General features: G+C 45.8%; 54 protein-coding genes and 3 pseudogenes (1 of these 57 running past the window's edge). 24 read left to right on the top strand and 33 right to left on the bottom strand.

Going from position 1 to position 57,671, the window contains the following annotated elements; genetic code table 11:
- Both thrS and infC read left to right on the top strand, forming a co-directional pair.
- Positions 1-127: the 3' portion of a threonine--tRNA ligase gene (thrS, locus tag AZ602_RS07320; protein ID WP_103034376.1), read on the top strand. It extends 1,817 nt beyond the left edge of the window; the window shows 127 of its 1,944 coding nt (coding positions 1,818-1,944); its start codon lies beyond the left edge, outside the window; the stop codon is at positions 125-127.
- Positions 128-346: 219 nt separating this feature from the next.
- A complete protein-coding gene (infC, locus tag AZ602_RS07315; RefSeq protein WP_199174105.1) occupies positions 347-844 on the top strand; it encodes a translation initiation factor IF-3 in 498 nt (165 codons plus the stop codon).
- Positions 845-922: 78 nt separating this feature from the next.
- Here infC and rimI read toward each other — a convergent pair whose 3' ends face one another.
- On the bottom strand, positions 923-1,414 hold the full coding sequence (gene rimI, locus AZ602_RS07310; protein ID WP_103034375.1) for a ribosomal protein S18-alanine N-acetyltransferase: 492 nt from the start codon (positions 1,412-1,414) through the stop codon (positions 923-925).
- 93 nt (positions 1,415-1,507) lie between these two features.
- Between rimI and rnr the strand changes: the two genes are divergently transcribed.
- Both rnr and AZ602_RS07300 read left to right on the top strand, forming a co-directional pair.
- The gene (rnr, locus tag AZ602_RS07305; protein WP_103034374.1) at positions 1,508-3,817 is read left to right on the top strand and encodes a ribonuclease R; all 2,310 of its coding nucleotides are present in this window, start codon (positions 1,508-1,510) and stop codon (positions 3,815-3,817) included.
- A 23-nt stretch (positions 3,818-3,840) separates the two neighbouring features.
- Positions 3,841-4,191, top strand: a complete 351-nt coding sequence (locus tag AZ602_RS07300) for a hypothetical protein (RefSeq protein ID WP_103034373.1) — start codon at positions 3,841-3,843, stop codon at positions 4,189-4,191.
- A gap of 35 nt (positions 4,192-4,226) precedes the next feature.
- On the opposite strand, the gene AZ602_RS07295 is transcribed toward AZ602_RS07300, so the two are convergent.
- From AZ602_RS07295 to hisA, 4 genes are all read right to left on the bottom strand, one after another.
- Positions 4,227-4,616 (bottom strand): hypothetical protein, encoded by a 390-nt coding sequence (locus AZ602_RS07295; protein WP_103034372.1) that lies wholly within the window; start codon positions 4,614-4,616, stop codon positions 4,227-4,229.
- Positions 4,617-4,773: 157 nt separating this feature from the next.
- A complete protein-coding gene (locus AZ602_RS07290) occupies positions 4,774-5,244 on the bottom strand; it encodes a hypothetical protein (RefSeq protein ID WP_103034371.1) in 471 nt (156 codons plus the stop codon).
- A gap of 3 nt (positions 5,245-5,247) precedes the next feature.
- Positions 5,248-5,439 (bottom strand): hypothetical protein, encoded by a 192-nt coding sequence (locus AZ602_RS07285; RefSeq protein WP_103034370.1) that lies wholly within the window; start codon positions 5,437-5,439, stop codon positions 5,248-5,250.
- A 287-nt stretch (positions 5,440-5,726) separates the two neighbouring features.
- Entirely contained in the window at positions 5,727-6,452 is a 726-nt protein-coding gene (hisA, locus tag AZ602_RS07280; protein ID WP_103034382.1) for a 1-(5-phosphoribosyl)-5-[(5-phosphoribosylamino)methylideneamino]imidazole-4-carboxamide isomerase, read from the bottom strand.
- Positions 6,453-6,942: 490 nt separating this feature from the next.
- On the opposite strand from hisA, the gene AZ602_RS07275 reads away from it, so the two are divergent.
- Genes AZ602_RS07275 through nqrF form a run of 6 tightly spaced genes read left to right on the top strand, consistent with a single transcriptional unit; the run spans position 6,943 to position 12,849 of the window.
- Positions 6,943-8,295: a Na(+)-translocating NADH-quinone reductase subunit A gene (locus tag AZ602_RS07275; protein WP_103034369.1), complete on the top strand. Its 1,353-nt coding sequence runs from the start codon at positions 6,943-6,945 to the stop codon at positions 8,293-8,295.
- A 2-nt stretch (positions 8,296-8,297) separates the two neighbouring features.
- Positions 8,298-9,527 carry an NADH:ubiquinone reductase (Na(+)-transporting) subunit B gene (locus AZ602_RS07270; RefSeq protein WP_103034368.1) on the top strand — a complete coding sequence of 410 codons (1,230 nt, stop codon included), beginning with the start codon at positions 8,298-8,300 and terminating at the stop codon, positions 9,525-9,527.
- The gene (locus AZ602_RS07265; RefSeq protein ID WP_078318515.1) at positions 9,511-10,320 is read left to right on the top strand and encodes a Na(+)-translocating NADH-quinone reductase subunit C; all 810 of its coding nucleotides are present in this window, start codon (positions 9,511-9,513) and stop codon (positions 10,318-10,320) included. Before AZ602_RS07270 ends, AZ602_RS07265 begins: the two co-directional genes overlap by 17 nt.
- Positions 10,321-10,322: 2 nt before the next feature.
- On the top strand, positions 10,323-10,985 hold the full coding sequence (locus AZ602_RS07260; protein ID WP_103034367.1) for an NADH:ubiquinone reductase (Na(+)-transporting) subunit D: 663 nt from the start codon (positions 10,323-10,325) through the stop codon (positions 10,983-10,985).
- Positions 10,985-11,593, top strand: a complete 609-nt coding sequence (gene nqrE, locus AZ602_RS07255) for an NADH:ubiquinone reductase (Na(+)-transporting) subunit E (RefSeq protein ID WP_103034366.1) — start codon at positions 10,985-10,987, stop codon at positions 11,591-11,593. Before AZ602_RS07260 ends, nqrE begins: the two co-directional genes overlap by 1 nt.
- A gap of 20 nt (positions 11,594-11,613) precedes the next feature.
- Positions 11,614-12,849 (top strand): NADH:ubiquinone reductase (Na(+)-transporting) subunit F, encoded by a 1,236-nt coding sequence (nqrF, locus tag AZ602_RS07250; RefSeq protein ID WP_103034365.1) that lies wholly within the window; start codon positions 11,614-11,616, stop codon positions 12,847-12,849.
- Positions 12,850-13,041: 192 nt separating this feature from the next.
- Here nqrF and AZ602_RS07245 read toward each other — a convergent pair whose 3' ends face one another.
- The 6 genes from AZ602_RS07245 to AZ602_RS07220 form a co-directional block, all read right to left on the bottom strand.
- Positions 13,042-14,562, bottom strand: a complete 1,521-nt coding sequence (locus AZ602_RS07245) for a catalase (protein ID WP_103034364.1) — start codon at positions 14,560-14,562, stop codon at positions 13,042-13,044.
- A 335-nt stretch (positions 14,563-14,897) separates the two neighbouring features.
- The gene (locus AZ602_RS07240; protein WP_103034363.1) at positions 14,898-16,499 is read right to left on the bottom strand and encodes an AbgT family transporter; all 1,602 of its coding nucleotides are present in this window, start codon (positions 16,497-16,499) and stop codon (positions 14,898-14,900) included.
- A gap of 187 nt (positions 16,500-16,686) precedes the next feature.
- Positions 16,687-17,223 (bottom strand): flavin reductase, encoded by a 537-nt coding sequence (locus tag AZ602_RS07235; RefSeq protein ID WP_103034362.1) that lies wholly within the window; start codon positions 17,221-17,223, stop codon positions 16,687-16,689.
- A gap of 84 nt (positions 17,224-17,307) precedes the next feature.
- A complete protein-coding gene (locus AZ602_RS07230; RefSeq protein ID WP_103034361.1) occupies positions 17,308-18,336 on the bottom strand; it encodes a methionine synthase in 1,029 nt (342 codons plus the stop codon).
- A 46-nt stretch (positions 18,337-18,382) separates the two neighbouring features.
- Positions 18,383-19,366 (bottom strand): DUF1852 domain-containing protein, encoded by a 984-nt coding sequence (locus AZ602_RS07225; protein ID WP_103034360.1) that lies wholly within the window; start codon positions 19,364-19,366, stop codon positions 18,383-18,385.
- A 234-nt stretch (positions 19,367-19,600) separates the two neighbouring features.
- Complete coding sequence (locus tag AZ602_RS07220; protein ID WP_078318507.1) at positions 19,601-20,086, bottom strand: peptidylprolyl isomerase; 486 nt, start codon at positions 20,084-20,086, stop codon at positions 19,601-19,603.
- Between the two features lie 222 nt (positions 20,087-20,308).
- Here AZ602_RS07220 and AZ602_RS07215 point away from each other — a divergent pair, with 222 nt between their 5' ends.
- On the top strand, positions 20,309-22,084 hold the full coding sequence (locus tag AZ602_RS07215; protein WP_103034359.1) for a M61 family metallopeptidase: 1,776 nt from the start codon (positions 20,309-20,311) through the stop codon (positions 22,082-22,084).
- Positions 22,085-22,123: 39 nt separating this feature from the next.
- On the opposite strand, the gene AZ602_RS07210 is transcribed toward AZ602_RS07215, so the two are convergent.
- Positions 22,124-22,852, bottom strand: coding sequence for a pseudouridine synthase (locus AZ602_RS07210; protein ID WP_227525197.1), 729 nt, complete (start codon positions 22,850-22,852; stop codon positions 22,124-22,126).
- Positions 22,853-22,995: 143 nt separating this feature from the next.
- Positions 22,996-24,642: an OmpA family protein gene (locus AZ602_RS07205; RefSeq protein ID WP_103034358.1), complete on the bottom strand. Its 1,647-nt coding sequence runs from the start codon at positions 24,640-24,642 to the stop codon at positions 22,996-22,998.
- A gap of 606 nt (positions 24,643-25,248) precedes the next feature.
- Between AZ602_RS07205 and AZ602_RS07200 the strand changes: the two genes are divergently transcribed.
- Positions 25,249-25,854, top strand: a complete 606-nt coding sequence (locus AZ602_RS07200) for a rhomboid family intramembrane serine protease (RefSeq protein ID WP_103034357.1) — start codon at positions 25,249-25,251, stop codon at positions 25,852-25,854.
- 153 nt (positions 25,855-26,007) lie between these two features.
- Here AZ602_RS07200 and AZ602_RS07195 read toward each other — a convergent pair whose 3' ends face one another.
- The gene (locus AZ602_RS07195) at positions 26,008-27,075 is read right to left on the bottom strand and encodes an enoyl-CoA hydratase/isomerase family protein (protein ID WP_103034356.1); all 1,068 of its coding nucleotides are present in this window, start codon (positions 27,073-27,075) and stop codon (positions 26,008-26,010) included.
- Between the two features lie 387 nt (positions 27,076-27,462).
- Here AZ602_RS07195 and AZ602_RS09980 point away from each other — a divergent pair, with 387 nt between their 5' ends.
- Complete coding sequence (locus AZ602_RS09980; RefSeq protein ID WP_146025228.1) at positions 27,463-27,645, top strand: hypothetical protein; 183 nt, start codon at positions 27,463-27,465, stop codon at positions 27,643-27,645.
- A gap of 223 nt (positions 27,646-27,868) precedes the next feature.
- Here AZ602_RS09980 and AZ602_RS07190 read toward each other — a convergent pair whose 3' ends face one another.
- The 4 genes and pseudogenes from AZ602_RS07190 to AZ602_RS07175 all read right to left on the bottom strand — a co-directional run bounded on the left by AZ602_RS07190 (position 27,869) and on the right by AZ602_RS07175 (position 29,672).
- Positions 27,869-28,426: a hypothetical protein gene (locus AZ602_RS07190; RefSeq protein WP_103034355.1), complete on the bottom strand. Its 558-nt coding sequence runs from the start codon at positions 28,424-28,426 to the stop codon at positions 27,869-27,871.
- Between the two features lie 132 nt (positions 28,427-28,558).
- Positions 28,559-28,960, bottom strand: coding sequence for a transposase (locus AZ602_RS07185; protein ID WP_103034354.1), 402 nt, complete (start codon positions 28,958-28,960; stop codon positions 28,559-28,561).
- 113 nt (positions 28,961-29,073) lie between these two features.
- A pseudogene (locus AZ602_RS07180) lies at positions 29,074-29,220 on the bottom strand (VENN motif pre-toxin domain-containing protein); the annotation flags it as partial.
- A gap of 62 nt (positions 29,221-29,282) precedes the next feature.
- Positions 29,283-29,672 carry a hypothetical protein gene (locus tag AZ602_RS07175; protein ID WP_103034352.1) on the bottom strand — a complete coding sequence of 130 codons (390 nt, stop codon included), beginning with the start codon at positions 29,670-29,672 and terminating at the stop codon, positions 29,283-29,285.
- Between the two features lie 367 nt (positions 29,673-30,039).
- On the opposite strand from AZ602_RS07175, the gene yaaA reads away from it, so the two are divergent.
- Together yaaA and AZ602_RS07165 are read left to right on the top strand one after the other, a co-directional pair.
- Positions 30,040-30,822, top strand: a complete 783-nt coding sequence (gene yaaA / locus AZ602_RS07170) for a peroxide stress protein YaaA (RefSeq protein ID WP_103034351.1) — start codon at positions 30,040-30,042, stop codon at positions 30,820-30,822.
- A 259-nt stretch (positions 30,823-31,081) separates the two neighbouring features.
- Positions 31,082-31,957, top strand: a complete 876-nt coding sequence (locus AZ602_RS07165; RefSeq protein ID WP_103034350.1) for a pirin family protein — start codon at positions 31,082-31,084, stop codon at positions 31,955-31,957.
- A 64-nt stretch (positions 31,958-32,021) separates the two neighbouring features.
- Here AZ602_RS07165 and pta read toward each other — a convergent pair.
- Both pta and AZ602_RS07155 read right to left on the bottom strand, forming a co-directional pair.
- Positions 32,022-33,014, bottom strand: a pseudogene (gene pta / locus AZ602_RS07160) (phosphate acetyltransferase); the annotation flags it as partial.
- Between the two features lie 471 nt (positions 33,015-33,485).
- A complete protein-coding gene (locus tag AZ602_RS07155; RefSeq protein WP_103034348.1) occupies positions 33,486-34,670 on the bottom strand; it encodes an acetate/propionate family kinase in 1,185 nt (394 codons plus the stop codon).
- Positions 34,671-35,041: 371 nt separating this feature from the next.
- Between AZ602_RS07155 and AZ602_RS07150 the strand changes: the two genes are divergently transcribed.
- From AZ602_RS07150 to xerA, 4 genes are all read left to right on the top strand, one after another.
- On the top strand, positions 35,042-35,191 hold the full coding sequence (locus tag AZ602_RS07150; RefSeq protein ID WP_228143904.1) for a lipoprotein: 150 nt from the start codon (positions 35,042-35,044) through the stop codon (positions 35,189-35,191).
- Positions 35,192-35,226: 35 nt separating this feature from the next.
- Entirely contained in the window at positions 35,227-36,537 is a 1,311-nt protein-coding gene (gene lysA, locus AZ602_RS07145) for a diaminopimelate decarboxylase (protein WP_103034347.1), read from the top strand.
- Positions 36,538-36,841: 304 nt separating this feature from the next.
- On the top strand, positions 36,842-37,741 hold the full coding sequence (dapF, locus tag AZ602_RS07140; protein ID WP_103034346.1) for a diaminopimelate epimerase: 900 nt from the start codon (positions 36,842-36,844) through the stop codon (positions 37,739-37,741).
- A complete protein-coding gene (gene xerA / locus AZ602_RS07135; protein ID WP_103034345.1) occupies positions 37,738-38,718 on the top strand; it encodes a site-specific tyrosine recombinase/integron integrase in 981 nt (326 codons plus the stop codon). The genes dapF and xerA overlap by 4 nt, the downstream gene beginning before the upstream one ends.
- 675 nt (positions 38,719-39,393) lie before the next feature.
- On the opposite strand, the gene ubiM is transcribed toward xerA, so the two are convergent.
- From ubiM to groES, 10 genes are all read right to left on the bottom strand, one after another.
- Positions 39,394-40,590, bottom strand: coding sequence for a 5-demethoxyubiquinol-8 5-hydroxylase UbiM (gene ubiM, locus AZ602_RS07130; RefSeq protein WP_103034344.1), 1,197 nt, complete (start codon positions 40,588-40,590; stop codon positions 39,394-39,396).
- 87 nt (positions 40,591-40,677) lie between these two features.
- Positions 40,678-41,130, bottom strand: coding sequence for a hypothetical protein (locus AZ602_RS07125; protein WP_103034343.1), 453 nt, complete (start codon positions 41,128-41,130; stop codon positions 40,678-40,680).
- Between the two features lie 73 nt (positions 41,131-41,203).
- Positions 41,204-42,247: an FAD:protein FMN transferase gene (locus AZ602_RS07120; protein WP_103034342.1), complete on the bottom strand. Its 1,044-nt coding sequence runs from the start codon at positions 42,245-42,247 to the stop codon at positions 41,204-41,206.
- Positions 42,248-42,265: 18 nt separating this feature from the next.
- A complete protein-coding gene (locus AZ602_RS07115) occupies positions 42,266-42,781 on the bottom strand; it encodes a dihydrofolate reductase (RefSeq protein WP_103034341.1) in 516 nt (171 codons plus the stop codon).
- A gap of 1 nt (position 42,782) precedes the next feature.
- On the bottom strand, positions 42,783-43,625 hold the full coding sequence (locus tag AZ602_RS07110; RefSeq protein ID WP_078318591.1) for a thymidylate synthase: 843 nt from the start codon (positions 43,623-43,625) through the stop codon (positions 42,783-42,785).
- The gene (lgt, locus tag AZ602_RS07105; RefSeq protein ID WP_103034340.1) at positions 43,625-44,500 is read right to left on the bottom strand and encodes a prolipoprotein diacylglyceryl transferase; all 876 of its coding nucleotides are present in this window, start codon (positions 44,498-44,500) and stop codon (positions 43,625-43,627) included. The genes AZ602_RS07110 and lgt overlap by 1 nt, the downstream gene beginning before the upstream one ends.
- Positions 44,501-44,573: 73 nt before the next feature.
- Positions 44,574-45,071: a hypothetical protein gene (locus AZ602_RS07100; RefSeq protein ID WP_103034339.1), complete on the bottom strand. Its 498-nt coding sequence runs from the start codon at positions 45,069-45,071 to the stop codon at positions 44,574-44,576.
- 122 nt (positions 45,072-45,193) lie between these two features.
- Positions 45,194-45,634, bottom strand: a complete 441-nt coding sequence (locus tag AZ602_RS07095) for a hypothetical protein (protein WP_146025227.1) — start codon at positions 45,632-45,634, stop codon at positions 45,194-45,196.
- 384 nt (positions 45,635-46,018) lie between these two features.
- Positions 46,019-47,653 (bottom strand): chaperonin GroEL, encoded by a 1,635-nt coding sequence (groL, locus tag AZ602_RS07090; protein WP_103034337.1) that lies wholly within the window; start codon positions 47,651-47,653, stop codon positions 46,019-46,021.
- Positions 47,654-47,708: 55 nt separating this feature from the next.
- Positions 47,709-47,999, bottom strand: coding sequence for a co-chaperone GroES (gene groES, locus AZ602_RS07085; RefSeq protein WP_169835693.1), 291 nt, complete (start codon positions 47,997-47,999; stop codon positions 47,709-47,711).
- Between the two features lie 412 nt (positions 48,000-48,411).
- On the opposite strand from groES, the gene AZ602_RS07080 reads away from it, so the two are divergent.
- Positions 48,412-49,149: a DUF3108 domain-containing protein gene (locus AZ602_RS07080; protein ID WP_227525196.1), complete on the top strand. Its 738-nt coding sequence runs from the start codon at positions 48,412-48,414 to the stop codon at positions 49,147-49,149.
- 42 nt (positions 49,150-49,191) lie between these two features.
- Here the strand turns inward: AZ602_RS07080 and AZ602_RS07075 are convergent, their stop codons facing one another.
- Positions 49,192-49,644 carry a hypothetical protein gene (locus tag AZ602_RS07075; protein WP_103034336.1) on the bottom strand — a complete coding sequence of 151 codons (453 nt, stop codon included), beginning with the start codon at positions 49,642-49,644 and terminating at the stop codon, positions 49,192-49,194.
- A complete protein-coding gene (gene wrbA / locus AZ602_RS07070) occupies positions 49,641-50,252 on the bottom strand; it encodes an NAD(P)H:quinone oxidoreductase (RefSeq protein WP_103034335.1) in 612 nt (203 codons plus the stop codon). The genes AZ602_RS07075 and wrbA overlap by 4 nt, the downstream gene beginning before the upstream one ends.
- 296 nt (positions 50,253-50,548) lie before the next feature.
- On the opposite strand from wrbA, the gene AZ602_RS07060 reads away from it, so the two are divergent.
- The 4 genes and pseudogenes from AZ602_RS07060 (at position 50,549) to AZ602_RS07045 (ending at position 56,319) form a co-directional block, all read left to right on the top strand.
- Positions 50,549-52,051, top strand: coding sequence for a YihY family inner membrane protein (locus tag AZ602_RS07060; RefSeq protein ID WP_078318583.1), 1,503 nt, complete (start codon positions 50,549-50,551; stop codon positions 52,049-52,051).
- Positions 52,052-52,267: 216 nt separating this feature from the next.
- A pseudogene (locus tag AZ602_RS07055) lies at positions 52,268-53,146 on the top strand (YifB family Mg chelatase-like AAA ATPase); the annotation flags it as partial.
- 59 nt (positions 53,147-53,205) lie between these two features.
- A complete protein-coding gene (locus tag AZ602_RS07050) occupies positions 53,206-54,987 on the top strand; it encodes a hypothetical protein (RefSeq protein WP_103034333.1) in 1,782 nt (593 codons plus the stop codon).
- Between the two features lie 39 nt (positions 54,988-55,026).
- Entirely contained in the window at positions 55,027-56,319 is a 1,293-nt protein-coding gene (locus AZ602_RS07045; RefSeq protein WP_103034332.1) for a hypothetical protein, read from the top strand.
- Positions 56,320-56,532: 213 nt separating this feature from the next.
- Here the strand turns inward: AZ602_RS07045 and AZ602_RS07040 are convergent, their stop codons facing one another.
- Positions 56,533-57,345, bottom strand: a complete 813-nt coding sequence (locus tag AZ602_RS07040; RefSeq protein ID WP_103034331.1) for a hypothetical protein — start codon at positions 57,343-57,345, stop codon at positions 56,533-56,535.
- Positions 57,346-57,671 lie beyond the last annotated feature (326 nt).

The following is a 57,671-nucleotide window of genomic DNA, read 5'->3' as shown; positions in this document are numbered from 1 at the left end:
TGTGCGTACTCGTGAAGGTGCAAACCTAGGCAGCATGCCAGTGGATGCCTTTATCACGCTACTAAATGACGCCGTCGCCCAAAAAGGCAAATATGTGGCAAAGACTGCTGAAAAATCTGAAAAATAAGCCTTGATGAAATTTGCCCAATACCCCAAATATTGGGCAAATTTTTTTAAAAGTGCATAAAACCATTTGACAAAAATTTAGCAAATGGTTAATAATAGACACTTTAATGCCAAAGTATTGGCAGACAGGTCAATGAGTGATTGCCAAGAGAGCATCAGCGATTGACAAAAGAGCAATTAGATTGGAGTAAGACCCATTAAACCGTCAAACCGTTTAAATATTAACGAAGAAATCCGTGCCAAAGAAGTCCGCCTAGTCAAAGAAGATGGCGAACAACTTGGCGTGGTAGATATCCAAACCGCACTAAAAACCGCCGCTGATGATGGCCTAGACTTGGTAGAAATCGTGCCTGATGCCAAGCCACCTGTGTGCAAAGTGATGGATTATAAGCGCTATTTGTACGAACAAAAACAAAAAGCCAAAGAAGCCAAAAAGAACCAAAAACAAACCCAAGTGCGTGAAATCAAACTACGCCCAGGTACCGAAGAAGCCGACTATCAAGTCAAACTTCGCAAAATCGTTGAGTTTATCGAAGATAAAGACAAGGTGAAAGTCAGCATCCGTTTCCGCGGTCGTGAGATGGCTCACCAAGAAATCGGCAAAGCACAGCTTGAACGCATCATCGCCGATACTGCCGAGATTGCAAGCGTTGAGCAAGCGCCGAAGGTCGAAGGTCGCCAAATGGGTATGCTACTTGGCCCTGCCAAGAAAAAATAAGCAATAAGCACTGCATATTTCGACTGATTTCCCATTCATCAGCACCGTGAATGCCGTGAGCATTTTCGGTGTTGTGCTTTATGATTGCCACTGCATGATCATCGCATCCACTGCACCTGTAGGCAGCTGGTAGTAGCCTTTTCGCACATCAATGGTCACAAATCCCATTTTTTGATACAAGCTAATCGCAGGCTGATTATCCGAGCGGACTTCTAGCAATAGATGATCGCTTTGGACTGCCCGCATCTTATCCATCAGTGATACGATCAGTGCCTGTGCCACACCTTGGCGTGCATGGCTTGGATTGGTGGCGATGCGATGGATTTCGGCAGTCTCAAAGACGATTTGATACAGACAATAACCCTTGATGGTCAGCATATCACCGCCATAAAGACTCTCACAGTCATCCACCGCCAATAATAGCCCAGCACCGTATTGCTCAAGCATCGACGCAATCGCCGCCACTTCCCAGTGATCATCAGCCAAGCACAGACGCTCAAGCATCGCCACCTGTTCTAGCACACCTGTTTTTAACTGCACTTGCAACTGATCATATTCAACAATCAACATATTTCCCCAGTTTTTATCATTTTACTTGCGTTATGATACACTGCTTTATGATACAATATTGACAAACACGAAAGATAGTAATTTAGGTAAGTTATGACCAACAAAACAAAAAAAACCAAATGGAATGACCCAAATGCAGCGGTCGAAGCAACAAAATACCAAAACCCAATTCCGTCACGCCTGCTGATTTTGCAGACAGTGGCAGACATCACCAACCAAGGCAATCCTGCCACCCAAGAATCGCTTGCCATGCATTTTGGTATCTTGGATGATGAAGATAAATTTTTTGCCCTGACCAATCGCCTAAAGGCCATGCTCAGAGATTCTCAGCTTGAGCGTAGCGATGGCATTCATTTTAGTGTCGCCCCCTTGCCGACCATCTTGACTGGCACAGTATCCGCCAACCCAAAAGGCTTTGGCTTTGTGGTGCTGCCTGATATGCCTGACTTGTTTTTGCACGAAAAACAAATGCGACTGGTCTTTGATGGTGATACGGTCGAAGTGGTCGCCAGTGAATACCGTGGCAAGGCAGAAGCGCGCATCACTACAGTGACACACCGTCATCAACTGGAGTTCATTGGCAAGCTTGCTTATGACGGCGAAGGCTTTTTTGTGCAGTTATCTGGTGCGAACGCCCATCAGCCCATCACCGTCAGCGATGACAATGTGATGGCGATGAATGCTGGTATCGGTGATGATGTCAAAGTTGCTATCATCGATTTGCCGACTTATCAAGAGTTTGCCACCGGCAAAATCACCGAACTACTGAGCAACCTGAATGATCGCGAATTAATCATCGAGACCACGCTGTATAATTATGGCATTCCGCATGAATTTAGCAAAGAGACGCTCAAACAGGCGGCAAGCTTCGATGAGCCATCTGACAAGGACTTTGCTGGCCGTGTCGATTTGCGTCATCTGCCACTGGTGACCATCGACGGTGAAGATTCTCGTGACTTTGACGATGCCGTCTATGCCGAAAAGCGAGCTGGCGGTAACTTCCGTGTCGTCGTCGCCATTGCTGATGTCAGCCATTATGTCACACCACGATCGGCACTCGATATCGATGCTTATGAGCGTGGTACTTCGGTATATTTCCCACATCGAGTCATTCCGATGCTACCAGAAGCCCTATCCAACGGCTTGTGTTCATTGAACCCAAAGGTTGACCGTCTGTGCATGGTTGCTGATATCAAGGTTTCTCGTGGCGGTAAGGTGACTGGCTATGAGTTCTACCCTGCGGTGATGCACTCACAGGCACGCTTGACTTATAATCAAGTCAATGCCTATTTTAATGATCCGACCAACGAAACCCTGCCCGATGACTTGGTGCGTAATGGCGATGTACTCAAATCCATTGACACCCTGCATCAGCTATACCAAATCCTAGATGCCCGCCGCGAAGAGCGAGGTGCGATGGCGTTTGAGACCGCTGAGACTTATATCAAATTCGGCAAAGATGGCGACATCGTCGATATCGTCGCTCGCACTCGTGGTGATGCGCATAAGCTCATCGAAGAGATGATGCTTCTTGCCAATACCTGTGCAGCAAATTTTGCGCTCAAGCACGAATTGCCTGTGCTGTATCGCAACCACGATAAGCCCAATGACGAAAAATCCGCTCGCCTGCACGAGTATGTCAAAAGCTTTGGCCTATCATTCCCAAGCGAGTCGCCAACGCATGAAGATTATCAGCGTATCATCAAAGCCACTGCCGATCGCCCTGACGCAGTGAGCATCCACAGTATGCTACTTCGCTCGATGATGCAGGCGAATTATAGCCCTGATAATATTGGGCATTTTGGTTTGGCGTATGATGAATATAGCCACTTCACCAGCCCAATCCGTCGCTATCCAGATTTGATGCTGCATCGTGCCATCAAGGACAAGGTCACTGCCCAAAAACCCACCGATGCACTATACGGCTCACTCGATGAAGCTGGCGAGCAAACCAGTCTCACCGAACGCCGTGCCGAAGAAGCCTCTCGTGATGTCGAAACCTGGCTAAAATGCCACTATATGCAGCGTCATATCGGTGATGAATTTACCGCAACTGTCGCCACGGTGACAAGCTTTGGGCTGTTTGTAACCCTCAATGAGCTGTTTATCGAAGGCTTGATTCACATCTCGGGACTGGGCAATGAGTACTTTGATTATGATGAGCGAGAACAAAAGCTCATCGGCGATAAAGGCTCAAAATTCGGACTGAGTGACAGCCTACTGATCCAAGTGGCAGGTGTGAATATGGATTTATTGCAAATTGACTTTAAGCTGGTCGAACAGCTGAGCCAATTGGGCAGTGATGGGGTTGCCAAAGCCATCGACAAACCCAAATCAACAGGCAAAGCAGGTAAATCTGGCAACTTAGGCAAAACCAAAAGCCGCCGCAAAGCCAAAGCTTAAGCGTATCATCACAAGGATATGAAATGACTAACAAACCCAAAGCACGCTATCCATTCTTGGAGGGTATCACAGACTGGCTCACCGCCTATATGCTTGGCGGTGTGCTGGTCAGCATGCTTGGCATGGGTGGTCTGTGGCTATTGATTGGTTCGGTGATCGTACTGATGGTGATTTTGGCTTTTTTGGTGAATTTCCCCAAAACCAAGTTTAAGATTTATGCCTTTGGCTTGGCGGTTTATTTCGCTTATCTAATCAGTCAAAGCATCACCACAGGCAATCAGACATTGAGCATACCATGGGTGCTGATGATTGTACTTGGGCTCACCCAAGCCATCTTGACTGTGCGTTATTATCAAAATAAACTTAAGAAATAATATGATTTCTTATGATTTCTTAAGTTGTCATATCTCTATTTATCCGACATATCATATTTTTCGATACTGATTGTGCCAAGATTGGCAACGCCAACTGCTGTTGTGAGACATTTGATATCTTCAGGGGTTTTATCATTCATAAATCGATCCACAAGAATATCTTCATAGCGAAAATTAGATCCATTAGTATAAATCACATCACCCATCTTAAAGCTAAACTGCTTGGGTGGTCTGTCTTTATTGGTCATCGTTAAAGTTTTATCCTGCTCATTCCACTGGATAGCATCTTTTGGAAATTCAGGGAATGCAGCAGCCAGTTTGCCATGTTGGTTTAGTAGGTACAGACAGCCATCTTGCCAATAAAACTCTCCAGATATTGACGGTATGCTCTGACCTTGAGTAATCGGATCTACCCAATAATACATAATATGCGTTTTAACTGGCTTGGCTGTCTGTGCGATAGGCTGGCTGACTTGTTGCGGTGCTTAAACGGTCGGCTGCGTGGTTGTGCAGCCGATGATGGATAATACTAGAGCGAGTGGTAAGAGTTGTTTCATCATCATTCCTTGATAAGCTTAAATTTTAAAGTTTTTCAATACTAAGTGTGCCGATATTTGCCATACCATCTGGTGATAAACATTTTCTATCCTGTTCATCTGTATTGGCAATTTTTTCTGCCGTATAAGCAGAATAATAGCCATTGGTATGAATCATATCACCCATCTGAAATTCCACAGTTTCAGATAAATTATTGGCGTTTTTAAGTGCTAAAGTGCGGCGTTGCTCATTCCACACGACGCTATCTTTGGACAACTCTGGGAATTGGGCGGTGAATTTCTTGCCATTTTGCAATAGATAAATACAACCATTTTCCCAATAAAACTCACCTGATACCACACCGAGCATTTGCACAGGATTTTGTGGATGCACCCAATAATATAAAATCTGTGTTTGAGTGGGTTCTGTTGTTGATTGACCTACTTGAATGGTTGGCTGCGTGGTTGCACAGCCGATGGTGAATAGTGCTAGAGTAAGTGTTAAAAATTTTTTCATCAGTTAATTCCCCAGTCCGACATTACTGGCAGTATAAGTATTAGCTGTATTGATCACACCCAAGCCCGTAACCTTCATGTTATCCCGATAAGCTTGGTTGATCCCTCTAGCTGAGAGATACTGATAGACTTCACCTTTGGTGCTGCCCTGACTAATCGAAACAAAGGATACTTCGTGGTAAATGGAATTGTCCATAATGGGTGCGCCTAATGCATATCGTGTACCAAAACGATTAAAATAAATTGATTTTGGTGACAATTTCATCGGTCTAAGACATGAAATGCAGAAACTACGGTAAATAGAAAGCGTTTTTTCATGATCACTCCTTGCTTTAGGTGAGATTCATCCATTGATATTGTTATCATATAAGATGATACCCCATCAAGCAAGCTTTGATGTCAATTTGTTATTTTATACCCATAAAAATACCCCGAACATCACATTCAGGGTATTGCAATCCATCAGCCATCAGCTGACTATATTTAGGCATCAAGCAGTGCCTGCGCCGCCGCCAAATCCAGCGTCCCTTCATAAATCGCACGACCTGTGATGGCACCAAGTAGATGCTCGCTGTATGGCTTAAGCGCCGCGATGTCATCCAGATTGGTCACGCCACCTGATGCAATCACTGGCAGACCGCTATAGCGAGCCAACTCCACCGTCTGCTCGATATTCACGCCCTGCATCATGCCATCTTTGGCGATGTCGGTATAGACGATGCTTGATACGCCAGCGTCAGCAAATCGCTTGGCAAGTTCGGTCGCTTTGACATCGGTGACATTCGCCCAGCCATGCGTCGCTACCATACCATCTTTGGCATCGATACCGACGATGATGTGTCCTGCGAACTCTCGGCAGGCCTCTTCGACGAACTCAGGTGCTTCAACCGCCTTGGTGCCGATGATGATATAAGTCAGCCCTGCATTCAGATAATGCTCAATGGTCGATAGGCTACGCACACCACCGCCCAACTGAATCGGCAAATTCGGATGCGCTTTGGCGATGGCTGTTACCACATCTTTATGCACAGGTACACCATCAAAGGCACCATTTAGATCCACCAAATGCAGACGGCGCGCACCTTGAGCCACCCATTGACTCGCCATCGCAACAGGGTCATCACCAAAGACGGTGTCATCTTCCATGCGACCTTGTTTTAGGCGCACGCATTTGCCATCTTTTAGGTCAATGGCAGGGATAATCAGCATGGACATACTCATTCCTTATTGTTCAACTACTTGTTAACTGTTTCATTAAAATCCTGAACATTGTAACAGTTATTGATCAAATTTTCATCCATCAGTTCGTGGTCAATCAGCGATTTTGTGAGCAATGGCTAATCTGCATTATTATTTACAGACCAGCGATCCAGATTTGGCGGTGAATTTCGCATCCCATCTATTGATTTTTCAAATATTTTCATGATTTTTTGCGATAGAAGTATGCTTTAACTCTGTAAATTTTTGCTGTTTTAGCGTATAATTGTTAGGTTAATGGTGTGAACATTTGTTGATTGGCAAGATTTGAGCTTGTTTGCTTTGATTTTGTAAACTGTGTATCACACCCATCCTTTAGACAAAATCAGCCATCGCCACCCATCGGTTGCAAGGCTATGGATGTTTTTAGGTAACTTGGTGGCCAGCCGCTACCCATTATGTCACGGCTGGTATGTTTTGGTCTTAATTTAAGTATCCGCTTATGATTACCATCAAAAAAGGCTTGGATTTGCCCATCACCGGCGAACCCTCCAAGCAAATTAGCGAGCACACGCCCACTAAGGTGGCGTTAGTCGGCTACGATTATGTGGGCATGCGTCCTACCATGCATGTCAAAGTAGGTGATACAGTTGCCAAAGGACAGGTACTGTACGAAGACAAGAAACGCGCAGGCGTACTTTATACCGCGCCTGCCAGCGGTACCGTTGTGGCAATCAATCGCGGTGAACGCCGTGTCTTTGAAAGCTTGGTGATCGCTGTCAATCCACAAGCCAACGACGAAATCACATTCAATGCCTATCGCCCCGAGGACTTGTCTGCTCTGGATCGAGCGACTGTCGTAGAACAATTGGTGGCCTCAGGTGAATGGACCGCGTTTCGCAGCCGCCCATTTAGCCGCACACCCGAAATCAACAGCACACCTGCTGCAATTTTTGTGACTGCGACTGACACCAACCCTTTGGCTGTTGATCCTGCGACCGTATTGTTTGAAGAAGTGCAAGCTTTCAATGACGGCTTGGCAGTTCTATCAACATTATCACCAAAAACTTATGTTTGTCACGGTGATATCGCCCCAGATGCTTTGGTCAAAGCAGCCGATGGCAACGAAACTTCCTACCACGGCTTTACAGGGGTGCATCCAGCAGGTAATGCCGGTACGCACATTCACTTTTTGCACCCGATCGGGCGTGGCACGACCGTTTGGACGATTAATTACCAAGATGTCATCGCCATCGGTAAACTATTTACCACAGGTCGTATCCACACCGAGCGTTTGATTAGCCTAGCCGGCCCTGCTGTTGCCAACCCTCGCTTGGTACGCACACATCGCGGTGCTGATCTGCTAGAGCTGACTGCAGGTGAGCTAAACGGCGATGATAACCGCATCATCTCAGGCTCAGTGCTATCAGGGCGTAATGCTGCTGGCGCGGTGGCTTTCTTGGGTCGTTTCCACAACCAAGTTTCGGCATTGGCCGAAGGTCGTGAACGCCCTGCGATGCACTTTTTTACTTTGGGTGCAAACCGCTTCTCAAAATTGCCGATTTATATCTCGCAATTTTTCAAAGGCAAAAAATACGACTTCACCACCAGTACCAATGGCTCGCCGCGTGCGATGGTGCCAATCGGTCTGTATGAAACTGTCATGCCACAAGACTACCTACCCACTCAGCTACTTCGCGCGCTGATTGTCGAAGATATCATCAGTGCAGTGGACTTGGGCGCGTTGGAGCTGGACGAAGAAGACTTGGCGCTATGCACCTTTGTATCACCAGGCAAATATGAATTTGGTGATATTTTGCGTGATAACTTGACCCGTATTGAGCAGGAAGGCTAACCATGAAGTTCATTCACAATATCTTTGACCGTATGGAGCCATCCTTTACCAAAGGTGGTAAGTACGAGAAATATTATGCTGTGTTTGAGATGTTTGACACCTTTTTCCGTCAGCCATCATCTCAGACTTATAGCGCATCGCATGTGCGTGATGGTATTGACCTTAAGCGTATCATGATTACCGTTTGGCTATGTACCTTCCCTGCGATGTTCTGGGGTATGTACAATGTCGGCTTTCAAGCCCTGACTGCCATCCAACAGATGGGTATCACCCCTGACGGCTGGCGTACCATCATCACCGACATGGCAGGCTATGATCCAAATAGCATCTGGGCAAGCTTTGTTTATGGTGCGATGCAATTTTTGCCAATCTATGCAGTGACCTTTGTTGTCGGTATCCTATGGGAGATCATCTTTGCTGTCGTGCGTGGTCACGAAGTGAACGAAGGTTTCTTTGTGACTTCGGTACTCTTTGCCCTATCACTACCACCTGATATTCCGCTATGGCAAGTTGCACTAGGCATCAGCTTCGGTGTGGTCGTTGCCAAAGAAGTGTTTGGCGGTACTGGTAAAAACTTCCTAAACCCTGCGCTAGCTGGCCGTGCATTCCTATACTTTGCTTATCCTGCGTATATGTCAGGCGATGCGATTTGGACTGCGGTTGATGGCTTTAGTGGTGCAACTCCGCTTGGCTTGGCTGCGATGGGTGTGACGCCTGATCAATTCGTCGATGCTTATGGCAACACCATCACTTGGATGGATGCCTTCCTTGGTAATATGCAAGGCTCTATCGGTGAAGTATCAACGCTTGCTATCTTGATCGGTATGATTGGTCTTTTGTGGACTCGTATCGCATCATGGCGTGTGATTGCAGGCTGTATCGTAGGTCTGGTGGTGACTGCATTCATCTTCAACCTAATCGGCGGCGAAAACCCAATGATGAGCCTGCCTGCTCATTGGCATCTGGTCATCGGTGGCTTTATGTTCGGTGCGGTATTCATGGCAACTGACCCTGTATCAGCTGCTCATACCAACACTGGCCGCTGGTGCTATGGTCTATTAATCGGCTTTATGACTGTGGTAATCCGTGTGGTGAACCCTGCATTCCCAGAGGGCATCATGCTTGCCATCTTGTTTGCCAACTTGTTCGCGCCACTGTTTGACTACTTCGTCACCCAAGCCAACATCAAACGCCAAACTGCACGGAGATTAAGCCATGTCAGCCAAAAATAGTAACGCAAGCACCATTGTCACAGCATTGGTACTGTGCTTGGTGTGTTCGGTGATGGTTTCTGCTGTTGCTGTTGGTCTAAAATCAAAGCAACAAGAAAATGCTCGCCTTGATTTGAACAAAAACATCTTGGTAGCAGCCGATAAATACAATCCAGAAACTGAATCTTCAAGCGTCATCGCTGAGCGCTTTGATGACTTTGAGGTGCGTCTGGTCAATCTGCAAACTGGCAAATTTGCCACCGAGCAAGAACTGAGCGCAGCTGGCATCACCGATGTCAATAGCTATAATGTCGCTTCAGCAGCACGCACCCCAAATATGTCCACATCGCTGGATAATGACATTGCCAAAATCGGTGGTAAGCCAAATTTTGCCAAAGTCTATATTGAGCGCGATGCCGCAGGTGAGCTAAACCAAATCGTCCTGCCGATTCATGGTGCTGGTCTTTGGGGCCCAATTTTCGGTCTATTGACCTTGGATAAAGATTTGAACACCATCAAAGGCGTCAATTTTTATCAGCACAAAGAAACCCCAGGCCTAGGCTCACGCATCGAAGAGCCACAATGGCAAGCCACTTGGGTGGATAAAGAACTGTACAATGAAGATGGCTCAATGAAGATGGCTGTCACCAAAGCAGGTACAGCACGCGAAGGCCAAGTCGATGGCATCAGTGGCGCGACTTTGACCATCCGTGGTGTGAATAATCTGCTACAGTTTTGGATGGGCGACAATGGCTTTAAGCCATTCCTTGACAACCTAAAAGCCGGCACGGCTGGTAATGGCGAAGGAGCGTAATCATGGCTGATATCAAAAGCATCTTAACGACGCCGATTTTTAATAACAACCCGATCGCCCTACAAATTCTGGGCATCTGTTCGGCATTGGCAGTCACCACCAGCGTGGCAAACGCTCTGGTGATGTGTATTGCCCTTACTCTGGTCACGGCATTTTCGAGCTTTTTTATCTCGATTATCCGTAACAAAATCCCATCATCGATCCGTATTATCGTGCAGATGGTCATCATCGCATCGCTGGTGATCGTGGTCGATCAGATCCTACAAGCATTCGCTTATGAAATCAGCCGCTCACTGTCGGTCTTCGTCGGTCTGATCATCACCAACTGTATCGTCATGGGTCGCGCTGAAGCCTTCGCGATGAGCAACCCACCAATCCCAAGCTTCCTAGATGGTATTGGTAACGGTTTGGGCTATTCTGCGGTATTGATCTTCGTTGCCACCATCCGTGAGATCATCGGTAATGGCACATGGTTTGGCATCACTTTGCTTGAAAAAGTCACCGATGGCGGCTGGTACATTCCAAATGGCCTACTGCTATTGCCACCATCGTCATTCTTTGTCATTGCAGCGTTCATTGCCATCGTGCGCATCTGGAAAAAAGAGCAGCAAGAGCCTGCAGAGTTTGTGATGAAGCCACAATCTAAAGGCATGGGAGGCCACTAATGGGACACTATATTAGCCTATTTATTACCTCGGTATTTATCGAGAACATGGCACTTGCCTTCTTCTTGGGCATGTGTACCTTTATTGCGATTTCAAAGAAAGTCTCAACCGCCATCAGCTTGGGTATTGCTGTTGTTGTCGTTATGGCGATCACAGTACCGCTTAATAACCTTTTGTACCAATATCTGCTAAAAGATGGTGCTTTGGCATGGGCTGGCTATCCTAATGTTGATCTGAGTTTCTTGGGTCTGTTAAGCTATATCGCACTGATCGCTGCTACCGTACAGATCATGGAGATGTTCTTAGATAAATATGTACCGAGCCTTTATAACGCCCTAGGTGTCTTCCTACCGCTGATCACCGTAAACTGTGCCATCATGGGTGGCGTACTGTTCATGGTTGAACGCGATTATAACTTTGGCGAGTCGATCGTCTATGGTATCGGTTCGGGCCTTGGTTGGGCGCTTGCGATCGCAGCACTGGCTGGTATTCGCGAGAAACTCAAGTACTCGGATGTGCCTGGACCGCTGCGTGGCCTTGGCATCACTTTTATCACGGTTGGCTTGATGTCGCTTGGCTTTATGTCATTCGGCGGCATGTCGCTATAAGCAATTAGGAGAAAAGTATCATGGAATTTGGTACCGCATTTGGCGGCGTTGCCATGTTTACCGTCATCATCATGAGCTTAGTTGCTGTTATTTTGGTGGCACGCTCAAGATTGGTAAACAGTGGTAAAGTTACCATCAATATCAACGATAACCCTGACAACAATGTCACCACCGAAGCTGGTGGCAAGCTGCTGCAAACTCTGGCAAATGAAGGCATCTTCCTATCATCTGCTTGTGGTGGCGGTGGTACTTGTGGGCAGTGTCGTTGTAAGGTCATCGACGGTGGCGGCGATATTCTGCCAACCGAAGAAGGTCATTTTACTCAAGGTGAAATCCGTGATGGCATGCGTCTGGCGTGTCAAGTCGCTGTTAAACAAGACATGAAAATCGAGATCGATCCTGAATTCTTTGATGTCAAAAAATGGGAATGCGAAGTTATTTCTAATGACAATGTGGCAACCTTTATTAAAGAACTGACACTGAAGATTCCTGAAGGTGAAGTTGTGCCTTTCCGCGCTGGTGGTTATGTGCAGCTCGAGGCACCGCCGCACACTGTGCATTATAAGGACTTCGATATCGCCCCTGAATACCACGAGGATTGGGACAATTTCAACCTGTGGCGCTATACTTCTAAGGTGGATGAACCTGTCATCCGCGCCTATTCGATGGCGAACTATCCAGAAGAAAAAGGCATCATCAAGTTCAACATCCGTATCGCAAGCCCACCACCGCGCGGCCCTGAAGGCATCCCACCAGGCAAGATGTCATCATATGTCTTTAGCCTAAAACCAGGTGACAAAATCACCGTATCAGGCCCATATGGTGAATTCTTCGCCAAAGAGACCGATGCTGAGATGGTCTTCATCGGTGGTGGTGCAGGTATGGCACCGATGCGCTCGCACATCTTTGATCAGCTAAAACGCCTAAAATCGAAGCGTAAAATCAGCTTCTGGTACGGTGCGCGTTCGAAGCGCGAGATGTTCTATGTCGAGGATTATGATGGTCTGGCAGCTGAATTCGATAACTTTGAATGGCATGTCGCGCTATCTGACCCACAACCAGAGGACAACTGGGAAGGCTACACAGGCTTTATTCACAATGTGCTGTATGAAAACTATCTAAAAGATCATCCAGCACCTGAAGATTGTGAGTTCTACATGTGTGGACCTCCAGTGATGAATGCCGCTGTGATCTCGATGCTCAAGTCTTTGGGCGTCGAAGATGAAAACATCTTACTCGATGATTTCGGTGGCTAAACCCATCACCTTAAAAAATCCGTCAAGCATGCTTGGCGGATTTTTTATGCATCAATGATGGGTTTGAAAGTCATCTTATACAGCAAGCGCTCACAACAAGTAGCATAATGTCATTAGCAGTGATCATCAGGATGTAAAAGTATTAAAAAAGCGCCATGATAACATGACGCTTTTTTAATGGGATTTGCTGGCTTATAAGAAGCTTGGCAAGTGTCTTGCCGGATCGCTCTCGCGAGCTTTTTCAGCATCTTCAACACTCAGTCCCAATGCCGCTGCCACGCCTTTGGCATAGTCAGGATGGCATTTGTTACAGTTGCGGATATGACGATATTTGATGAAGTCTGGTGCATCACCCATCGCGCGTGCTGTATTGCCAAACAGTGCTTGCTTTTGTTCATCATTCATCAGATTAAACAAGGCGCGTGGCTGGCTGAAATAGTCATCATCATCTTCACGGAAGTTCCAGATCTTGGCATCGCCATTGATTTTCAATGGTGGTTCAGCGAATTCTGGTTGATCTTGCCATTGGCCAAAGCTGTTTGGCTCATAATGTGGACGGCCACCATAGTTGTCGCCGACACGGCCTTGGCCATCGCGCTGGTTGCTATACACTGGGCAGCGCGGTGCATTGACTGGGATTTGATTGCGGTTGACGCCCAGACGATAGCGCTGTGCATCGGCATAGTTTACCAAGCGTGCTTGCAGCATGCGGTCTGGCGAAACGCTGATGCCAGGCACCAGATTGCTCGGTGCAAAGGCTGACTGTTCGACATCCAAAAAGAAGTTCTCTGGATTGCGGTTCAGCTCAAACTCACCCACCTCAATCAGCGGATAATCACCTTTTGGCCATACTTTGGTTAGGTCAAATGGATGATAAGGCACAGTCTCAGCTTCTGCCTCTGGCATGATCTGAACATACATTTTCCATTTTGGGAAATCGCCATTTTCAATGCTCTCGTACAGATCGCGCTGGCTGCTTTCACGGTCTTTGCCCACCAAAGCTTCTGCCTCAGCGTCGGTCAGATTCTCGATGCCTTGCTGGGTGCGAAAATGCATTTTGACCCAAAAGCGCTCGTTATTGGCATTGATAAAGCTATAAGTATGAGAGCTAAAGCCGTGCATGTGACGGTATGACTTCGGAATACCGCGATCACTCATCACGATGGTCACCTGATGGAACGCCTCAGGCACCAATGTCCACCAGTCCCAGTTATTAGTCGGACTGCGCATGTTGGTGCGTGGATCGCGCTTGACCGCTTTGTTCAAATCGGGGAATTTTTTTGGATCGCGGATAAAGAACACAGGGGTGTTATTGCCCACCATATCCCAGTTACCCTCTTCGGTGTAGAATTTCAGCGCAAAGCCACGAATATCGCGTTCAGCATCAGCAGCGCCACGCTCGCCTGCCACCGTGGTGAATCGGGCGAACATTTCGGTTTTTTTGCCCACTTCACTGAACATTTTGGCGCGGGTGTACTGGGTGATGTCGTTGGTGACAGTAAAAGTACCAAACGCACCTGAACCTTTGGCATGCATACGGCGCTCTGGGATGACTTCGCGAGCAAAGTCAGCCAGCTTTTCGTTCAGCCACAAATCCTGAGTTAATACAGGGCCGCGTGGGCCTGCGGTCATCGAATCTTGATTGCTGACCACTGGAGCGCCATTGCTCATGGTCAAGCGAGTATGGTCATAAGGGCATTTTTTATCGCTCATCGCGGATTCCTTTTTTTGGTGGTTGATCATTGGCAAGTGTCTGCCAATCGGGTGTATTTGTATTATTGCAGTTTCTAAGATTTAGTAAAATGATAATTTTAAATACTTTTGATTGATGTTATAAAACTTAAATCACATGCCATCGCACAGATGTCCAATTTTTTTTCATCAATACACCCTTTCACCTTAACATAATTTAGAATCATTGAAAAGTGGTAAATGTGGTGTTTTGGTAATTGATTCATATAATTAATATCTGAACAATCAGACAAACATAACCGATTCACCACTAAAAAAACCACTTAAGATTCACTTAAGTGGTTTTTGGCAAGCAATCAGCCGACTTGATAGTAGGTTGCAGAGCCTGGGCCAACTGGCAGACCCAGCACAAATACCCAAACATAAAACAAAATCGTCCAACCTACCAAGAAAATCATCGAGTAAGGCAGCATCATCGACATCAAAGTACCGACGCCTGTATCCTTTTTATAGCGGATCGCTACCGCCATGATTAGGCCAAAATAGCTCATCATCGGCGTGATGATGTTGGTGGTGCTGTCACCGATGCGATAAGCCGCCTGAATCATCTCAGGCGCATAGCCTGTCAGCATCAGCATTGGAATAAAGATCGGTGCAGTGATCGCCCATTGCGCCGAGGCTGAGCCGAGCATCAAATTCACCAAAGCACAGATTAGGATAAAACCAACCAACAACAGCGGACCTGTCAAGCCAATGCCATTTAAGAAATTGGCGCCCGATACCGCCATCACCGAACCTAAATTTGACCAATTAAAGAACGCGGTGAATTGTGCAGCGAAGAACACCAGCACGATGTACATACTAAGCGAACTCATCGCCTGACTCATCGCATCGACGACATCTTGGTTGGTTTTGATGCTGCCTGTGACTTTACCATAAACATACCCTGGGATGGCAAAGAACACAAAAATAAACACCACGATGCCATTTAAAAAAGGCGAACCTGCCACAAGGCCTGTCTCTGGGTGACGCAGAATGCCATTTTCAGGGACGATCGTCCATGCCAACAGCAAACAGAAAATCAGCATACTTACGCCCGCCCACAGCAGACCTTTTTTCTCAAGGGGACTTAGGCGCTCGATTCTGGAATCTAAGACGCTTGGGTCATCGGCATCATTGGGATTGTATTTGCCCAAGCTGGGTTCGACGATTTTTTCGGTAACAAAATAACCCAGACCACTGACCAAAAAGGTACTGACTGCCATAAAATACCAGTTCGCCTCAGCACCCACGACATAGCTTGGGTCGATGATGCGCGCCGCCTCTTGGCTGATGCCTGACAACAAAGGGTCAACCGTGCCAAGCAACAAATTGGCGCTATATCCGCCTGACACGCCAGCAAATGCTGCTGCAAGACCTGCCAATGGATGACGACCCAGAGAATGAAAAATCATCGCCGCCAATGGGATTAACACCACATAGCCCAGCTCAGAGGCAGTGTTTGACATGATACCTGCAAAAACCACGACCAAAGTCACCATCTTTTTAGGTGCATTCATTACCAAGCCGCGCAATGCTGCCGAGATCATGCCTGAATATTCAGCGATACCGACACCAAGCAGTGCCACCAGTACAGTACCCAGTGGCACGAATCCTGTGAAGTTGGTTACCAGATTTTCAACAATACGCGCCAGTCCCTCGCCATTGAGCAGATTGACCACATAGATCATGCCATCTTCGCTGCGACCCTTAGCACCCTCAGGTCTTGGATCGACCACCGAGATGCCCATCATGGATAAGACCGCGGACAATCCCAAAAGCAGTACTGACATCCAGATAAACAAAATCACAGGATGCGGCAAGAGATTACCGAGCCATTCTACGCCCTTTAAAAAGCGTTGCATGCGCGTGCTGCTGCCTGCTTGATCAAAGTTATTGGGTGAATTTGATGAACTCATTACCCCTCCCTTTTACAAAGTTTAATTTACATAGATTAAATAAAAAGCACAAAGCTGATATATTATAGCAATATTTCAGACATAAAATCAAATCTGTCTTGATTGTCAAATTTTATAAACCTATGATAAACAATCACTTATAAAAAAACCTTGATCATCGATCAAGGTCTGGCTGGGCAATGAGTCATCAGGATTTGGCATCCTGTTCCGCCTCTTGGGTTGTCGCTTCGACATTGGCAATAAAGCTGCCGACTTTATGATAATTTCTAAAAAAGTATACCAATCCTTCATGCTTGGCATCGTTATTGTGGATGGCAAGGATTTTGCAAATAAACACACTGTGCGTGCCGACACGATGGATGGCCTCAATGGCACAATCAAAGCTCACCAAAGCCAAGGTCAATCGTGGTGCGCCTGTCTCAAGCGTCGCCCACTCGCCATGCTCAAACCGCTCATCAGAATCCAGACTTGATGAGAACACACCCGACAGCTCTTCTTGGTCTGCCGTCAAAGTATTCACGCACAACACTTGATTTTCTACAAAATGCTCATACGAGCGCGCTTGGCCATTCATACACACCAAAAGCGTCGGTGGCGCGTCAGTCACGCTACACACCGCAGATGCTGTAAAACCATGTCGGCCTGAAACACCATCTGTCGTCACCACATGCACCGCGCTGGCAAGCTTTGCCATCGCATCTTTAAATTCGCTATTAGTCACCATGTTCATTAACCATATTTCTAAAATTTAAAAACCGTTATGGCATTATAAACCATTCACGGTTTTTGTGGGGACAATTTGCCAAAATTATGCCAATTCTTCACGCACCAGCGCCGCCCCTGCTGCGAGTGCTTCAAGCTTGCCACGAGCCACAGAGCGAGATAGTGGTGCCATACCGCAGTTGGTGCATGGATATAGCTTATCGGCATCGACGAACTGCAGTGCCTTACGCAATGTCGCCGCGACTTCATCAGCCGTCTCGATGGTGTTGGTCGCCACATCGATCGCACCGACCATCACCTTTTTGCCACGGATCAGCTCGATCAAATCCATCGGCACATGAGAATTTTGACACTCTAGCGAGATGATGTCAATGCTTGATGCTTGAAGTTTTGGGAAGCTTTCTTCGTATTGACGCCACTCACTGCCCAGCGTCTTTTTCCAGTTGTTATTCGCTTCAATACCGTAGCCATAGCAGATATGCACCGCCGTTTCGCACTTTAGCCCTTCGATGGCACGCTCAAGTGTCGCCACGCCCCAGTCATTGACTTCATCAAAAAACACATTAAACGCAGGCTCATCAAACTGAATGATATCCACGCCACAAGCTTCCAGTTCTTTGGCTTCTTCGTTAAGAATTTTTGCAAATTCCCAAGCCAATTTCTCACGGCTTTTATAATGCGCATCATACAAAGTATCAATCATGGTCATCGGCCCTGGCAATGCCCATTTGATCGGCTTGTCGGTATGCTGACGCAAAAATTTGGCATCATCGACGAATACCGACTTTGGACGAGACACCGCACCGACGACCGTCGGCACACTGGCATCATAGCGGTTGCGGATACGCACGGTTTCTCGCTGATTAAAATCCACACCGTCTAGATGCTCGATGAATGTCGTCACAAAATGCTGGCGTGTCTGCTCGCCATCGCTAACAATGTCAATGCCTGCGCTGATTTGCTCTTGGAGTGATATCAATAATGCGTCTTGCTTGGCCTCACGCAGTGCATCGCCTGACAGTTTCCACGGCGACCACAGTTTTTCAGGCTCGGCAAGCCATACAGGTTTTGGCAAGCTGCCTGCGGTTGAAGTTGGTAATAATAAGCTATTCATGATGTGCCTTGTCAATAGTAAACTAAGTGAATGAATGATCGCTTGATCAAGCTGCTTGATTTTGGTTTTGTAGCCAATTATCCAAAATGGCTTGATAAGGTTTGATAAAATTCGCTTCGGTATATTTGCCTTGCTTGATGGCAAGCTCAGTACGCTCGACACGGTCATAGTCAACTTTGGTTAAAGAATAATCATCATAAGTCAAGCTTGGCTGGTACACTTCGCCTGCGACCGAATTGGCATTATAAATCTCTGGGCGATAGATTTTTTGGAATGCTTCCATCGTCGCAATCGTGCTGATGAGTTCAAGATTGCTAAAGTCATTCAATAAATCCCCTGCAAAATAAAACGCAAATGGCGCAACTGACTTTGGCGGCATAAAATAACGCACCGACAGACCCATCTTGGCAAAATACTCATCCGTCAACGAATACGCATCTTGCTTATATTCCACGCCCAAAATCGGATGGACATTGGTAGTGCGATGATAGGTGCGAGTGGTTGCAACCGATAGGCAAATCACGGGTGGTTTTTTTGAAACTTTGCCAAATTCATCAGAATTTAATAGGAATTTGAACAGCTCACCGTGCAAATCGCCATAGTTATGCGGCACGCTAAAAGTCGGTTTATCTTGATTATACTCACGCAGTAGCACGCTAAAATCATAATCACGCACATAAGATGAGAAGCTATTGCCGACGATACCGTCTGTTTTTTGGCCAGTTTTGTGGTCGATGATATAAGTTTTTAGCATCTCAATCGCTGGGAAAAATTCGCCTGCACCTGTCACATCCAAATCAGTTGAGACAATCTCAAGCTCTAGCGAATAGCGGTCGGCAGTTGGGTTGTCCCAATTTGCCAAATCATTAAATCGCTTATTAATCATACGGATGCAGTTTTGCAGATTTTCTTTACGGTTGTCGCCACGAGCCAAATTGGCAAAATTGGTGGTCAAACGCGTACTCTCGGCAGGGGTGTAATTTTCATCAAATGTGATGGTTTTGACTTGGCATTGAAATTGTGTGGTCATGTGGACACCTTTTATGTCATCAAATTATTCAAAAAATGGTAAAAATTTCGACAGGTGCTATTAAACCACAAAGCTAACATGAATAAAAATGATATATTTTTGAAAAAAGGTGAATATTTTTCATGATATGATCTAGTTTATTGATTCTATTAATATTTTTTATAATTTTTCTATTTTTTAGTCAAAAAAAATCGCCCAAGCCAATGACCTGAGCGATTTGTTATCCATGATGGATTAGTGATGATGACCACCAACGCCATGTGCATGGCCGTGTGCAATCTCATCAGCAGTCGCTGCACGCACTTCGACGATTTCGACATCAAAGGTCAGCTCAACGCCTGCCAGCGGATGGTTACCATCAACTACCACAACTTCGTCATTGACATCTTTGACAGTGACTAGCATCACATGGCCGTCATCAGTTTGTGATTGGAACTGCATACCCACTTCGATGCTATCCACACCTTGGAAATTGGCGCGTGGCACTTCTTGAACCGCTTCTGCGATGTACTCGCCATAAGCTTCTTCAGGCTTGACGGTGACTTTGAACTTGTCGCCTGCTGCCTTGCCAGTCATTTCTTTTTCAAGACCTGGGATAATGTTGTGATGACCGTGTAGGTACGCCAATGGCTCGCCACGAGATTGATCAAGGGTTTCGCCCTTGTCATTGGTCAGCGTGTAGTTAAATTTTACAACGGTATCATTTGCGATAGTTGTCATAAGAGATTCCTTACATAAATGTGCTGTGGCTGCTTTTGCCAAATGCCAAGCTCGCCAAAATCAGCAAAAAGTTCTCGCCATTATAACAGAAGTTTGGTCAATTTGCCCATCGATTACAAAAAAGTCGTTACAAGCTGTAAATAGCTCGCCAAATCATTGCAAAATCAGTCAAGTTTGCTATGATATTTTGCAATTCACCATAGATAATCATCAGGAAGTCACATGAGTACCCGATATCATATTGATTTTAAACGCTATTATGACCACTTATGCGATGTGCGTATGCAGTTTGTCACAGACATGGATGCACCCAGCTTATCGATGGTTACTTGGATTGCGGGCAGTTATTTGATTCGTGAATTTGCCAAGAATATTACTAAGGTTATCTACACCATTGATGGCGTCGATTATCGTGCCACCAAGTCAGATAAGCACACCTTTAGGCTCGACCATGCCAAATCAGGGGATGCTGTGAGCGTACAGTACGAAGTGTATTGTTATGATTTATCCGTGCGGACGGCATTTGTCGATAGTCAGCGGATTTTTGGTAATTTTAGTTCATTATTATTGTTAATCAATCATGACAAATATGCAGCTGCTTATGTCAGCCTGCATATTCCAACTGCCTTTATCCATCAGCATCCTGACTGCACAATCGCCTGCGGTCTTAGCCATACACTGACCAAACATAGTGATGGCTGGGTGTACGATCTCGACCCACTGCCTGCCTTTGACTATCTGGATTATCCTTTTGAAATTGGTAGGCAAGATGTGTTTGACTTTGCGGTCACAGACCGTGATGGGCAAGTTATCAGCCATCGCTCATTCATCGCAGGTCGCCATCAGTCTGATTTAGGCAGGCTACAAAATGATTTGCAAAAAATCTGCCAAGCTTATGTGGATTGGCTCGGTAGCACGCCGTTTGCTGATTATACCTTTATGACGATGGTGACAGGTAATGACTATGGTGGGCTTGAGCATATCAATTCGACAGCACTGGTCAGTCCACGCACTGATTTGCCAAGTATTGCTGAGCCTGCGATGCCAAGCAGTGATTATCAGCGATATTTAGGTCTGTGCAGCCATGAGTATTTTCACGCATGGTGGGTCAAGACAGTCAAGCCGGATGTGATGATGGATAATCCACTCATCGACGAAGCTTATACACCGCTGTTGTGGGTATTTGAAGGGTTTACGTCCTATATTGATGATTTGATGCTACTTCGCTCAGGGGTGATTGATCAAAAAAATTACCTAAACTTACTCACCACCCAAATCAACCGCTATCTACAAACCGATGGCAAAGCACATCAAAGCGTCGCCGAATCCAGCTTTGATACTTGGATCAAGCTGTATCGTGCTGATGAAAACACCGCCAATCAAGGCATAAGTTATTATAACAAAGGTGCATTGGTGGCATGGCTGTTAGATGTGACTTTGCTTGAGCTGACTGATGGCAAGTATCGTCTGTTTGATGTGATCAAAACCTTTTATGATCGCTCAAAAGCCAAACCTTATGCTTTGACAACTCAGTCACTGGGCGAAGTCATTGGTCAACTAATCGGCGATGATGCATGGCAGTCGTTTTATCAGCAGTATGTCATCGGCACCACACCACTGCCAATCCGTGAAACCTTAGCAAAATTTGGCGTGAGTAGTCAAACAGCTCATCAAACCAAACCTTGGGGTATGACATTGGATGAAAAATCATCAGGGCTAAAAATCAAGCACCTACACCGTGACAGCCAAGCAAGCCTAGCGGGACTGAGCTTTGGGGATGTCATCATCGCCATCAATGGACTTAAAGCAAGCAATGCCGTGCTAAACCGTCAAATCACCCATCAACAAGCCACCGGACAAACCGTGCAAGTCCACGCTTTTCGCCGTGATGAGCTGATGGTCTTTGATGTGCCTGCCGTCAGTGATGCGATACCTGCAACCACGCATGAGCAGCTAAGCTTGGCAGGTGATGGTGGTCAATGGCTGAATTTTGGTTGATCAACCATCAAGCTTGCACAAGTCTTATGCTTGCGCCCATCATCCACCAAATTTTGGTGGGCGTTGGCGTTTTGGCTTTGACATCAAGCGTCGATTTGATGGCATTGTTGACTGATGATGGCGAGATGAATGAGCTGATTTTGGGCGATCACTGATGCCCAGTTTTCTAAGTTCATCATCAGAAAGATGAAGCACGCGATAGTCACCCACTGCCAAATCGCTCAGCACCCACTGCCCTACCTGATAGCGAATCAATCGAAGACACGGTAAGCCTACATGAGCTACCATACGACGCACTTGGCGGTTTTTGCCTTCGATGATACTGATGGCAAGCCAAGCGGTTGGAATGCTTGCCCGACTACGAATCGGTGGTGTACGCGCCCACAGTGTGATGGGCAACTCATCATCAGCCAGATGCTTGACAGTCGCAGGTAGTGTTTTGCCATCTTTGAGCATCACCCCTGTACGCAGGGCATCAAGCTGTTCTGCACTAGGGATGTTTTCGACTTGCACCAAATAAGTCTTGGCGTGCTTGGCATCATATTTGGCATTGATGGCAGTCGGTGGCGTGGTGATGGCATGATTGAGCCCACCATGATTGGTCAGCACTAGTAAGCCTTCTGAATCCTTATCCAATCTGCCTGCCACTCTCAGCGACTGATCATCAATAAAATCCGCCAAAGTCGCCATCTTGTCATGATCTTTGCGAAACTGACTATGCACACCATAAGGCTTATTAAATAGCACGACTTTTGTCATTTTTGCCATCATATTCTCGCCACATTATAGATTATAAAAAAGCCAAGCAGTTTCCCGCTTGGCTGATATTTTAACACAAGATTTCGGCACTTTAACCGCTCACCATAGCCATCAACAGTCATTAAACCATTGATGACCTCGGTGGACAGTGATTATTGTGCAGGTTGTGCTGGCTGCTCAGTAGCTGGTGCAGCATCAGCTGGTGCTTGCTCTGCATTGCCTACTTGAGTCACAGTTTCGCCCTCTTGCTGTAGGGTGAACTCGATGCGACGGTTTTGGAAGCGGCCTTGCTCTGTCGCATTTGATGCAACTGGGCGATCAAAGCTAGCACCTGCCACTGTCAGACGCTCTGCTGGTACGCCTTTTGATACCAAGTAATCACGCACAGCAGCGGCACGAGATTCTGACAGATTTTGGTTATAGGCATGGTCGCCTTGGTTGTCAGTGTGGCCTGTGATGCGCAAAGTAGTCTGTGGCAGTGAAGCCAATTTTTGAGCTGCCAAATCAAGGATCTCTTGGTTCTCTGCTGGAATGGCAGTTGAATCAGTCGCAAAATTGATGATTTGTAGGTTCAAAGCATTGATCAATGCTGCGATTTCTGTGTCACCCTCAACAGTATCACCCAGACCTGTGATGGCTGCGCGTGCTGATTCGATGCTAGAAGCCACCGCAGTGTTCACATCCAGTGCAGGCTCAGCTTCGACAGTGAAATCAGCTGGCAGAATGCCTTTCGCGCCTTCAACCAATGATGCCACCGCTTCTGGAGTCGCTGCATTAAAGCGGACAGCGCGGTCAGTGATGTTAACGCTAGAGTTTGGCACGCCTTTCATCAAGCCTAGGATCGCTGGCAGATGCTCAGCTGCTGGCATGGTGGTAGCGTGTGCAGCTGAAGTCTCTGGTGTGCAGTTTTCGGTGCCAAATACTTGAGCGACAGCAGCGCGGATGTTGCCTGCCAACTCTTCATTACCCACTTGAGAGCGGCATGAGTAGATCGCTTGACCAGTCTCATCCACAGCCAATGACAAGGTCGCTGGTGCAAGGGCTGCATTGGCAGCGGTCGCATCAGCTGCTTGATTCTCTGTCGCTACTGGTGCAGCCACTGGCGCTGGCTTATCTTGGCAGCTGCGAAGTAGTAGCCATGCCAGAGCTGCAAAAATCAGCAGACCAATGATCGGCAATAGCGTCTTTAAAAAGCTGCTCTTTTCAGTTTTTTCGTAGTGTCTTTCAGTCGCAGCAGTATTAACATGTGTCGCTGGCTTGACAGGCTCAGTCACAGGGACTGTTTTAACTGGTTCGGTCACGACTGGTGCAGGTTTGACGGCGCTTGCTGCTGCAGTGCCTGCAAATAGACCGGCTGGTAGCAAGGCATAAGCCCATGCTGGCAGATGATTTTGTTCGTTGGCAAGTTCAGAACGCAAGAATGCTGGCACAGAAGCAGCACCTGCCAATTCTTTGATACGAGCCAATGCCAACGGTGCAGCGGTCGCAACGGCAGTGCGTGCAGTCACTGATGATACGCCGTATTCGCTTGACAGATGGTCGCTTAGTGTTGCGATCTGATCTTGGCCAGTAGAAACATCGCTAAAGGCGACATTCAACAAATGATGGCCATGCTCAAGCTCACTGTCTGGCAATGCATTGGCGCGTTGATAGACATCTTCGTTGCTTAGGCGTGCAGCGAACATCGCATAGAAAGTTTTTAGAAGATTGGTTTTATTGGCGGTGTCACCATCTTGGTTTTTGATCGCTGCCAATACATGCGGAGTAATCAGTTCGTGCAATTTGTTAATCAGGCTCATAAGTCGCTCCATTTTGTTGAGTCATTTTGCTAATTCATTTCATTCGCATCAGAAACAGACCGATACGGGTCTCAATACCTTGTTTATCCGATCAAGCACTCTGCCATCAGCTGTCAATTAGTAACATTGACTCAATCTGACAAATTCAGCAGTCAAAATCACCGTGCCTATCATCTGCGAGGTTTGATGATGCTATTGTGACTGATTTTTCACGCAGTTAAAAGCCCTTGCAACAATTGATAAACAAAACCCCTGACCAAAACTGTATTTAGATTTAATAAGTTACAAAACCTGCTTAGGCTATAGGATTATTATTACAAATCTGTAATAATACCGAAAACTCACTGATCATACGCCTCTTTTGCAAGCTTAGCATCGTGTTAGTAACATATGATTTGCTACGCGTTAAATTAATCACCAATTTATCAAGCATCGATGCTCGCTGCAAGGTAAATAGACATAGAATCAATAGATCACAGCAACTGATAAAAATAAGAATATGGCTTAAAATTTACACAGATGCTAAAGTTTTTTGGCAAAAATCTGCTAGACTAAACCTGTGTATTTAATTAAATTTGTTTTTTATTTTATTATTTAGTATTAATTATGAATCACACGACCGTCATTATCATCATCACAGTGCTGATCAGCATCGCTGCTTGGCAATCCAGACCGCTATTAGAGCGATTGATCTTTTATCCACCTGCGGTTAACCGTGGGCAGTACGATCGGCTGCTGACACACGGATTTATTCATGCTGATGGCATGCATTTGTTGTTTAATATGTTTACCTTGTACTTTTTTGGTCGGGTAATTGAGCAGTTTTATATCGCCAAATTTGGCAGCTTGGGTTTCGTCGGCTTTTATGTGCTGGCGATCATCGTCGCCATCTTGCCGACTTATGCGCGCAATAAGAATAATCCTCGCTACTCAAGCCTCGGTGCTTCAGGCGCGGTATCGGCGGTGCTGTTTGCTTATATTTTATTTGCGCCGTGGAATACGCTGTATCTGTTCGCGGTGTTGCCGATTCCTGCGATTGTCTTTGCCATCGCTTATGTGGCCTACAGCATCTGGGCGGATCGTCGCGGTGGCGGTAATATCAACCATTCGGCGCATCTGTTCGGTGCGGTGTTCGGCGTGGTAGCGACCATTGCCATCGAGCCTGCGATCATCGTTCACTTCATCGATCGCCTGCTAAATCCAAGCTTTTAAGCGAATAAAAGAACAAGCTTTGGCACCACCCTGACCCAGTTTTTGCTTAATTGCATTAGGATAAAGCTGTCTTTTCGCCGCCCAAGCTATGACTAAGTATGGCTAAGGTTGATATGAGCCATGCTAGGCATCATCAGCCCATCACAGCCATGCTTACCACGGCATGGTGTGGCTTTTGGCATAATCCTTAGGCATGTCAGCGAGTGTATAGCGCCATTTGGGACGCTTATCCTTATCGATTAATAGCGCGCGCACGCCCTCGGCAAACTCCCCTCGATCAGCACAATGAATCGCTACCAGATATTCCAGATCCATCACCGCGTCAAAATCCATCCCATCGATACGATGATGCAGATGCCAAGCGATAGCAGCTGAAGTCGGTGAGCCTTTGGCATACTGATCTAATGCGCCAGCCACATAATCAGAGCGCTTGATTTGAGTATCTTTGGCGATGGCATCAAATTCTTTTAATGACGACGCCTGCATGATCTGCGTGATCTCATCACGATGCGCCAGCAGCCACCCTGATGGCAGCATACCACGATCTTCGATGCTGCCGATCAGCTGATTTAGCATCTGATGGTTAGTGGCTGCATCATCACACCACTGCGCTGCCGCCAGTGTATCGATGAGCTGATCAAAGCCATCGCTTGCCATCGCAAAATCAGCCACGCCCAGCGCCAACGCATCAGCGCCATTAAAGCGCGCACCCGTCAGCCCCAAAAACAGCCCGATCCGATCAGGCATCTGTCCCAAAAAATACGAACCGCCAGCATCAGGAAACAGCCCGATCGTCACCTCAGGCATCGCCATCATCGTCGTTTCAGTGACGATCCGATGGCTCGATGGCACTGCCAGACCCATGCCGCCACCCATCACGATGCCACTACCCCAGATGATGATCGGCTTGTTATAGCTGTTGATCTTTTTGCATAAGTCGTATTCTGTGCCAAAAAACCGCTCAGCCACTGGATTTGGAAATGTCGTCGGATCATAGCCATGATACAGGCCGCGAATATCCCCACCAGCACAAAATGCCTTATCACCAGCGCCGTGCATCAGCACAGCCACGATCCGATCATTATCCGCCCAGTCTGTAAGGTGCTGATGGAGGCTTTGAACCATCTCGTAGCTCAGTGCATTCAAAGATTTTGGGTTATTCAGTGTGATCACGCCAATCTGCTGCGCGCTATCAAGATCAATGAATCGATGTGTAATCATAAGACTTCCTTGTTGATGCGTTGATGATGGCCAAGTCCACAGCCGTCATCGACATAAACCAAAACTTGGCATCAGCATAGACCATAAGCTTTTGGTGCTCATCAGCCATAATGCCAGATATTGCATTTGCCCTACCATCTTATCATAATTATCTTAGCAAAAACCATCCTTGATCCGATGTCAATGGTGATAAACTTGCAAACCAAAAGCATCCACGCACACTATCCTGATCTGGTCTTATTTGATGACCATGCAACAGCCGCGCCATCAATTTGGTTCAGTTGGCTTGTTCCTGCATGAGTTTTTGATTGGCAATTAGATTGATTCTGGACTGATATTCTTGGAATGCTGTCAATATTACCAGATTTTTTATGGTGATAACAAGGTATGGCGCATCCACTTAAGCTGACTGCACGAGCAACCTTTACTCCGTGGATGGATGACATCTGGGATCGGTACATGTATGAAAAACAAGATGCAAATTACTACTGGCACGGCTATCGGGATGTCTGCTTTAGAGTGCAGGCGTATATCAATGAAGATCCCAAGCTAAGAGACATGCATCCCTAAACCGCTTGATCAAGAACAAAAAAACCACCATCGAAAAGATGGTGGCGGGGTTGGGGTTGGTTGGGTTTATGTCTTAGCACAAACTACAGACCTTTGCTTTGTCGGCATTGGCGGTGAAGCCTTAACTGGATTAACCGCTACCTATCTAAGAGCTGGCATAGACACCCGCACCCCAGATTAATGGTGTGCTGTGCGCACCCTACTGTACTGCAGAGCTATAACGCTAAATTTTTAACAAAAACTCACCATAATTTTTCGGCAATAGAACTTCATCATAACTAATCACATCCATATCAACGGAAACAAATACTCCTTTTGTGGGTTTAAATATCTCATCAATATTATAATTTTTATGTAGCATTAATAGAAAGTTAAAATCATCGGTCTTTCTTATGAAACTGCCTGTCAAGGTATCAAAAAAATACAAATAACACAAACCACGAACCCAACACTTTAATAAAAAATCCAAATCATATTTATTTAATATTTTTAAATTATAACGACTTAAATTATTAATTCTTTCAATGGGTTCTTTTAGATCGAAAAAACAGTCATTAGAGATTTTTTCCGAGTCCTCCAGAGATATTGCATATGCCAATCTATCTATTGAAAAATAATCAATAAACATATTAATAAATTTTACATACTGTTTTTCCAACCATAAATAGTGGCTTAACATATCGCCATTTTTGCACTTTGTAACATCAGAAATGTCATTCCATACCTTATCTGAAAAGTTATAATCGGGTTCAAATCTAGATATATTATAAAAATTAAACACTACCAATCTCCTACTCTTTCTAAATGAATATTATAACTACCCAATCTTTCGTTAGTGCGTAGGTGCGTACAACACACCCTACCACTACGAGCTGAAGCGAAATGGCGATTTGTAAAGGTGCGGATAATTAGTTCAATCTGCTTTATTCAAAATATCAACTTCATCCCATAAGGGTTGCAAATTATGGCTGGCTAAATAGGTGCCAAAATCCACAAAATTCAATAAGTCAATATCTTGATTTTCAAGCCACATGGCTTCACATTCTTCACACAAGAAAATAACTTCATTAATTTTATTAATTTTTGCTTTAAGTAAGTAGGCTTGCTCACATCTTGGACATATTAACATAATACATACCTCTAAGGAACTGGATAAGCTGCAATAACTTGATTGGTGCCAGTGCGTAGGTGCGTACAACGCACCATTGAAACAGATTTGCTTAGCAACATCAACAACACGCTGATTTTGTTCTTCTATGAGTTTGACCATTTCTAGTTTAAACTCAGTACTGTACTGCTTACGCTGTTTTGTCATGAGAGATTACTCCTAGTTTGGGGTAGTATAACCTCTTATGGAGTGTCCGGGAATATTGTACTGGTACAGTGACGCCCGCACCCCAGATGAAGGGGTGCGCTGTGCGCACCCTACTGTACTGCCATATCAGCAGCCACATTGACATCTTCACCAGCATAGGCAGCAGTGATGCCTGCGATCAGTTTGGCTTGATTGATGAGTTTTTCTTTTTCATCTTGGGTTAGGGCGTTTGGATTATCGGTATGCCAATCACCCCACATCTCACCAATGGTAGCAGCATAACAATCTTGTTTTTTGATATTTATTTTAGAATTTAAATCGTTTAATCCAAAGCAACTGGCGGGCTGGCAATATTATCAACTTGCAGAATTGTGCCTAGAGGGCTGGCTAGTGCTTCAAAATCCTGAGTAAAGCTATCAAGCTCATAGAGATAACCATCACGATCAACATATAAAGCAATGTTGATCAGCCTCCCATCGGTATCATAGGCTATAGCCTCCAAGATATTACAGCCAAACTTTCTTATATTGGCACTATCACGGCAAAATTGAAGAGATCCCATTCCATCATCACTTAAATCAATCACATACATATCTTCAAGCGGCTTACGTAATTTGCATGGCATATTGTTATGTTTTAATAAATATTTAATAAGTCGAATCTCGCCTTGTTTTAAACGGCGTGGTATTGGATCAGGGTTGTTGTGCATCATGAATCCGTCCTATATTAAAATTATCTACGCTTCTTCTGTTGATGGAATATGTTAAATTAGTGCGTAGGGTGTGCACGGCGCACCTTAAAAGTATATAATCCATTGATATTATTCAGTTTTTTAAGTCAGGCTATGCAAACTGACATCCTTGTTTAGACAATCCATTCCAAACACCGTCCACATACCAAGAGCAAAAATCAAGCATCACCTGCCGCCATCCAAGATGGACTTTGGTATAGTATATAATAAAAGCCACCAAGATCATAATCAATCCAATCATCACCATCAGGATAATCAACATCACCGCGCACCATGCCGATGATAAATTTGTTATAATAAGATCAAATGGGTTATTTTAGGACATCTCATGTATTTTTTACTCTCCCCTGCCAAAAATCTTGACGAAAAAACGCCCGTGCCGCTGTCTTTGGCAGATCACTACAGCACGCCTGCACTGATCGATCAGGCCAGCACTCTGATGCAGACCCTCAAAGACTGCGATGTCATCGACCTGCAAGAACTGATGGGCATCTCCGCTAAGATCGCTGAACAAAATGTGCTGCGCAACCAAAACTGGACTTATCCCTTTGATGACACTGCCAAGCCTGCCGTCTATCTGTTCGATGGTGATGTCTATACTGGACTGGATGCTTATCATCTAAGTGAAGATAATATTCATTATCTTAATAAGCATTTGGGCATCTTATCTGGCCTATATGGACTGCTTGCGCCACTGGATTTGATGCTGCCGTATCGCTTGGAGATGGGTACAAAATTTAAGACACCACAGGCGGATAATCTGTACCAATTTTGGGGCGATCTCATCACCGATCTGATCAATGCACGCATGAAAGAATCTGGCCTTGACACCTTGATAAATCTAGCATCCAATGAATATTATGGCGCGGTCAACCCCGACAAAATTGACGCGCGCATCATCACGCCAAGATTTGAAGATCAAAAAAATGGCCAGTATAAAGTCATCAGCTTTTATGCCAAAAAAGCTCGTGGCCTGATGGTCAATTACGCCGCGACAAATCAGATCACCGATGTAGAAAAACTCAAAGATTTTGACGCCGATGGCTATTATTTCGTGGATGAATTGAGCGATGATACGCAGTGGCTATTTCGTCGCGATGAACAGGTTTGAAGATCGCAGGTTGGATTACGCCTTGATCGATCTTATCCAAACTTACAATAAAGCGGCTGATGGCTGCTTTATTGTTTTATGTTTTGGTTAAAATAAAAAGCATGGATGTCATAATCATCAGCTGATCCTACAGTGGCACAGTTAACTTTGCATTTATGCAAATTGACTTTGCAAAGTCAGCGCTTTTTTATCAAGATAACGCCCTTATAATACAAGTATCAATCAATCGATGGCCAAAGCCATCATTTAGGAGCGTTTTATGAAACAAGTAGCAAAAGTCTATGCAGCACCAAGCAAGCACTGGGTAGGTGATGGCTTTCATGTGCATGGTATGTTTAATTATCAAGAAACACATAAAAACCTTGATCCATTTTTATTGATGGATTATGCCTCACCAGAGCATTTTCCTGCCAATCCGCGTGCCGCACATCGCGGTGTCGGCGAGCATCCGCACCGCGGTTTTGAGACGGTGACCATTGCCTATCAAGGCGAGGTCGAACACCAAGATTCAGCAGGTGGCGGTGGCGTTATCGGCACAGGTGATGTGCAATGGATGACAGCAGGGTCAGGATTGATGCATGAAGAATTTCACTCAGAGGCATTTTCAAAGACAGGTGGCATGTTTGAGATGGTGCAACTGTGGGTAAATCTGCCTGCCAAAGATAAGATGACCGCGCCCAAATACCAAGCCATTACCCATGCAGACATTCCCGAGGTGCGTCTGGGTGATGCAGGCACAGCCAAGCTGATCGCAGGCGAGCTTGATGGTGTCATCGGTGCTGCCAGTACATTTAGCCCAATCAATCTGTGGGATGTGCGCCTAAATCAGAATGCTGAGCATACTTTTGATCTGCCTGAGAGCCACAACCTGTTGGTGCTGGTCTTGGATGGTAAGATTTTGGTGAATGATAAGGATGAGGCAGGTGCAGCGCAGCTGGTGACTTTCCACCGAGGCGGCAGTCAGCTGACCATCAAAGCGCAAACATCTGCCAAAATCCTCATCCTAAGCGGTGAGCCATTGAATGAGCCGATCGTCGGTTATGGCCCGTTTGTGATGAATACGCGCGAAGAGATCATCCAAGCTGTGCAAGATGTCCAAAGCGGTAAATTCGGTCAAATTCGCCCAGACAGCTAAACGCCTTGTCAAATAAAAAAATCGCCCATCGTACTAATGGGCGATTTTTTGTGGTGTCGATCCATTATACCGCTTGAATCGCAGTCAATGCGATGGTATAGACGATATCATCCACCAAGCAGCCACGAGATAGGTCATTGACAGGCTTGTTTAGACCTTGTAGCATTGGGCCGACAGCGATGACATTGGCATTTCGTTGTACGGCTTTGTACAGTGCATTACCTACTGATAGGCTTGGGAAAATAAAGACATTCGCTTGACCTGCCACAGGTGAGTTTGGTGCTTTTGATTTTGCCACACTCTCAACGACTGCCGCATCATATTGTAGTGGGCCATCGACTGCCAGCTCTGGCTTTCTTTGGCGTACGATTTCGGTTGCATTCGCCACCAAATCCACATCCGCGCCTGCACCTGATGTGCCAGTTGAATAGCTGATCATCGCGACTTTTGGCTCGATGCCAAAAGCTTTTGCCGAATCGGCGGTTTGGATAGCGATTTCTGCCAGTTCTTCGGCGGTTGGGTTTGGATTCACCGCACAGTCAGCATAGACGGCCACAGATTCAGGCAGCAGCATGAAGAAACAGCTAGAGACTAGGCTGTACTGTGGTGCAGTTTTGATCAGCTGAAATGCAGGACGGATGGTATTGGCGGTAGTGTGAATCGCACCCGATACCAAGCCATCAACATCACCCATCTGTAGCATCATCGTACCTAGCACGACAGTATCTTGCAGTTGCTCTCTTGCCCCTGCTTCGTCAAGCTTGCCTTTGCGACGCTCAACCATCGGCGCGACATATTGCTCTTGCAAAGTAGCAGGATCGATGATCTGTAGATCGCTTGGTAGGGTCAGACCTTTTTCATCAGCGACTTTTTGCACTTCGTCTTTGGTCGCAAGTAGGATACAATCAGCAATACCACGAGTTTGGCAAATCACCGCTGCTTCGACAGTGCGCGGCTCTGCCCCCTCTGGCAAAACAATGCGTTTTTTGGCAGCTTGGGCGTTTTTGACCAGCTCAACACGAAACGCTGATGGCGAAAGATTTGGCTTACGGCTACCTGCTTTGATAAATGCTTTGGCATCGCCAGCTGTGGCAACTTCGCCGACCACACGCTCGCCATACACTGCCTTACCAATGCTAAGTAGGGCTGCATTATCACCGACAAGCACCACATCAGCATCTAGTGCCAATGCCAAATCACGGTTGACTTGGTTTGCATAAGGATGCTGCGGGCTGATACCTGCCACGACCTTGATGTCATCAGCACTTTCGTTTACTTTGGCATACACCAGCTCAAGCAAATCATCCAAATTGTTTTTTGCCAAGGCTGTTTCAAATGCCGCTTGCTCAAACGACGCAAAAGGCAAAAAGGCAGTGTCAGCAGTTTTGGTTGCAAAAGCATCAATATCAAATGCTTCGACCGGCACAAGTAAAATCGTTGTCATAATATTTCCTAAATAAAATGTCTTTATCTAATTGATTGATTAAAACCAATCAAAAACGCACCGTCAAACAGTGCGTTTTTATGATCACAGACCAAGCACCACACGGCTTTCGCTGGCGATTTGGAATTCTTCATCAGTTGGGATAACCCACAGCTCAACAGCCGAATCCGCCGCATGGAAGCTACCTTCTTCACCACGGAACAGCTTACCGTTCTTGTCAGCATCGACTTTTGCACCGATATGCTTAAGCGCAGCGACGATGGCAGCACGCATCTCTACTGCGTTCTCGCCCACACCACCAGTGAATGCGATACCTGTAAATTCAGGCAAAGCAGCGGTTAGGCTTAGGATGTATTTGGCAGTGCGATAAGCAAACATTTGTAGTGCCAGTGTCGCATCTGCATTGCCTTCTTTGTCGGCAGCTTCTAGGTTACGCATATCGTTTGAGACGGTTGAGACACCCAATAGACCGCTCTTTTTATTCAGTAGCGTGTCAATCTCATCGATAGACATACCCAGTGTACGGCTTAGATGAATGTGCAGACCTGGATCGACATCACCGCTACGAGTACCCATCATTAGACCTTCTAGCGGCGTGATACCCATACTGGTGTCTAGGCTTTTGCCATCATAGACTGCTGTTGCCGAGCAGCCATTACCCAAGTGAGCGATGATCCAGCCGTGTGTACCTGCTTTGTCGGTCAGCTCGCTGGCACGGTTTGACACATAAGCGTGTGATGAACCATGGAAGCCGTAGCGACGGATTTGATGCTCAGTGTATAGTGCTTTTGGCACAGCATAGCGATATGCGTGTGCTGGCATGGTTTGGTGGAATGCTGTATCAAAAATCGCTACTTGTGGCAAATCAGGATAGATGCTGTTAATCGCACGGATACCAGCAGCGTTTGCAGGGTTGTGCAGTGGTGCTAGCGTGGTCAGCTCATCGATGGTCGCCAGTACCTCATCGGTGATGACGGTTGCTGATTTGAACTTATCGCCACCATGTACGACACGATGACCGACTGCCACAGGCTTATATTCTTTGATCAAATCTTCTAGGATGACCTTTAGAGCATCGGCATGGACGCCATTTGGAATCTCGATAACCGTCGCTTCGCCGTCTAGATTTTTGTGTTTGATGCGCGCTTCAGGATTACCCAAGCCTTCTGCCAAACCCTCGATACGGCTTTCGCCATCTTCGCTGATTAGGGCGTATTTGATTGATGATGAACCGCAGTTCAAAACTAAAGTAGGATTCACTAAGCTCATAAATGCTCCGATGTGATGGTAATTTGTTGTCAATGTCCATGTGGGTCAGTCCACCCACTTTATTGTATGGATAACCAAATAAATTAACCCTGATTGCTTGGATTGTCAAGCCTTAAATCTTAAATTTCATTAAAATATTCCGCCATTTTGTCGATTGGTCGCTGTTTGTGTGAGATTTTTTGATGATATCTGTGCAAAATTATAACAAGTATTTGATTTTTCATCAGTTATTTTATTGCCAAATCATCCTGTGGCGATGAAAAATTTTGCCTGATTTTTACGCCCAAGCGATGCTAATTTATGCTAAAATGTCCTGATTTTTAATTACCCAACTCATCCGAACGATGCGGATGTATCCGATGGAAATAAGCATGATGAAAAAATCCGCTGTAGGGCTATTGGCTGCGCTGGTGCTGACTTTGACAGGCTGCGGTCAAAAAGGCGCCTTGTACATTCCGACCGAGACTTCACCGATTATCCATGAAGATGGCACGGTCAGCCCAAATCCGAACGATTATTGATACACTTTTTATTTGAATAGTATTGACAGATTATGATGAATTTTGTACCTGCAAGCCGCCTAAATGATGGCGTGCTTAGTATTGATGCCGCCGTTTTGGTGGATGCTTTGCCCTATTTTTCTTATGTGGATAATGTACTTCATATTGATGGTGTCAGTAGCGAAACTCTAAAATCAAGCTATGGTACGCCACTGTATGTCTATTCACGCCGTGCATTATTGGATAATTATCAAGCTTATACGCAAGCATTTGGCGAGATTAATCATCAGATTTGCTATGCTGTTAAAGCCAATTCAAACCTAGCAGTACTAAAGACCTTGGCCGATGCTGGTGCAGGCTTTGACATCGTCTCAAAAGGCGAGTTGGCTCGTGTGCTACAAGTGACTGATGCCAAAAAAGTCGTTTATTCGGGCGTGGGCAAGACACTTGATGATATCGAATATGCCTTGAATGCCGATATCCACTGCTTCAATGTCGAAGCACTGAGCGAGCTTGATAGTATCAATAGCGTGGCGGCAAAGCTTGGCAAAGTCGCTCGCATCTCACTACGCATCAATCCAGATGTCGATGCCAAGACGCATCCGTATATCTCAACAGGCATGAAAGATAATAAATTTGGCATCAGTCATAAAGAGGCTATCAGTGCCTATCTGCACGCCAACAGCCTGCCACATCTACAAATCACTGGCATCGACTGCCATATCGGCTCACAACTGCTTGATGCGCAAGGCTTTAGCGATGCCCTTGATAAGCTTACCCTCCTCATTGACGAGCTGTCTGCCAATGGCATCACGCTTAATCATATCGATCTGGGTGGCGGTCTTGGCGTGCGTTATATTGACGAAAACCCCGTCAGTGTCGATGACTACGCAAAGCTGCTCTTGCCACGCCTAAAAGCACTGGGTCTCAAGCTATACCTAGAGCCAGGGCGTAGCCTAGTTGCCAATACAGGCGTACTACTAACCAGTGTCGATGTGCTAAAACCAACCGAATTTAAAAACTTTGCCATCGTCGATAGCTCCATGAGCGAGCTGATTCGCCCTGCACTGTATGAGTCGGTGATGGCAATTATCCCGACAGATCTATCAAAGGCAGGCGACGAGAAAGTCTGGGATGTGGTCGGCACAGTATGCGAGTCCAGTGATTTTATCGGTAAAGATCGCCTGCTGTCCTTGTCTGTCGGTGATACTTTGGCGGTGACTGGTGCAGGTGCTTATGGCTTTACGATGGCGAGCAACTACAACACTCGTCCACGCCCTTGTGAAGTGATGGTTGATGACGGTACGCATCGCGTGGTGCGTCAGCGTGAAGTGCTGTCAGATCTATGGCGTGATGAGATCGCCTAATCTTAATCTCTATCGCTTAGTCTGTATCATAAATCCCCATAAAATAAGATGAGTAAGATCAATAACTCATCTTTTTTTGGTTTAAGCGGTGCTGATTTAATCGCGGTCAGCAACTGGCGTTCACCACCCGATGTCACGATTCAATAGCAGCTATCCCACCATCAAACCACCAAACTTAAACCCAAAAATAAAGTTGTTCTCATCGAATTTTCATCATTTGATCCCATAAAAGCATTAGCCAGTAAAGATTTTTCATGATAAGATAACATTATCAACCATTATAAATAAAAATAAGGATGGAACAATGCTGATCGAATTTACCAAAATGCATGGACTGGGCAATGATTTTATGGTCATTGATCTGGTCACACAGCGATTAACACTCACTCCCGAGCTGGTACGACTGCTTGCTGATCGTCGCATCGGTGTCGGCTTTGATCAACTTTTGATCGTCGAGCCACCTAGCCGCCCTGATGTCGATTTTAAGTATCGCATCTTTAATGCCGATGGCTCAGAAGTCGCTCAATGCGGCAATGGCGCGCGTTGTTTTGCTTCCTTTGTCCAAGCGCGTAAACTGTCGTTTAAGCAGCGTTTGCGTGTCGAGACTGCAAGCGGCGTGATTATCCTGACCACCGATCGCTATGGCTGGGTGCAGGTCAATATGGGCAAGCCCAAGTTTGAGCCTGACGAGATTCCTTTTGCCCCAAAAGCCATCACCAAGATCGGCAATGCCTACCGCCTCGATGTTGATGGCACACCCGTGCAGCTGTATGTGGCCAATATGGGCAATCCGCACGCCATTATCAAGGTCGATGATGTGCTGACTGCCGATGTCGAACGACTTGGCAAGCGCATCGAATCTCACGAAGCATTCCCTGAGCGCGTCAATGTCAATTTTGTGCAAGTCGTCAATCAACGCCACCTGCGCATCCGCGTCTATGAACGCGGTGTCGGTGAGACTCAGGCCTGTGGTACAGGCGCCTGCGCGTCCGTTGCCACTGGCATTCGTGAAGGCTGGCTAGATGAAGGTGTGGATATTCGTGCGCAGCTGTATGGCGGCAGCTTAGCCATCCGTTGGCAACAAGGCTACTCACTGATGATGACTGGCCCGACGGCATTCGTCTATGAAGGCGTGTTCAGTCCAGATGGCTTGGCGGCATCAGCAGGCATTAAGCTTGGTGCCGGCAATGATGCGACTGCATGAACAGACTGGCGCATCTGATCGCTGGTAGCCCCAAGCCCGAGCCAAACTCGGCGGCTTGGGGCTATCTGGCAGACTGGTGCGAAGAGCTTTATTTACAAAATTATTCTGCCAAAACCATCGCCACCTATCAACAAGCGATCGGTCGGTTCATCGAATTTATAGAGGCAGATCATCGCATGGGCGCAGATGTATTGGCGTGTACGCGACAAGATCTGACGCGCTTTTTTGGCACGCGACTTGAAGAAGATGGCATCAGCACCAGCAGTGCCAAGCTCACCTTATCCGCCATCAAGCGCTTTTATCAGTATCTGATCGACCAAGGCATCACCTCTCACAATCCCACCACAGGCTATCGACTCAAATCAGCCCCTCGAAAGCTACCCACCATCGCTGATGAGGCATTGATGCAGCAACTGCTTGATCAACCAATGCCGACTGAGCCTGCTAAAGCGAGGCTATGGGTACGCGATAAAGCAATGTTTGAGCTGATCTACGGCAGCGGCCTGCGCGTCTCAGAGCTTGCCTCGCTGAACATCGATGACATCGATCTGGATGCCCAAGTGCTACGCGTCACAGGCAAAGGCAATAAAGTACGCCAAGTCCCCATCGGCTCTAAAGCGCGCCAAGCCCTCATCGACTATCTGCCGCACCGCGATCTGTGGCAAGAGCAATACTCGCCAGCGCTGTTCATCAGTGAGCGACACGGTACGCGCTTAAGCGTTCGTGCCATTCAGCTGCGCCTAAAGATTTGCGCTACCAATGCTGGTATCGATCTGAATCTGCATCCGCATCTGTTGCGCCATTGCTTCGCCTCGCATCTGCTGTCTGCCAGCGGTGATCTGCGCGCCGTCCAAGAAATGCTAGGCCACAGCAACATCAGCACCACCCAAATCTACACCCATGTCGATTTTGGTGCCTTAACACGCGTGTATGACCACGCCCACCCACGCGCTCAGCACAGCCCAAAAAAGCCCTGATAAATCACTTTGCACACCTTGATATCAATCCTAAGCGTGATGATCATGCTTAGGACTATCTTTGGTGTGATATTGACGGCAACCAGCTCATTGCGTGGCTAAAAATTGTGATTTTATTAAAGTTATCCACATTTTTTTCCACAATTCATCCACTGCTGCCGTGAAACCAAAATGATCGATGATTTTGGAAAATATTTTGCCATTTTTGTCAATATTTTCATAAATCACAGAAAAAATATTTTATAAACCATTGATTTAATTATATTTATTTGTCATATATAAAATTGGTTAATTTTTGTACAATTCGTCTCCAGCAGTTGGTTTTATTGGCTTTATTACTTAAAATTTCATAAAATTTGTGGAGTTATCCACAGTTTATGGGGAAAACTGTGCAAAGCCATACTGCACAAGGCTTGAGGGTCTAAAGATGGGATTTTTGATTACTATTTATAATTAATTTAATAAATTTATATTAATAATTTGACTTAATCTATTTCAACATAACTGTGTATGTTTCACAAAATTGTCATCCATTTGTCTTAAGCTTGTCACGGTCAAATAATTATCCACAGCTTATTCACACGCCATCCACAGGCTTATACACAGAGTTATCCACAGCTCTGCGACAAAAAATCAGCCAAAGTGCTTCTTTGGCTGATGATGCGTATGGTGAAGTTAGCCCACCAGTTGCTTGGCGATCCAATGTTTGATCGGTGGCAAATTATTACTGATGCGCAAAGTTAAATCACGCACTGCTCGCATTGGCCGCGCTTCATTGGTAAACAATGAGACCATCGCATTGGTACCGTGATACAAAGGACGGGTGTGTGCTTGATGGCGACGGTTGTAGCTTGCCAATAAACGCGCATCGCCAATGTCTGCGCCGCGTCGATCGGCCTCTAGGATCATTGGCGCCAGAATGTTGGCACTGAGCAGACCCAGATTGTAGCCATGCGCGGTCACAGGATGCATCCCGACAGCCGCATCGCCGATGAGGGCAGCACGCTTGGCATAAAAACGATGCGCATGTACGCCCATCAATGGATAGTGATGTACGCTGCCTGCGATGGTGAATGCACCAAAACGGTCGCCAAACATCCGCTGCGCCTCGCGCGCCAACGCCTGAGGTTCAAGACTCAGCAGCTCATCGGCTTGGGTGTTATCCAGCGTGATGACGCAGTTGGTCATCGTGTCATGCAAAGGCAGCAATGCCAAGGTGCGGCCGAATAAGAAGCACTCTTGGGCGGTCGCGCCATTGGACAGTGGGTGCGTCACTCGAAACACGATCACCGTGCGACCAAAATCATGCATATCCGCGCCAATGCCCAGCATCCGACGCACGCTCGATAGGCGACTGTCCGCTGCGATCAGTAGCTTGGCCGTCAGTGATCTGCCATCAGCCAAGCGTACCGTCGCCGCTGCATCATCGGTTTTGGCATCGATGACAGCAGCGTCTGTGATCAAGCTTACATTATCCATCGTCGCCACCTCATCATAGACGGCTTTACGGATATTATGGTTGGAGATCAAATTACCCAATCGATCCAATGAACGCATCTGGCGCATCAGTTTAGGCACTTGAAAATCCAGTGAATACTCCAGATTGCCACTATAAACTTTGGCATTTTTAAGTGGATAAATCTCATCGCTTGGCAGTCGTTGCCAGACGCCGAGATTTTGCAGGATCTCTTTTGAGGTGTTCGTCAGTGCGATTTCGCGGCCATCATAGGCAGGATCTTGTAATGATGACAGTGCTGATTTTTCGATCAGTGTCAGCTTTAAATCCGTATCTTTAAAAAATCGGGCAAATGCCAGACCTGCAGGACCTGCGCCCACTATGATGATGTCGCTGTGCTGGGCGATGGTGCTCATATTTCCTCCGATGGCTTTGGCACTTGATGATTACTTGGTGATGAATATATTGGACTGCAAAATGCTTATTGTAAAATACAGCAAAGATCAGTCATTCTGCACAGAACTCTGCTCTGGACGCTGATGATTGGCAAGCTCGTGGCGCACTGCCATCTGTACCCACGCGCGCAGATCCTCAGACAGCTGACTCATATGCTCACCCAAAAACTCATCAATCTGCGTCGCCAAACTTTGGTTTAGTCGAGCTTCGATGTCATCAAAATCAGGCGCTGTCAATGCCTCAGGCTCATCGGCAGTCAGCGAGGTGGTCTCGATCGAGTGGATCAAACGATTGGGTTTGGCCTCACCGTCAGCTGATTCGATGCTGCTTGCCACCGCTTGATAAAAATCAGGATGCTGGAAGCGAAACTGGTCAATCGGCGCCTCGCTGTCAAGCAAGCTGATGATGTCATCCAGCTCATCATAAATTGCGCTGCGTGCAGGTGCAGGAGTGGCCAGCCAACGCTTGGCAAAATGGATGCTTGGTGAAAAATTACTCATATCTACCCTTAATCTATCTTTAATACTGCTTGTTATTGTAAAGCAAAATTCGGGTGCGTGCAATGACGCGGCTTTAATTGGGGAATTTTTGTTGCATGGCGTCGGTTTTGACGATGTCAAAGCCAGTTTTGTTGCTGTTTTCGATAATAAATAAAGCTTGGATACCTTCACGATTGGCAGTCGCCAGTGCGTCAGCATACGGCATCGCAGTCAGTGCCGTCGCCCAACCATCTGCCAGTGCCACGCTGTCATGCAGCACAGTGACGCTTGGTGCGCCGTCTGCTACAGGATTGCCAGTGACGGGATTGATGGTGTGGCTGTATCGTACGCCATCATATTCGACCGAGTTGCGATAATTACCTGATGTGGCGATGTGTAGTGAGCCATCTTTTGGCTGAGTCAGTGTGGTGATGGTGTCGCGAGTTTTGACTGAGCTGTCTGCGACGGGTGCATCCACTGCCAGTGTCCATGGCTTGCCTTTGTCATTTTGTCCAAGGGTTGCGACTTCACCACCAATCTCAACCATATAGTTTGTGATGCCATAGCTGTCTTTGAGTGTTTGGGCGATGACATCGACGGCATAGCCTTTGGCAATGGCAGAAAAATCCAGTCCAACGCCATCGACGGTTTTTTGGATGCTTTGGCCATTGACCACGACTTTATCCAGACCGATGACGGCTTTGGCTTTGGCGATTTCATCTGCATTTGGTGGTGACTGTAGGCGTTCTACGCTCATTTGCTTGCCAAATCCCCATAGTTCCACAAGTGGATACACGGTCGGATCAAATGCATGATTGGATGCTTGGTAGATGCTTTGGCTATCAGAAAGCACCTTGGCAAAATCGGCATCAATCTCAATCGGTGTGGCAGATGGCAGGCGGTTAAATTTGCCAATCGCGCTATCATCCATATAGGTGGACATACTGATATTGATGGCTTGCAAACGCTGATCAATCGAAGCTTGGATGGCTTTGGCATCGACGCCATCAGGGTGTTGATAGCTGATGTGGTAGCTGGTGCCCATGGTTTGCCCTTCGATTTTTTGATAAGTTGGCTGATCACTGCAAGCGCTGATGAGAGCGGCTGAACAGATGATGGCAATCGGGGTGTATTTCATGGGTATCACCTTGCTGCTTTAGTTGGTTTTTTGATAAGTGATAAAACGAAAATTCAGACCGCTTTTATCGCAGGTCTGTGTATCGCTTTGGCTAGTTTTTATAAAGTCATCAGTAATGATGGGATAATACGCATCGCCTGTGATATCGATATCCACATCGGTAATCTCAAGGCGATCAGCCATCGCTAGGCTCTGCTGATAAATCTCACCACCGCCGAGGATATAGATGGCGGACTGCCCACGAAGGGCGGCATCGGCTTTGGCTGCGGCGATGGCATCATCGAGCGTATGTGATACGACCACACCATCGTGATGAAATGTCGTGTCACGAGTAATGATGTGATGGCTACGGTTCGGTAGTAGGCGACCAAGTGACTCAAAAGTCTTGCGACCCATGACAATCACACCGCCTGTGGTAATGTTCTTAAAATGCTGTAAATCCGCAGGAATGTGCCACAGCAGCTGATTGTCCTTGCCGATACAGTGGTTCGTGCTTTTGGCGACGACATGGACGATTTTGATATCTTGGTTCATCTTATACCGCCACCGCTGCTTTGATGGCTGGATGGGATTGATAATCTTCGATCACGATATCATCAAAACCAAAGTCAAAAATGTCTTTAATCTTGGGATTAAGCTTCAAGGTACATAGTGGCAGTGGCTCACGGCCAAGCTGCAATTTGGCTTGTTCAAAGTGATTGCTATATAAGTGCGTATCACCACCTGTCCAGATAAACTCACCCACGCCAAGATCGCACACTTGTGCGATCATATGGGTCAGTAGTGCATAGCTTGCGATATTGAACGGTACGCCCAAGAACACATCGGCACTGCGTTGATACAGCTGGCAGGATAATTTGCCATCAATCACAAAAAACTGAAACAGCGTATGGCAAGGCGGCAGTGCTACTTGACCTGCTTCGGCAGGATTCCAGCCTGAGACGATCAGACGGCGAGAGTTGGGATTGGTTTTGATTTCGTTAATTAGCCAAGTGATTTGGTCAAAGCCATCAGCATTATACACACCATCGGCATTTTTGCTTGCACCAAAATTACGCCACTGATGACCATAGACAGGGCCAAGCTCACCTTCGGCACGACCAAAGCGAGCGGTCTGCTCAGCAGTCGCCCACTCATCCCAGATGCTGACGCCATTGGCTTGTAGATAGTCCACGCAGGTATCACCTTTTAGGAACCAAAGCAATTCATGAATGATGGATTTCATGTGGACTTTTTTGGTGGTGAGTAGCGGAAAGCCTGCGGACAGATCAAACCGCATCTGATGGCCGAACACCGAACGAGTGCCTGTGCCGGTGCGATCGCCTTTGTCGCCACCAGTTTCTAAGATGCGTGTGAGTAACTCAAGATATTGTTTCATCAGGCTTTTTTCCAATCATAAATGCGTTTTTGGTATGCCATCACCATTAAGATAATACCAAAAATAATCATCGGCAAACTGTATAATTGCCCCTTACTCATCCAGCCAAAAATCAGCTCATAACCGATATCTGGCTGACGGAAAAACTCGGTCGTAAAACGGCTGATGCCATAGCCAAGCAAGAACAATGCTGACACAGCATAGCGTGGGCGTGGTTTGGATGAGAACCACCACAGCAGGATAAATAGCAGCACACCTTCGGTCGCTGCTTGGTACAGCTGTGATGGATGGCGTGGCAGTAGTAGATAGTCGCCGATATTGGCAGCGACGCTTTGTAGGGCAGGATTGGCTTGTAATAATTCAAAATCGGCATTGGCCGCCTGCGGAAAATACATCAAATGGCTGAGGTCTGATGTCGAGACACGCCCCCACAGCTCGCCATTGATGAAGTTGCCAATACGCCCAAACAGCAAGCCTGTCGGTACGCAAGGTGCGATAAAATCCAGCACGGCAAATGGTGCTTTTTTATATTTATGAGCAAAATACCACATGGCAAGCAGTACGCCAACAAACCCGCCGTGGAAACTCATACCACCTTCCCAGACGCGGAACAGGTATAATGGATTGGATATAAACTCGCTAAAGTTGTACAAAATCACATAGCCGATACGACCGCCGAGAATGACGCCCATTGAGCCAAAAAATACCAAATCAGAGACCATCTCAGTGGTAAAATCGCTGCGATATTTGGTGCGATACCAAGCCAAAAAATACGCCGCCGCAAAGGCAAGCAGATACATCAAGCCGTACCAATGCAGCTCAACAAAACCCAAGTCCAGCGCCACAGGGTTGATTTGGGGGTGTAACACAGCCATAGATCATCCAGATAATAATTAAATTGCGCTTATTATAGCCCAATCAGCGGATTTTCGCCAATGCTGCTTCGGTTTACAGGTGCTGACAGACCATTTCTGCCTCATCATCATCGATTCTTTGAAGTGTGATCAGCTGCGTGCGGGTCAACTGCGTGATGCGCTCGTCATACACACTGCCATCTGGTTGGGCAGTCTCCGCCCAATAAGGAATCGCGCCAAGCCTTGGATCGTACTCAAACTTAAAAAGCTCAACTGGTCGATCATAAATTCTACCATCTTCAATCCACCAGTCACCGTTTGATCCATAGCGCGTCATCCCTGATATCGTCTCGCCAAACCACTCTGTCGTGAGTTTGGCGACATCATGCTGCACATAGGTCTTATCTGCCAAATATTCGACATGATAATAACCGCGACTGGCAAAATCAGCACCTTTATAATCATACTGGCACAGCCATTTACCCAGCAGCTGTTTTTCTTGAGTATTCAGCTTGGATGTATTTGCCCAAACCGGCGAACTGACCAAGACTAATAGCATCGGTAACAGCATGGATATCATACATTTTTTCATCACTTATCCTTAATAATTGGATACACCATCATAGCATAAATTTTGCCAATAGAAAAATGCCCAAACCATGAGATTTTGGGCATTTTTCTATGTTGGTCTTTTTGATTGGTTTTAGCTTAAGTTTATAGCCGTGTGCAGTTGAAATATAAAGGGTCGGACCCATCAGTATCATCCACCGTATCAAAATGCTTATCATCCAATCGGATGATTTTTTCGGACACAGCGATCAACTCATTCATCAACTCGCCAAAACCAACCAGCTCTAAGCGATCTGAGTAGTCCAGTTGTAATACCTTGGTCGCTTCCCAATGATATCGATCGCCATCAATCCACCAAATGCCTTCGCTCTTGGCACGATAAACACCATCAACATTGTCTTTACGAACCCGCCCAACTGTATCAGTTATAAAGCGGCCATCCTTTGATAGCTTGGCATGAGTATAAGTCTCTACATACTGAAAGTTATAGGCATCTGATGACCGATATTCAGAATGACACAGCCAGTCACCCACCGCCAATTTGGGATAATGTGCTGTATTGGCATAGGCTATAGGAATTGCCACGATTAACGCCAATCCCACCAAAAACCGTCTCATCAGTTACTCCAATTTACCATCAGTAAAATAAACCTATCATAACCAAAACGCATCACGAATGCAATTTTGCCCAATCATTTAGCCAATAAAAATCCCCAAAACCGTAAGATTTTGGGGATTGATTTGCTGCTTAAAAAGCGGATTTTACGATGCTTAATGTCAGGTTAGTGCTAGGCGGACAAGCGACGATGTACATCTAGTACATCGAGCGAACTTGGCGACGCAATAGCCTATCATGGACAAGTAAAAATCGTTCGAGTGCACGGCTGATGCTAGGCAGGCGAACGCAGGTGTACATGGAGTACATCAAGTGAGCCTAACAACGCAGCAGCCTGCAATCGGATGATTTTTTTACATCATACCGCCCATACCGCCCATACCACCCATACCAGCTGGCATTGGTGCTTCAGGTTGCGGCTTGTCAGTGATCATCACTTCGGTAGTCAGCATCAGACCTGCGACAGATGCAGCGTGCTCTAGTGCTGAGCGAGTGACTTTGGCTGGATCTAAGATACCCATCTCTAGCATATCGCCATATTCGCCTGTGGCAGCGTTGTAGCCATAGTTACCTGAGCCGTTTTTGACTTGGTTGATGATGACTGACGCTTCTTCGCCTGCATTGGTGACGATTTGGCGAAGTGGCGCTTCCATCGCACGGCGTAGGATATTGATACCTGCGTTTTGGTCGTCGTTGTCGCCTTTTAGCTCGCTCAAGGCTGCCAATGCACGCACTAGCGCAACGCCACCACCTGGCACGACACCTTCTTCGACAGCGGCGCGAGTGGCGTGTAGCGCATCATCAACACGGTCTTTTTTCTCTTTCATTTCGGTTTCGGTTGCTGCACCGACTTTGATTACTGCGACACCGCCTGATAGCTTAGCGACACGCTCTTGTAGTTTTTCACGGTCATAGTCAGAAGTAGATTCTTCCGCTTGGCGTTTGATAGACTCGACACGAGCATCGATGTCAGCTTTATTGCCAGCACCATCCACGATGACAGTATTTTCTTTGCCGACAGTGATTTTTTTGGCAGTACCTAGATGGGCGATTTCAGCAGTTTCTAGGCTTAGACCCACTTCTTCTGAGACAACTACACCGCCAGTCAAGATTGCGATGTCTTGTAGCATCGCTTTACGACGATCGCCAAAGCCAGGCGCTTTGACCGCACAAGTCTTCAGACCGCCACGCAAGGTGTTCACGACCAGTGTTGCCAATGCTTCATTTTCGACATCTTCAGCGATGATGAGTAGCGGACGGCTGGTTTGCATCACTTTTTCAAGTAGTGGCACGATTTCACGGATGTTGTTGATTTTTTTGTCAACCAGTAGGATAAATGGATTGTCAAATTCACAAGTTAGGCTGTCTTGCTTATTGGCAAAGTATGGGCTGATATAGCCACGGTCAAACTGCATACCTTCGACCACTTCTAGCGCATCTTCAAAGCCTGAACCTTCTTCGACAGTGATCACGCCTTCTTTGCCGACAGTTTCCATCGCTTTGCTGATCAGCTCACCGATGGTAGTGTCTGAGTTAGCTGAGATAGAGCCGACTTGTGCGATGGCTTTATGGTCGTTGGCAGGTGTTGATAGGTTTTTGATCTCAATCACTGCAGCACGCACCGCTTTATCGATACCACGCTTTAGATCCATTGGGTTCATGCCAGCAGCGACAGTTTTCATGCCTTCGGTTAGGATGGCTTGGGCCAGTACGGTCGCTGTGGTGGTGCCGTCACCAGCCACATCATTGGTTTTTGACGCGACTTCACGCACAAGCTGTGCGCCCATGTTTTCAAACTTGTCTTCAAGCTCGATTTCTTTGGCGACAGATACGCCATCTTTGGTGATGGTCGGTGCGCCAAATGACTTGTCAATCACCACATTGCGACCTTTTGGGCCTAGGGTGACTTTGACAGCATTTGCCAACACATTGACGCCATTGATCATTTTTTCACGGGCTGATACGCCAAAACTTACATCTTTTGCCATGAGAATTTCTCCATTATTTTAATTCAAATTATTGATAACTTATTAAAACCGATCATTAGGCTTCTAATACGCCCAATACATCGCCTTCTTTCATAATCAGCAGCTCTTCGCCATCGACTTTGACCGTCTGACCTGCATACTGGCTAAATAGTACGGTATCACCAACTTTGACATCAAGCGCACGCACGCCTGCATCGGTGATTTGACCATTACCGGTTGCGATGACTTCGCCTTGTTGTGGTTTTTCTTGGGCAGAGCCTGGCAGTAGGATACCGCCTGCGGTTTTTTGCTCTTCTTCGGTGCGACGGACAACGATGCGGTCGTGTAGTGGACGAATTTTCATAATAACTCCATGAATTTAAAGTTTTAAAAAGTACCGATTTAAAAAATCAATTTTAAAATGTTCTGTCTAGCTAAGTGGTGTTTGGGTGTCAAATTTCAAGCAAAAAAAATAAAAATTTTGCACTTTTAAACCTGCTTTTGGAGATGTTTTAATATAATCAATAGCCACTTATCGCCCATTAACATCGCCTTAATGACAATCAAACTGCTGTCAGATGGTTACATTTGTGCGTATTTTTGGCAAACAACTGGGGAATTGTTGCTTAATTTACGAATCTGTTGACATAAAAACCACAAAACGCCGCGATAAGCTGCTTGAAAATGTAACAAAATATATCCATTATAAAGACAAGTTTTTCAAATCATTGAAACTTTTGCAATTTGCAGAATGAATTATCGCAAAATTGGAGAAAATCATGACAAAATCAATGTTAAAAAAATTATTCGATCACAAAATCAATCAAAAAACGCGCAATGTACTATTGGCCACCGCTGCAACCACGACGCTTGCCAGCGCGCCAGTCATCGCGCAGGCGGCGGATCTGCCAGGCTATTCTGCAACTTATAAAGTCAGTGCCGATGGCAAAACTGGTACTGCCACGCGCACTTTGGTCAAAACTGGCAATAACTACAAATACACCGTCAACGCTCGCGCTGCCAGCATCGCCACCTTAAGCCAAACCGCCAGTTTCAGCCTATCAGGAGGTCGCATCGTCCCAAGCTCGTCATCGATGTCTGCTCGGATCTTGGGCGTAGGTAATACACATTCGGTGCAATTTAATAATCGCGCCAAAAATGTCGTCAGCACCTATAAAGGTAAGGCGACCACCATCGCCATGCCGCGCCAAGCGTATGATGATTTGAGTTTGGAGGCGCAAATCCGTCAAGAGCTGATCGATGGTAAATTCAGCGGCTCATATCCACTGGTCAAACGCACAACGATCGCAACCACCAGATTCAAAAAAGCTGGTAGCAGCAAAATCACTGTGCCAGCAGGCACTTATGATGTGGTGCGGATCGATCGCATCCATGATGACCGCGACCGTGCAACGAGCTTTTGGCTCGCTCCAAGTCTCAATTATCTGCCCATCAAAGTCAGCCAAACTGCCGATGGCAAGGTCATCTCGATGGAATTGACCAAGGTTAATAAATAATCCACTCATCAACACTAAGAGCACCAAAGCCCTGATGTATCATCAGGGCTTTGCTTTGGTGGATTTTTGTGATTGCGATTGGGCGTTTTGTTTGTGCATAGCAGGCAGGCGTTTGAGTAATAAGAATAATTGGCAGTTGATGATCAATAATAGCACCGCTTCGATGCACTGCACCACCGATACCGCCACTGGTGCCGCTTCATAAATGCGCAGTAGCGCCATTACACCTGCTGCGCCCAAATAAACGAGCGCCACCATGCTCACCCAGATCAGCGCATAAGGCGAATTACCCCGCCAGATAAAAGGCGTGCATAGTAGCGCTGGTATCAAGCCCAATAGCTGCACTGCTACGCCTGCCCAAAATTCAGCACCTGCACTCACCGACACAGCCAGCGGATAGAGGGCCGCTGCTGTCAATAGCCATACAGCCCATGTTGGCTTTAAGGCTTGGTGCATGGGCTTGGCAGGTTTGGTTGGTTTATTGGATTTTCTCATGCTTGACCTGCTTTACCAAGCTGCTTGACAAGCGTCGCAAGTCTTGCCCCTTGAGCGATGGCAAGGACTTTTTCATCTTGAGTGATGGCAAATTCATGGCGAGTGCCTGAGACATGACTTGCCCCATACGGTGTACCACCACGGGCGGTGGTCGATAGCTCAGAATGCGCATAGGGCAAGCCCATCAGCAGCATTCCGTGATGCAGCAGCGGCATCATCATGGTGACAAGCGTCGTCTCTTGGCCGCCATGCAGACTGCCTGTACTGGTAAAGACACAGGCAGGCTTGCCCTGCAAATCTCCTGACAGCCACAGCGACACGGTATTATCCCAAAAATATTTCATGCTCGCTGACATATTGCCAAAATGCGTCGGACTGCCCAATGCAAGCCCCGCGCAGCCTGCCAGCTCATCTTGGGTGCAGTATAAATCACCCTCATCAGGAATACCATCGGCAATCTGCTCACACACAGCAGATACCTTAGGTACTCGGCGAATTTTTACCGCCATGCCTGCATCCATCACTCCTTGGGCGATCAGATAGGCGAGCGATTTGGTGGTGTCTTTGGTGGTGTCGTATAACACCAGCACATAAGGGGCAGCAGTCATTGTTTGGCCTTTTTAAAAAAAGCATCAGCCTTGATACAAAGCCGACGCATCAATGCATCAACACTTATTATACCAAATATCCATCTTATACCAAACATCCATCACCACAAAACAAAAAAATTAAAGCGCTCATCGGTACACAAAACTCAATCCATCAACCCCCTACCCTCCAAAAAAGCCAAAATATTTACATTGTCTAAAACTTTGATACATAATTGCACAAATTTAGCCTGTAAAATTAAGCAATATTTGTTACACTAGAGAGATAGTTAGCAAATTTGCCAAGAAAGGATATTATGACAAACCTTCTCAACAAACTGCCTTTTGCTCACCATGCTTGGTTCATGTACCTGCGTTTATTGGTGCGCCATTTTATCGAAGATGAGACCCAACAAAAAGCTGCAAGCTTAACCTACACCACTTTATTGGCATTGGTGCCGATGTTGACGGTAGTTTTGGTAATTTTCTCAAGCGTGCCTGCATTGGCCGATCTGCGCGAACAGATGCAGCAGATGATCTCTGATAATCTATTCCCCTCAGCCAGCAACCAAATCGCTGGCTATATGCAGTCTTTTGTCGAAAAATCCAGTAACTTAGGCTTGGTCGGTGTCGGCGCGCTGTTCGTGACCGCCATCATGACTTTGAACACCATCGAACATGCTTTTAATAAAATTTGGCGCGTCCAAGACCGTTCTGGCGGCGCGGCCAGCATCATTCGCTATTGGATGATCATCACGCTAGGGCCTGTGATTTTGGCTGTGGCTTTTGGTGCCTCAAGCGCCATCCAGAGCGTTGATTTTTTGAATCGCCAGATCGGTGGCTATGGCATTGACTGGGGCATTTGGGCGTATGTGATCTCATTTTTCTTTACTGCCGCTGGCTTTATTTTGATGTATTGGTTTATTCCAAAAGCTCAAGTACCCATCAAAAATGCACTGATCGCTGGCGTCATCACGGCCATCTTATTTGAGACGCTAAAGCAAGTGTTCAGCACTGTGATGACCAATTTTACCAGCTATGAGGCGATCTATGGCGCCTTTGCCGCTTTGCCAATTTTCTTGCTATGGATTTATCTGTCGTGGAATTTGATCTTGCTTGGTGTTCAGATCAGCTACACCTTGACAATCTTTGAAACCAAAGAAGTACCAGTACGCCATCCTTTGCTAAGTCTGCTCGACATGCTAAATTTGGCTTACAAACGCTATCAAAATGGCGAAACCGTCAGCGAAGATGAGCTGCGCGGCATGCTTGGTCGCAAAGAGCTGCCAAAGTGGAGTATTTATTTGGATCAGTTGGTGAGCAACGATTTCATCACCGAAACCAAAAACAATGAATACATCCTAAAAACCAATCTGGCCACCATCAATCTGTGGCAGTTTTATAAAAGCTTGCCGTACCCACTGCCGATCAGAAGCGAGCTAGAACAGCTAGAGGCAGCTGATTACGATCCTTGGTTTGTGGAGCTGTATCGCCATCTGGATAAGATCGAAACCAGTGCCACCAAAGAGCTTGATATGCCTTTGGCAGCCTTATTTGAGACTGCACCACTGCGCGAAAAACAAGACATCGTTCGCATCGTATCCGAGGATACTGACGAGACTGGCGAGACCCATGGCTTTGATAATAATGCTCGTCGCACCATCGATGCATCAGGCAATTCAGTCATCATTCCTGATGGCGAGGCAGCCTTTACCGAAAGCCGCTTGACGAAGATTTTGCGCTTACTAAAAAAAGCCCATCATCTGTTTGGCCGTAACAAACAGCGGATCAATGAAATTAAGCGCTTTTTAGATAAATGATCGATCGATGACACCACTGCCCAGCTTTAAGCTTGGGCAGTTTTTTTGGGTGGTTGGATGCAAATAACGACAAATTATCAATCAATGATCGCGGATAAACCCATCGTGGATGCTGCGCATACTGGCGAAAATCTTCAGTTGTGCTATACTTATCAGAAGTTTTGCTTTGATGTTAAGATTGAGATTAATTTTAGTATAAAATTCACGGATGCGATTATGTCATTTGCCAAAGTCTATACCCGATCTGTCGTTGGTCTGCATGCGCCACAGGTACTGGTGGAGGTGCATTTGTCCCAAGGTTTGCCTGCACTCACCATCGTCGGACTGCCCGAAGCATCAGTACGAGAAAGCAAAGATCGGGTGCGTTCAGCACTGATCAACTCAGGCTATGAATTTCCCAATCGCCGCCTCACCATCAATCTGGCACCTGCTGATCTGCCAAAAGATGGTGCGCGACTGGATTTACCGATTGCAATGGGGATTTTGGCGGCCAGTGGGCAGATCGATGATCGAGTGCTTGATGAGTATGAATTTGTTGGCGAATTGGCACTCAATGGCGATCTGCGTGCCATCACAGGCGCGTTGTCAGTAGCGCGCGCCATCAAGCACACCAAAAGTGAGGGCAAGACGCGCACGCTCATCACCCCCGCTGCAAATGCCGATGAAGCAGCAAAAACTGGTGGCTTGACGGTGTTGGCAGCGCAGAGTCTGGCAGCGGTATGTCGGCATTTGGATGTGATCAGCGGTACCAATAACAATCAAGCAGATCTGTTGCCTGTCGCTAGCGCACCGACACACAGTCAAGGCGTAGTCTATGCACAGGATCTGGCAGATGTCAAAGGTCAGCATCATGCGCGTCGCGCGCTTGAGATCGCTGCGGCAGGCGGGCATTCGCTGCTGTTTACAGGATCGCCTGGCTCTGGCAAGACAATGATGGCATCTCGACTGCCCAGCATCTTGCCACCTCTGAGCGAAGACGAAGCCCTAGAAGTGGCAAGCATTTACTCCATCGCTGGCGTGGAATATCAGTTCGGTGAGCGACCTTTTCGTCAGGTGCACCATACCATTTCATCAGCGGCACTGGTTGGAGGAGGCTGTCAAATCCCTAAATTAATGTCATTTACCCAAAATAAATGTCATGAAGGGGGTGTTGCATGAGCAGTTTTAAAAGATTTCAAGAACTACCCTATCATCCTTACGAAAACAGAATTAACATTCATAAATTTCTAAATGAAACTTTTCTAGCCGACACTCCATATATTGTTAGTTGGTATGGCAGATTAACAAACAAACAAAATGGTAGTATCAGAGTCGAAGTTTATTTTGTTAATCAAGAAAATGAATTTTATACCAGAGCTGTGATACCTATTGAGCTTATTCCAAAGATGCCTATTGGCTCTGTTTGGATTAATGGGACTTGTAGCTCAAAATTACTAGCATTTAGCGACACTCTTGTTATGTTAAGGGATGTAGGGTATGAGGGTTCCGTTGATACAAACATAGAGTATAAAAATCTACACAATGAAGATTTTCCAGAATCCCTGAAAAGACATTATCATATTTTAAAAAATAAAGATAACAAAGGTCACAGTCGATTTGTTTTTCAAGACTTCAACACAATTCTAACCGTCCCTGCATCAATTAATGGTGCTGAGAAATTAATAATCATCCATCCACTAACATTTCTTCAAGCACATTACGGGGTGTCAAAAAGCATCTCAAACACTCTATTGGGCCACTTATGGGATGATGTTTGCGATATATTGCATCTTGACTATAGGAATCCATCATGCTCTGAATCGGTATTTATTCCAGATGAACTCTTGGTGGCTGATTCTGTATTTTTGTACCACCTCAAAAATGACCACCACGCGCAAAATGTGGTTAGAAAACTCAATGCTCGCGTTCGTGATAATTTCACCAGCAACCTAAAGAAACATGGGTATTCCTATAGCTATCTTAAAGTTGAGCCTTACCACAGTCAGCCTGTTCACCTGCTATGCAATTACATTGCTATTGATGACAAAACACTTCTTTGTACCGAAATTACAGGTATATCAATGCCACAAGGCGAAACGGTTTTTTATGATGTGGATAGAGCAAAACGCACAGCTAGTGGGGAGTGCAACCGTCCCAAAAGCAACACTGTCAAAATTTTAATGCATGACATCGCGAACAATGAAATCATGCTAAAAGATGAAACGGCTGATAATCGAAATGTAGCTGTCGTCAGACAGGGAATACAGACCGTGGGCGATGCACGAGCAATAGCTCGAAATCAAAATATCAGTTTAGAGGAACAGTTGCGTGCAAACACCACAAAAGTTGTAATGGAGCCACCACCTGAAGGATATACCGATGGCCATAGAATTGGCGCAGGTGGCAATACCGGCCTGCTTCAAGTTACGCTGGTTGATAGCGAAAAAGATGAATTTGGTATAACTGGATTTGACAGTCAATACCAAAGACTTTTGAAGTATGCACAACATCTCAAGCAGAATGCTAATTCTCACGGTTATCATGAAGTGAAGATTGATTGCTGCGATAAACTCGGGGAAAGGCAAGGTGAGATAGTTAAACCGATTGTTCTTAACCAAAGTGGTTTTCCGCGGTCTGTGTACATTCTTAGATTGCAGATTGATAGTTCTATTTACTACTTCCTGGATTGCGAATCTCGTGACAAACAAAGCTCAAGTGGAGTTGTTGTTAAGGTTTTGGACGAAGAGAGGTTTCTACTTGATTGGGACAGAGGTTATACGCTTAAAATGCTGGTAAATATACTCGAAGATAATAAGGGCCGTCTTGAACAAAGCATTTATGATGAGTTTGGTGTTAACGGGGTAAAAGCAAGCAATATTATTGTGGCCAAGTATAAACACATGAATGAGGAAACGAGTGATTGGGTTCTTACTGGGTTGAGGAAATTGAAATTTTAAATAAAAACTTACAAGACTAGACGCATAGGTTTGTTAATTATGAAAAAAACAACGCACACTCACACATATGGTATTACATCCAGCATGTTAAAAAGTGCTAATCTTAGCCAAAAAGAATTTTTGCAAATCATGTTCGACTACGAAAGAATCAAGGGTGATATCGAGCATGAGCTTGGTCGTTTATTTTGGGAGTTTTCTCGAGTTCAGGATGATATTGGTATTAATTCAATCAAAGCTAGAGCAAAGGATCCATCACACTTAGCTGAGAAAATCATTCGCAAGCGAAAAGAAAATAAAGGAAAGAAAGGTAATCCCTGGGTTAGACTGAATGTCGATAATTACCGACAGGTGGTTACAGATTTGGGAGGTTTGCGTACCATCATGCTTTTTAAGGAGAATTGGCCAGCCGTTCATCAACATATCATTGATAAATATGGGCACCGGTTAAAAGAAGATCCCGTATATAACGCACCAGAACATCTAGATTTCCCCTTTCAAGAATCTTATATCAACAACCCTATTTCAGAAGGTTCTAAATTTAAACTAAGACATATTAAAACCAAAAACGGATACGCCTCAACTCATTATGTAATCAAAAGCGAATGTATTGAAGGGGTGTATTTTGAGATTCAAACAAGAACAGCTGCAGAAGATCTTTTTGGGGAGATTAGCCATAAGGTCAGATACCCTCATTATCAGGATGATGATGAAATCACTGAATCAACAGTGACGCTAAGCAGTAAAATATCATCCGTTGAAAAACACATTTCCTCAATGTATAAACTACATAGCAGCAAAAATATGGATGATGAGGCGGGTGTTCGGGGTGAAATTATTCAACAATTAGATAAAACAAGCAACCAAGAGGCAAACAACAGCAAACAAAAAGTCTCAAGATGGGATATTTCAGCACTTAGAGAACAATTTTTAAGACATGATAAGTTGCTTACAAGAACAATCGCATCTGCATCAGCTATTCCAAAGTTGGAGTCTCAATTGCAAATTGTGTTAAATAACGCCAAATTATCTGATGTGTCACAACTAGGAACAGCGGTAAAAGCTCTGCGAACAAGTGCAAATATACAGGAGGTTATAAACTCAAATGCAAAGCTAAGAATACAACCCGAGGTTGCGTGCGTTTTGCAAAATGCAATGAAAAATCAGCAGTCTATAGCCCAATTTTATAACTATAATTCACCCAATATAGATAAACTTGGTACAGCAATCAATGAGTTTCAGAGAACCTTCAAGGAACAGGAGGCTCTTCGAAAACAGTTTTTGGATTCTATGAGTGTTTTTAAGCGTTTTAAGTCAGAAGAAGAATGTGAATGACCTCATAAAAAAACACCCTAAAAGCTTAGCTTTTAGGGGTTATGCACACAAATGGGTCTATATTTAACAGCCACCCTGTACCAGTACACCCATTAAAAAAGCTTATTTTGTAAGTTTGGGTCTGAACTAGTACATTTTAACCATCCCATCTCTCCGTCTTTTGTAGCATTTTCACAAACCCAGGTTTGGCATAACGGAGACTAAAAGTTGTCATTAGATGTTATTTTCCGTTAATTCCCCCAGCATCAAAAGATATAGATAGCTAATTTTCTTTTTGATTGCATTGATTTTTACCTCATCATTGTATTCTTTATGAGCTTGTTTTGACAAAGCTACAATTTTGTTTTGAAACTCCTGTAAGTCTTTATTACCATATAGTGGTATTTGGTAACGCGGATGAATAGGAAATGAGCGTGAATCCGATGATATTTTGACAAACTCACAAACAATGTCACAATTAATAATACCAGAGATATAGTACGCCTCATCTAGACTAATGTAACTACCGTCTGGTCGTTGTGATATTGTGACGGCGTGGTTTTGGAAGATAGGCGCTTTATACTCACCCCAAGGCATCAAAAGTGGTTTGGCAACACACGCAACATTCTTAGTATTGTCTCTAAAAGCAACATGGTAAGGTGCAAAAGTGTAATCACCAACTCTTGCCATTGAATAAAATGGTACACTCTTACCATTTATGATTCTTTTACTATAGGCATTTTGTGCTTCAAAAGTTTGTTTGTAATTTAAAAAGTGTTTGAGTAATTTTGGGGATTTTTTTCTCAATATGATTTCATCGACCGCTACACGCTTACTGATTTCTTCATCATAGGCAAAAGGAACAATATACTTACTGTCGATATGAAACGGCGTTATGTCAACTCCTCTTACCAAAGGGTGCAAATATTCTTTCTCAACGAATATTTGCATTTGAGGGATTTTAAACTTGGACTTTTTGAACTGACCATTTTTTAGAGTAACGGCTTGCTCATTATGGAAACCCTTTTCTTCATACTCATAGAGCATAAGTTCTAAAGGGTAAATTTCAACACCTTCTCGACCTTTATAGTCAGATTGTTTTAAAGAAATTAAATTAATCCTATCTATAGTTACTTTAGGGTCTTGGTCTTCAATATTATAAAATATTGAAAAATTAGTAGTCTCAGTATTGCTTTGAAAAGCTATTCCACTATGTACCGTAAAAGAACTTTCAAAATTTAGCCATTCTAATTGTACCGGTCAACTATTTTCAAACAACCCCTAAGAGGGTTTTGTTAAAAAACTGTCGTTCTTTTTCAACAGGGCTTAGGTAGTTATTAAAGCTGTGGGGTCTGAGTTGACTGTAATAGCCA

Origin of the sequence: Moraxella sp. RCAD0137 (assembly GCF_002894025.1) — a bacterium.
In the GTDB taxonomy this organism is placed as follows: Bacteria; Pseudomonadota; Gammaproteobacteria; order Pseudomonadales; family Moraxellaceae; genus Moraxella; species Moraxella porci.
Note: the sequence above shows the minus strand (reverse complement) of the source record. Positions and strands in the feature narration are given on the sequence as shown.

Coding starts and splice junctions, on each gene's coding strand:
- AZ602_RS07275 (WP_103034369.1), top strand. CDS start 6,943: ATGATTACCATCAAAAAAGGCTTGGATTTGCCCATCACCGGCGAACCC.
- AZ602_RS07260 (WP_103034367.1), top strand. CDS start 10,323: ATGGCTGATATCAAAAGCATCTTAACGACGCCGATTTTTAATAACAAC.
- AZ602_RS07225 (WP_103034360.1), bottom strand. CDS start 19,366: ATGACCACACAATTTCAATGCCAAGTCAAAACCATCACATTTGATGAA.
- AZ602_RS07200 (WP_103034357.1), top strand. CDS start 25,249: ATGAATCACACGACCGTCATTATCATCATCACAGTGCTGATCAGCATC.
- AZ602_RS07165 (WP_103034350.1), top strand. CDS start 31,082: ATGAAACAAGTAGCAAAAGTCTATGCAGCACCAAGCAAGCACTGGGTA.
- AZ602_RS07115 (WP_103034341.1), bottom strand. CDS start 42,781: ATGAACCAAGATATCAAAATCGTCCATGTCGTCGCCAAAAGCACGAAC.
- AZ602_RS07270 (WP_103034368.1), top strand. CDS start 8,298: ATGAAGTTCATTCACAATATCTTTGACCGTATGGAGCCATCCTTTACC.
- AZ602_RS07230 (WP_103034361.1), bottom strand. CDS start 18,336: ATGAATAGCTTATTATTACCAACTTCAACCGCAGGCAGCTTGCCAAAA.
- rnr (WP_103034374.1), top strand. CDS start 1,508: ATGACCAACAAAACAAAAAAAACCAAATGGAATGACCCAAATGCAGCG.
- AZ602_RS07185 (WP_103034354.1), bottom strand. CDS start 28,960: ATGACAAAACAGCGTAAGCAGTACAGTACTGAGTTTAAACTAGAAATG.
- AZ602_RS07215 (WP_103034359.1), top strand. CDS start 20,309: ATGAGTACCCGATATCATATTGATTTTAAACGCTATTATGACCACTTA.
- AZ602_RS07240 (WP_103034363.1), bottom strand. CDS start 16,499: ATGAGTTCATCAAATTCACCCAATAACTTTGATCAAGCAGGCAGCAGC.
- lgt (WP_103034340.1), bottom strand. CDS start 44,500: ATGGCTGTGTTACACCCCCAAATCAACCCTGTGGCGCTGGACTTGGGT.
- AZ602_RS07285 (WP_103034370.1), bottom strand. CDS start 5,439: ATGGACAATTCCATTTACCACGAAGTATCCTTTGTTTCGATTAGTCAG.
- AZ602_RS07290 (WP_103034371.1), bottom strand. CDS start 5,244: ATGAAAAAATTTTTAACACTTACTCTAGCACTATTCACCATCGGCTGT.
- AZ602_RS09980 (WP_146025228.1), top strand. CDS start 27,463: ATGGCGCATCCACTTAAGCTGACTGCACGAGCAACCTTTACTCCGTGG.
- AZ602_RS07050 (WP_103034333.1), top strand. CDS start 53,206: ATGAGCAGTTTTAAAAGATTTCAAGAACTACCCTATCATCCTTACGAA.
- rimI (WP_103034375.1), bottom strand. CDS start 1,414: ATGTTGATTGTTGAATATGATCAGTTGCAAGTGCAGTTAAAAACAGGT.
- AZ602_RS07210 (WP_227525197.1), bottom strand. CDS start 22,852: ATGGCAAAAATGACAAAAGTCGTGCTATTTAATAAGCCTTATGGTGTG.
- ubiM (WP_103034344.1), bottom strand. CDS start 40,590: ATGAGCACCATCGCCCAGCACAGCGACATCATCATAGTGGGCGCAGGT.
- dapF (WP_103034346.1), top strand. CDS start 36,842: ATGCTGATCGAATTTACCAAAATGCATGGACTGGGCAATGATTTTATG.
- AZ602_RS07110 (WP_078318591.1), bottom strand. CDS start 43,625: ATGAAACAATATCTTGAGTTACTCACACGCATCTTAGAAACTGGTGGC.
- AZ602_RS07075 (WP_103034336.1), bottom strand. CDS start 49,644: ATGAGAAAATCCAATAAACCAACCAAACCTGCCAAGCCCATGCACCAA.
- AZ602_RS07125 (WP_103034343.1), bottom strand. CDS start 41,130: ATGAGTAATTTTTCACCAAGCATCCATTTTGCCAAGCGTTGGCTGGCC.
- AZ602_RS07080 (WP_227525196.1), top strand. CDS start 48,412: ATGACAAAATCAATGTTAAAAAAATTATTCGATCACAAAATCAATCAA.
- AZ602_RS07040 (WP_103034331.1), bottom strand. CDS start 57,345: ATGCTCTATGAGTATGAAGAAAAGGGTTTCCATAATGAGCAAGCCGTT.
- AZ602_RS07300 (WP_103034373.1), top strand. CDS start 3,841: ATGACTAACAAACCCAAAGCACGCTATCCATTCTTGGAGGGTATCACA.
- AZ602_RS07235 (WP_103034362.1), bottom strand. CDS start 17,223: ATGGTGACTAATAGCGAATTTAAAGATGCGATGGCAAAGCTTGCCAGC.
- hisA (WP_103034382.1), bottom strand. CDS start 6,452: ATGCTGATTATCCCTGCCATTGACCTAAAAGATGGCAAATGCGTGCGC.
- nqrE (WP_103034366.1), top strand. CDS start 10,985: ATGGGACACTATATTAGCCTATTTATTACCTCGGTATTTATCGAGAAC.
- AZ602_RS07265 (WP_078318515.1), top strand. CDS start 9,511: ATGTCAGCCAAAAATAGTAACGCAAGCACCATTGTCACAGCATTGGTA.
- groL (WP_103034337.1), bottom strand. CDS start 47,653: ATGGCAAAAGATGTAAGTTTTGGCGTATCAGCCCGTGAAAAAATGATC.
- lysA (WP_103034347.1), top strand. CDS start 35,227: ATGAATTTTGTACCTGCAAGCCGCCTAAATGATGGCGTGCTTAGTATT.
- AZ602_RS07100 (WP_103034339.1), bottom strand. CDS start 45,071: ATGAAAAAATGTATGATATCCATGCTGTTACCGATGCTATTAGTCTTG.
- nqrF (WP_103034365.1), top strand. CDS start 11,614: ATGGAATTTGGTACCGCATTTGGCGGCGTTGCCATGTTTACCGTCATC.
- AZ602_RS07155 (WP_103034348.1), bottom strand. CDS start 34,670: ATGAGCTTAGTGAATCCTACTTTAGTTTTGAACTGCGGTTCATCATCA.
- AZ602_RS07060 (WP_078318583.1), top strand. CDS start 50,549: ATGACAAACCTTCTCAACAAACTGCCTTTTGCTCACCATGCTTGGTTC.
- AZ602_RS07295 (WP_103034372.1), bottom strand. CDS start 4,616: ATGTATTATTGGGTAGATCCGATTACTCAAGGTCAGAGCATACCGTCA.
- xerA (WP_103034345.1), top strand. CDS start 37,738: ATGAACAGACTGGCGCATCTGATCGCTGGTAGCCCCAAGCCCGAGCCA.
- AZ602_RS07245 (WP_103034364.1), bottom strand. CDS start 14,562: ATGAGCGATAAAAAATGCCCTTATGACCATACTCGCTTGACCATGAGC.
- AZ602_RS07195 (WP_103034356.1), bottom strand. CDS start 27,075: ATGATTACACATCGATTCATTGATCTTGATAGCGCGCAGCAGATTGGC.
- AZ602_RS07150 (WP_228143904.1), top strand. CDS start 35,042: ATGATGAAAAAATCCGCTGTAGGGCTATTGGCTGCGCTGGTGCTGACT.
- wrbA (WP_103034335.1), bottom strand. CDS start 50,252: ATGACTGCTGCCCCTTATGTGCTGGTGTTATACGACACCACCAAAGAC.
- AZ602_RS07045 (WP_103034332.1), top strand. CDS start 55,027: ATGAAAAAAACAACGCACACTCACACATATGGTATTACATCCAGCATG.
- yaaA (WP_103034351.1), top strand. CDS start 30,040: ATGTATTTTTTACTCTCCCCTGCCAAAAATCTTGACGAAAAAACGCCC.
- AZ602_RS07205 (WP_103034358.1), bottom strand. CDS start 24,642: ATGAGCCTGATTAACAAATTGCACGAACTGATTACTCCGCATGTATTG.
- AZ602_RS07175 (WP_103034352.1), bottom strand. CDS start 29,672: ATGATGCACAACAACCCTGATCCAATACCACGCCGTTTAAAACAAGGC.
- AZ602_RS07120 (WP_103034342.1), bottom strand. CDS start 42,247: ATGAAATACACCCCGATTGCCATCATCTGTTCAGCCGCTCTCATCAGC.
- AZ602_RS07220 (WP_078318507.1), bottom strand. CDS start 20,086: ATGACAACTATCGCAAATGATACCGTTGTAAAATTTAACTACACGCTG.